The 54,625-nt window shown below is 57.1% G+C and carries 58 protein-coding genes, 1 other RNA gene, 1 pseudogene and 1 other annotated feature (2 of these 61 running past the window's edge); of the genes and pseudogenes, 28 read left to right on the plus strand and 32 right to left on the minus strand.

The features are described 5' to 3' along the window. From ffh to tyrA, 7 genes are all read left to right on the plus strand, one after another. A protein-coding gene (gene ffh / locus J8Z22_RS04355) for a signal recognition particle protein (RefSeq protein ID WP_252009009.1) crosses the window boundary here: on the plus strand, positions 1 to 224 show its 3' end. The gene continues 1,144 nt to the left of window position 1, outside the view; the window shows 224 of its 1,368 coding nt (coding positions 1,145-1,368); its start codon lies beyond the left edge, outside the window; the stop codon is at positions 222 to 224. A gap of 161 nt (positions 225 to 385) precedes the next feature. Continuing rightward, a complete protein-coding gene (rpsP, locus tag J8Z22_RS04360; protein WP_028113986.1) occupies positions 386 to 637 on the plus strand; it encodes a 30S ribosomal protein S16 in 252 nt (83 codons plus the stop codon). Between the two features lie 19 nt (positions 638 to 656). Then, positions 657 to 1,187 (plus strand): ribosome maturation factor RimM, encoded by a 531-nt coding sequence (gene rimM, locus J8Z22_RS04365; RefSeq protein WP_252009012.1) that lies wholly within the window; start codon positions 657 to 659, stop codon positions 1,185 to 1,187. A gap of 17 nt (positions 1,188 to 1,204) precedes the next feature. Further along, positions 1,205 to 1,954 (plus strand): tRNA (guanosine(37)-N1)-methyltransferase TrmD, encoded by a 750-nt coding sequence (trmD, locus tag J8Z22_RS04370; RefSeq protein ID WP_028113984.1) that lies wholly within the window; start codon positions 1,205 to 1,207, stop codon positions 1,952 to 1,954. A 32-nt stretch (positions 1,955 to 1,986) separates the two neighbouring features. Then, entirely contained in the window at positions 1,987 to 2,334 is a 348-nt protein-coding gene (gene rplS / locus J8Z22_RS04375) for a 50S ribosomal protein L19 (RefSeq protein WP_028113983.1), read from the plus strand. A 210-nt stretch (positions 2,335 to 2,544) separates the two neighbouring features. After that, positions 2,545 to 3,621 carry a 3-deoxy-7-phosphoheptulonate synthase gene (locus J8Z22_RS04380; RefSeq protein ID WP_028113982.1) on the plus strand — a complete coding sequence of 359 codons (1,077 nt, stop codon included), beginning with the start codon at positions 2,545 to 2,547 and terminating at the stop codon, positions 3,619 to 3,621. After that, positions 3,621 to 4,760 (plus strand): bifunctional chorismate mutase/prephenate dehydrogenase, encoded by a 1,140-nt coding sequence (gene tyrA / locus J8Z22_RS04385; protein ID WP_028113981.1) that lies wholly within the window; start codon positions 3,621 to 3,623, stop codon positions 4,758 to 4,760. Before J8Z22_RS04380 ends, tyrA begins: the two co-directional genes overlap by 1 nt. Before the next feature lie 65 nt (positions 4,761 to 4,825). Here the strand turns inward: tyrA and J8Z22_RS04390 are convergent, their stop codons facing one another. The 3 genes and pseudogenes from J8Z22_RS04390 to hpf form a co-directional block, all read right to left on the minus strand. Continuing rightward, positions 4,826 to 6,700: a methyl-accepting chemotaxis protein gene (locus J8Z22_RS04390; RefSeq protein ID WP_252009015.1), complete on the minus strand. Its 1,875-nt coding sequence runs from the start codon at positions 6,698 to 6,700 to the stop codon at positions 4,826 to 4,828. 130 nt (positions 6,701 to 6,830) lie between these two features. Next, a pseudogene (locus J8Z22_RS04395) lies at positions 6,831 to 7,970 on the minus strand (chorismate mutase); the annotation flags it as partial. Between the two features lie 37 nt (positions 7,971 to 8,007). Continuing rightward, positions 8,008 to 8,133 (minus strand) — a sequence feature (Phe leader region). 114 nt (positions 8,134 to 8,247) lie between these two features. Continuing rightward, positions 8,248 to 8,598, minus strand: a complete 351-nt coding sequence (gene hpf / locus J8Z22_RS04400) for a ribosome hibernation-promoting factor, HPF/YfiA family (RefSeq protein WP_252009018.1) — start codon at positions 8,596 to 8,598, stop codon at positions 8,248 to 8,250. A gap of 298 nt (positions 8,599 to 8,896) precedes the next feature. On the opposite strand from hpf, the gene J8Z22_RS04405 reads away from it, so the two are divergent. Continuing rightward, entirely contained in the window at positions 8,897 to 9,517 is a 621-nt protein-coding gene (locus J8Z22_RS04405) for a cytochrome b/b6 domain-containing protein (RefSeq protein WP_252010450.1), read from the plus strand. Between the two features lie 49 nt (positions 9,518 to 9,566). Here the strand turns inward: J8Z22_RS04405 and J8Z22_RS04410 are convergent, their stop codons facing one another. Beyond that, positions 9,567 to 10,025: a cytochrome c gene (locus tag J8Z22_RS04410; RefSeq protein WP_028113977.1), complete on the minus strand. Its 459-nt coding sequence runs from the start codon at positions 10,023 to 10,025 to the stop codon at positions 9,567 to 9,569. 180 nt (positions 10,026 to 10,205) lie between these two features. On the opposite strand from J8Z22_RS04410, the gene trpR reads away from it, so the two are divergent. The 4 genes from trpR to J8Z22_RS04430 all read left to right on the plus strand — a co-directional run bounded on the left by trpR (position 10,206) and on the right by J8Z22_RS04430 (position 13,191). Further along, on the plus strand, positions 10,206 to 10,493 hold the full coding sequence (gene trpR, locus J8Z22_RS04415; RefSeq protein ID WP_028113976.1) for a trp operon repressor: 288 nt from the start codon (positions 10,206 to 10,208) through the stop codon (positions 10,491 to 10,493). Positions 10,494 to 10,516: 23 nt separating this feature from the next. Then, positions 10,517 to 11,773 (plus strand): amino acid permease, encoded by a 1,257-nt coding sequence (locus J8Z22_RS04420; protein ID WP_252009021.1) that lies wholly within the window; start codon positions 10,517 to 10,519, stop codon positions 11,771 to 11,773. Positions 11,774 to 11,935: 162 nt separating this feature from the next. After that, positions 11,936 to 12,169 (plus strand): hypothetical protein, encoded by a 234-nt coding sequence (locus tag J8Z22_RS04425; protein ID WP_028113974.1) that lies wholly within the window; start codon positions 11,936 to 11,938, stop codon positions 12,167 to 12,169. A gap of 167 nt (positions 12,170 to 12,336) precedes the next feature. Next, entirely contained in the window at positions 12,337 to 13,191 is an 855-nt protein-coding gene (locus J8Z22_RS04430; RefSeq protein WP_028113973.1) for a universal stress protein, read from the plus strand. Positions 13,192 to 13,255: 64 nt separating this feature from the next. Here J8Z22_RS04430 and slyD read toward each other — a convergent pair whose 3' ends face one another. Both slyD and aceK read right to left on the minus strand, forming a co-directional pair. Next, positions 13,256 to 13,843 carry a peptidylprolyl isomerase gene (gene slyD, locus J8Z22_RS04435; RefSeq protein ID WP_035416051.1) on the minus strand — a complete coding sequence of 196 codons (588 nt, stop codon included), beginning with the start codon at positions 13,841 to 13,843 and terminating at the stop codon, positions 13,256 to 13,258. A 110-nt stretch (positions 13,844 to 13,953) separates the two neighbouring features. Then, on the minus strand, positions 13,954 to 15,651 hold the full coding sequence (aceK, locus tag J8Z22_RS04440) for a bifunctional isocitrate dehydrogenase kinase/phosphatase (protein WP_252009025.1): 1,698 nt from the start codon (positions 15,649 to 15,651) through the stop codon (positions 13,954 to 13,956). A 189-nt stretch (positions 15,652 to 15,840) separates the two neighbouring features. Here aceK and J8Z22_RS04445 point away from each other — a divergent pair, with 189 nt between their 5' ends. The 4 genes from J8Z22_RS04445 to thrC all read left to right on the plus strand — a co-directional run bounded on the left by J8Z22_RS04445 (position 15,841) and on the right by thrC (position 21,427). Continuing rightward, positions 15,841 to 16,521 carry a tRNA/rRNA methyltransferase gene (locus J8Z22_RS04445; RefSeq protein WP_252009027.1) on the plus strand — a complete coding sequence of 227 codons (681 nt, stop codon included), beginning with the start codon at positions 15,841 to 15,843 and terminating at the stop codon, positions 16,519 to 16,521. A gap of 236 nt (positions 16,522 to 16,757) precedes the next feature. Beyond that, complete coding sequence (thrA, locus tag J8Z22_RS04450; RefSeq protein WP_028113970.1) at positions 16,758 to 19,208, plus strand: bifunctional aspartate kinase/homoserine dehydrogenase I; 2,451 nt, start codon at positions 16,758 to 16,760, stop codon at positions 19,206 to 19,208. 1 nt (position 19,209) lies between these two features. Next, complete coding sequence (gene thrB / locus J8Z22_RS04455) at positions 19,210 to 20,145, plus strand: homoserine kinase (protein ID WP_252009029.1); 936 nt, start codon at positions 19,210 to 19,212, stop codon at positions 20,143 to 20,145. Position 20,146: 1 nt separating this feature from the next. Further along, positions 20,147 to 21,427, plus strand: a complete 1,281-nt coding sequence (thrC, locus tag J8Z22_RS04460) for a threonine synthase (RefSeq protein WP_252009032.1) — start codon at positions 20,147 to 20,149, stop codon at positions 21,425 to 21,427. Between the two features lie 52 nt (positions 21,428 to 21,479). On the opposite strand, the gene ruvX is transcribed toward thrC, so the two are convergent. Genes ruvX through yciH form a run of 3 tightly spaced genes read right to left on the minus strand, consistent with a single transcriptional unit; the run spans position 21,480 to position 22,799 of the window. Then, the gene (gene ruvX / locus J8Z22_RS04465) at positions 21,480 to 21,899 is read right to left on the minus strand and encodes a Holliday junction resolvase RuvX (protein ID WP_090363912.1); all 420 of its coding nucleotides are present in this window, start codon (positions 21,897 to 21,899) and stop codon (positions 21,480 to 21,482) included. Continuing rightward, positions 21,896 to 22,459: a YqgE/AlgH family protein gene (locus J8Z22_RS04470; RefSeq protein WP_252009035.1), complete on the minus strand. Its 564-nt coding sequence runs from the start codon at positions 22,457 to 22,459 to the stop codon at positions 21,896 to 21,898. Before J8Z22_RS04470 ends, ruvX begins: the two co-directional genes overlap by 4 nt. A gap of 10 nt (positions 22,460 to 22,469) precedes the next feature. Then, a complete protein-coding gene (yciH, locus tag J8Z22_RS04475) occupies positions 22,470 to 22,799 on the minus strand; it encodes a stress response translation initiation inhibitor YciH (protein WP_252009038.1) in 330 nt (109 codons plus the stop codon). Positions 22,800 to 22,870: 71 nt separating this feature from the next. Between yciH and J8Z22_RS04480 the strand changes: the two genes are divergently transcribed. Next, the gene (locus J8Z22_RS04480; RefSeq protein WP_252009041.1) at positions 22,871 to 23,632 is read left to right on the plus strand and encodes a sporulation protein; all 762 of its coding nucleotides are present in this window, start codon (positions 22,871 to 22,873) and stop codon (positions 23,630 to 23,632) included. On the opposite strand, the gene J8Z22_RS04485 is transcribed toward J8Z22_RS04480, so the two are convergent. Next, complete coding sequence (locus J8Z22_RS04485; RefSeq protein WP_252009043.1) at positions 23,629 to 24,168, minus strand: YSC84-related protein; 540 nt, start codon at positions 24,166 to 24,168, stop codon at positions 23,629 to 23,631. The two genes, J8Z22_RS04480 and J8Z22_RS04485, sit on opposite strands and share 4 nt — an antisense overlap. Positions 24,169 to 24,382: 214 nt before the next feature. On the opposite strand from J8Z22_RS04485, the gene J8Z22_RS04490 reads away from it, so the two are divergent. From J8Z22_RS04490 to J8Z22_RS04520, 7 genes are all read left to right on the plus strand, one after another. Then, entirely contained in the window at positions 24,383 to 24,952 is a 570-nt protein-coding gene (locus J8Z22_RS04490; protein WP_211227315.1) for a DUF4136 domain-containing protein, read from the plus strand. An 80-nt stretch (positions 24,953 to 25,032) separates the two neighbouring features. Then, positions 25,033 to 25,638 (plus strand): DUF924 family protein, encoded by a 606-nt coding sequence (locus tag J8Z22_RS04495; RefSeq protein ID WP_028113961.1) that lies wholly within the window; start codon positions 25,033 to 25,035, stop codon positions 25,636 to 25,638. Between the two features lie 4 nt (positions 25,639 to 25,642). Further along, on the plus strand, positions 25,643 to 26,239 hold the full coding sequence (locus J8Z22_RS04500; protein WP_252009046.1) for an SOS response-associated peptidase: 597 nt from the start codon (positions 25,643 to 25,645) through the stop codon (positions 26,237 to 26,239). A 52-nt stretch (positions 26,240 to 26,291) separates the two neighbouring features. After that, on the plus strand, positions 26,292 to 26,810 hold the full coding sequence (locus J8Z22_RS04505; protein ID WP_051252799.1) for an OmpA family protein: 519 nt from the start codon (positions 26,292 to 26,294) through the stop codon (positions 26,808 to 26,810). A 4-nt stretch (positions 26,811 to 26,814) separates the two neighbouring features. After that, positions 26,815 to 27,642 (plus strand): mechanosensitive ion channel family protein, encoded by an 828-nt coding sequence (locus tag J8Z22_RS04510; protein WP_252009049.1) that lies wholly within the window; start codon positions 26,815 to 26,817, stop codon positions 27,640 to 27,642. A gap of 125 nt (positions 27,643 to 27,767) precedes the next feature. Further along, positions 27,768 to 28,142 (plus strand): glutathione S-transferase N-terminal domain-containing protein, encoded by a 375-nt coding sequence (locus tag J8Z22_RS04515; RefSeq protein ID WP_252009052.1) that lies wholly within the window; start codon positions 27,768 to 27,770, stop codon positions 28,140 to 28,142. A gap of 108 nt (positions 28,143 to 28,250) precedes the next feature. Then, positions 28,251 to 29,438 (plus strand): methyltransferase, encoded by a 1,188-nt coding sequence (locus tag J8Z22_RS04520; protein WP_252009055.1) that lies wholly within the window; start codon positions 28,251 to 28,253, stop codon positions 29,436 to 29,438. Positions 29,439 to 29,503: 65 nt separating this feature from the next. On the opposite strand, the gene J8Z22_RS04525 is transcribed toward J8Z22_RS04520, so the two are convergent. From J8Z22_RS04525 to J8Z22_RS04600, 16 genes are all read right to left on the minus strand, one after another. Next, positions 29,504 to 33,472: a zinc-dependent metalloprotease gene (locus J8Z22_RS04525; RefSeq protein ID WP_252009060.1), complete on the minus strand. Its 3,969-nt coding sequence runs from the start codon at positions 33,470 to 33,472 to the stop codon at positions 29,504 to 29,506. An 18-nt stretch (positions 33,473 to 33,490) separates the two neighbouring features. After that, positions 33,491 to 34,330, minus strand: coding sequence for a hypothetical protein (locus J8Z22_RS04530; protein WP_028113956.1), 840 nt, complete (start codon positions 34,328 to 34,330; stop codon positions 33,491 to 33,493). 333 nt (positions 34,331 to 34,663) lie between these two features. Then, positions 34,664 to 34,915 (minus strand): hypothetical protein, encoded by a 252-nt coding sequence (locus J8Z22_RS04535; protein WP_028113955.1) that lies wholly within the window; start codon positions 34,913 to 34,915, stop codon positions 34,664 to 34,666. A 27-nt stretch (positions 34,916 to 34,942) separates the two neighbouring features. Continuing rightward, positions 34,943 to 35,311: a hypothetical protein gene (locus J8Z22_RS04540; protein WP_252009063.1), complete on the minus strand. Its 369-nt coding sequence runs from the start codon at positions 35,309 to 35,311 to the stop codon at positions 34,943 to 34,945. Between the two features lie 142 nt (positions 35,312 to 35,453). Then, complete coding sequence (gene nqrM, locus J8Z22_RS04545) at positions 35,454 to 35,684, minus strand: (Na+)-NQR maturation NqrM (RefSeq protein WP_028113953.1); 231 nt, start codon at positions 35,682 to 35,684, stop codon at positions 35,454 to 35,456. A 50-nt stretch (positions 35,685 to 35,734) separates the two neighbouring features. Further along, the gene (gene nqrF, locus J8Z22_RS04550; RefSeq protein ID WP_252009065.1) at positions 35,735 to 36,955 is read right to left on the minus strand and encodes an NADH:ubiquinone reductase (Na(+)-transporting) subunit F; all 1,221 of its coding nucleotides are present in this window, start codon (positions 36,953 to 36,955) and stop codon (positions 35,735 to 35,737) included. 29 nt (positions 36,956 to 36,984) lie between these two features. Beyond that, positions 36,985 to 37,593 (minus strand): NADH:ubiquinone reductase (Na(+)-transporting) subunit E, encoded by a 609-nt coding sequence (gene nqrE / locus J8Z22_RS04555; RefSeq protein WP_028113951.1) that lies wholly within the window; start codon positions 37,591 to 37,593, stop codon positions 36,985 to 36,987. Positions 37,594 to 37,602: 9 nt separating this feature from the next. Beyond that, positions 37,603 to 38,157: an NADH:ubiquinone reductase (Na(+)-transporting) subunit D gene (locus tag J8Z22_RS04560; RefSeq protein ID WP_371878127.1), complete on the minus strand. Its 555-nt coding sequence runs from the start codon at positions 38,155 to 38,157 to the stop codon at positions 37,603 to 37,605. 61 nt (positions 38,158 to 38,218) lie between these two features. Beyond that, on the minus strand, positions 38,219 to 38,980 hold the full coding sequence (locus tag J8Z22_RS04565; RefSeq protein ID WP_028113949.1) for a Na(+)-translocating NADH-quinone reductase subunit C: 762 nt from the start codon (positions 38,978 to 38,980) through the stop codon (positions 38,219 to 38,221). After that, a complete protein-coding gene (locus J8Z22_RS04570) occupies positions 38,970 to 40,178 on the minus strand; it encodes an NADH:ubiquinone reductase (Na(+)-transporting) subunit B (RefSeq protein WP_252009068.1) in 1,209 nt (402 codons plus the stop codon). The genes J8Z22_RS04565 and J8Z22_RS04570 overlap by 11 nt, the downstream gene beginning before the upstream one ends. Beyond that, a complete protein-coding gene (locus J8Z22_RS04575; RefSeq protein ID WP_252009072.1) occupies positions 40,178 to 41,536 on the minus strand; it encodes a Na(+)-translocating NADH-quinone reductase subunit A in 1,359 nt (452 codons plus the stop codon). Before J8Z22_RS04575 ends, J8Z22_RS04570 begins: the two co-directional genes overlap by 1 nt. 429 nt (positions 41,537 to 41,965) lie before the next feature. Further along, positions 41,966 to 44,026, minus strand: coding sequence for a heavy metal translocating P-type ATPase (locus J8Z22_RS04580; protein ID WP_028113946.1), 2,061 nt, complete (start codon positions 44,024 to 44,026; stop codon positions 41,966 to 41,968). Further along, positions 44,026 to 44,313 carry a YtxH domain-containing protein gene (locus tag J8Z22_RS04585; protein WP_028113945.1) on the minus strand — a complete coding sequence of 96 codons (288 nt, stop codon included), beginning with the start codon at positions 44,311 to 44,313 and terminating at the stop codon, positions 44,026 to 44,028. The genes J8Z22_RS04580 and J8Z22_RS04585 overlap by 1 nt, the downstream gene beginning before the upstream one ends. Then, positions 44,297 to 44,608: a magnetosome protein MamC gene (locus J8Z22_RS04590; protein WP_028113944.1), complete on the minus strand. Its 312-nt coding sequence runs from the start codon at positions 44,606 to 44,608 to the stop codon at positions 44,297 to 44,299. The genes J8Z22_RS04585 and J8Z22_RS04590 overlap by 17 nt, the downstream gene beginning before the upstream one ends. Continuing rightward, positions 44,601 to 45,293 (minus strand): hypothetical protein, encoded by a 693-nt coding sequence (locus J8Z22_RS04595; protein WP_252009075.1) that lies wholly within the window; start codon positions 45,291 to 45,293, stop codon positions 44,601 to 44,603. The genes J8Z22_RS04590 and J8Z22_RS04595 overlap by 8 nt, the downstream gene beginning before the upstream one ends. Next, positions 45,286 to 45,633, minus strand: a complete 348-nt coding sequence (locus tag J8Z22_RS04600; RefSeq protein WP_051252797.1) for an HMA2 domain-containing protein — start codon at positions 45,631 to 45,633, stop codon at positions 45,286 to 45,288. The genes J8Z22_RS04595 and J8Z22_RS04600 overlap by 8 nt, the downstream gene beginning before the upstream one ends. A gap of 150 nt (positions 45,634 to 45,783) precedes the next feature. On the opposite strand from J8Z22_RS04600, the gene J8Z22_RS04605 reads away from it, so the two are divergent. After that, positions 45,784 to 46,143 (plus strand): HMA2 domain-containing protein, encoded by a 360-nt coding sequence (locus J8Z22_RS04605; RefSeq protein ID WP_156897076.1) that lies wholly within the window; start codon positions 45,784 to 45,786, stop codon positions 46,141 to 46,143. A gap of 127 nt (positions 46,144 to 46,270) precedes the next feature. Here the strand turns inward: J8Z22_RS04605 and J8Z22_RS04610 are convergent, their stop codons facing one another. Further along, positions 46,271 to 46,639 carry a hypothetical protein gene (locus J8Z22_RS04610; protein WP_252009078.1) on the minus strand — a complete coding sequence of 123 codons (369 nt, stop codon included), beginning with the start codon at positions 46,637 to 46,639 and terminating at the stop codon, positions 46,271 to 46,273. A gap of 564 nt (positions 46,640 to 47,203) precedes the next feature. Here J8Z22_RS04610 and J8Z22_RS04615 point away from each other — a divergent pair. Then, positions 47,204 to 49,444, plus strand: coding sequence for a hypothetical protein (locus J8Z22_RS04615; protein WP_252009081.1), 2,241 nt, complete (start codon positions 47,204 to 47,206; stop codon positions 49,442 to 49,444). Between the two features lie 58 nt (positions 49,445 to 49,502). After that, positions 49,503 to 50,630 (plus strand): Fic family protein, encoded by a 1,128-nt coding sequence (locus J8Z22_RS04620; protein ID WP_252009085.1) that lies wholly within the window; start codon positions 49,503 to 49,505, stop codon positions 50,628 to 50,630. A gap of 281 nt (positions 50,631 to 50,911) precedes the next feature. On the opposite strand, the gene J8Z22_RS04625 is transcribed toward J8Z22_RS04620, so the two are convergent. From J8Z22_RS04625 to J8Z22_RS04640, 4 genes are all read right to left on the minus strand, one after another. Continuing rightward, positions 50,912 to 51,292, minus strand: a complete 381-nt coding sequence (locus J8Z22_RS04625; protein WP_252009088.1) for a YkvA family protein — start codon at positions 51,290 to 51,292, stop codon at positions 50,912 to 50,914. 171 nt (positions 51,293 to 51,463) lie between these two features. Next, positions 51,464 to 52,342, minus strand: a complete 879-nt coding sequence (locus tag J8Z22_RS04630; protein ID WP_252009091.1) for an HNH endonuclease — start codon at positions 52,340 to 52,342, stop codon at positions 51,464 to 51,466. A gap of 80 nt (positions 52,343 to 52,422) precedes the next feature. Continuing rightward, positions 52,423 to 52,656, minus strand: coding sequence for a helix-turn-helix domain-containing protein (locus J8Z22_RS04635; RefSeq protein WP_252009094.1), 234 nt, complete (start codon positions 52,654 to 52,656; stop codon positions 52,423 to 52,425). Continuing rightward, the gene (locus tag J8Z22_RS04640) at positions 52,656 to 52,958 is read right to left on the minus strand and encodes a recombinase family protein (RefSeq protein ID WP_252009111.1); all 303 of its coding nucleotides are present in this window, start codon (positions 52,956 to 52,958) and stop codon (positions 52,656 to 52,658) included. The genes J8Z22_RS04635 and J8Z22_RS04640 overlap by 1 nt, the downstream gene beginning before the upstream one ends. A gap of 528 nt (positions 52,959 to 53,486) precedes the next feature. On the opposite strand from J8Z22_RS04640, the gene J8Z22_RS04645 reads away from it, so the two are divergent. Next, on the plus strand, positions 53,487 to 54,560 hold the full coding sequence (locus J8Z22_RS04645) for a DUF6765 family protein (protein WP_252009116.1): 1,074 nt from the start codon (positions 53,487 to 53,489) through the stop codon (positions 54,558 to 54,560). Positions 54,561 to 54,622: 62 nt separating this feature from the next. On the opposite strand, the gene ssrA is transcribed toward J8Z22_RS04645, so the two are convergent. Next, positions 54,623 to 54,625, minus strand: a transfer-messenger RNA (tmRNA) gene (gene ssrA / locus J8Z22_RS04650); it runs 360 nt beyond the window's last position.

The following is a 54,625-nucleotide window of genomic DNA, read 5'->3' on the forward strand; positions in this document are numbered from 1 at the left end:
ACTCCATGACGCCGGGGGAGCGCGCTCGCCCCGACATCATCAAGGGATCCCGTAAGCGTCGCATCGCCGCCGGCTCCGGCACTCAGTTGCAGGACGTCAACCGGTTGCTGAAGCAGTTTACCCAGATGCAGAAGATGATGAAGAAGATGAAAGGCGGCGGCCTGAAGAAGATGATGCGCGGTATGGGCGGCATGTTGCCCCCCGGAATGAAGATGCCTCGCTGATAATTGCCGTCTTAACAGCTGCTACACTCCAGTGTGGTGGCTACAAACCCGTCGAAATGGTTGCATTGCGGATGCATTCAGGTAAAATCGGCGGGCTTTCTACCTTGGGGCCCCTGCGGCCCCAATTCTATTGCTATAAACACCATTAGAGGAATTACCGTATGGTAACCATTCGTTTAGCTCGTGGCGGCGCCAAAAAGCGTCCGTTTTACCAAGTGGTTGTTGCCGACAGCCGTATGAAGCGCGATGGCCGCTTCATCGAGAAAGTTGGTTTCTTCAACCCAGTTGCAACCGGCCAAGCTGAAAAGCTGCGCCTGGACCTGGCCCGTGTAGATCACTGGGTTGCACAGGGCGCGTCTCTGTCTGACCGTGTTGCTACTCTGGTTAAGGACGCCCGTAAAGCTGCGGCTTAATGGGTATTGGTAGGGTAAGTTGATGAGTCAGCAAGAACTAATGTTAGTCGGGCGCCTTGGCGCACCTCATGGCATTCGGGGCTGGTTGAAGATCACCTCCTTTACCGATGATAAAGAGGGTATCTTTGAGTACCGTCCTTGGTTGATCAACCATGGTGGTCAACAACAAGAAGTAAAAGTGGTGGATTGGCGTCGTCAGAATAACGGCCTGATTGTCCGCTTGGAAGGGATTGAAGACCGCGATGCGGCCTCGTTGTACACCAACAACGACGTCTCTATCTTCGCTCACCAATTGGCTGAGCTGCCGGAAGACGAGTTCTACTGGCGCGATCTGATTGGCTGTAAAGTTGTTAACCAGCAAGGCTACGACATGGGAACCGTTTCCGGAATTCTGGAAACCGGCGCCAATGACGTACTGGAGATCAAGGCGAACGCAAAAGACGCCTTTGGCAAACGGGAACGTATGGTCCCCTTTGTCCCGGAACAGTTCATCATTGAGGTGAACACATCCGAAAAACACATTACCGTTGACTGGGATCCCAACTTTTAATGGCACAACCGAACGCACTGTGGTTAGGGGTAGTTACCCTGTTTCCCGAGATGTTTCGTGCCGTAACCGAGTTTGGCGTTACTGGTCGCGCCGTGAAAAACGGCTTGCTTGGAGTGCAGACGTGGAATCCTCGCGATTTCACCCATGATAAACATCGCACTGTGGATGACCGGCCTTACGGCGGTGGTCCTGGGATGTTGATGATGGTGCAGCCCCTGCGTGATGCCATCCGTGCGGCGAAAGCCGAAGCGGGTGATGAGGCCAAGGTGATCTACCTGTCGCCTCAGGGTCGTCCCCTTACCCAGTCGGGTGTGGAGGAGTTGGCCGGCAACAAACGCCTGGTGCTGGTGTGTGGTCGATACGAAGGTGTCGATGAACGCATCATCCAATCGGAAGTTGATGAGGAGTGGTCCGTTGGTGACTACGTTCTCAGTGGTGGTGAGCTGCCGGCGATGAACTTGATCGACGCCGTATCCAGGCTGGTGCCTGGGGTGTTGGGCAAGCAAGCTTCGGCAGAGCAGGACTCTTTTTCGGAAGGTCTGCTGGATTGCCCTCATTACACCCGTCCGGAAGTTCTGGACGGTCAGCAGGTTCCGCAAGTGTTATTAAGCGGCAATCATGAATCAATTCGGCGTTGGCGCCTGCAGCAGTCCCTTGGACGCACTTGGCAGCGACGACCCGAGTTACTTGACAACCTAGCTCTGACTGACGAGCAGGCCCAGTTGCTTGCAGAGTTTGCCGCCCAACAGGGGCAGGACGAGCGTTAGAGTTTTCAGTTTAATCTAGGAAGAGAGACATTATGAGCAATATCATCAAGCAGCTTGAACAAGAGCAGATGAAGCAGGACGTACCTGCATTTGGCCCTGGTGACACCGTTACCGTACAGGTTCGCGTAACCGAAGGTAACAAAACCCGTCTTCAGGCTTTCCAGGGCGTAGTTATCGCTAAGCGTAACCGTGGCCTGCACTCTGCGTTCACAGTTCGCAAAATCTCTAATGGTGAAGGCGTAGAGCGTGCGTTCCAGACTCACTCTCCGCTGGTAGAAAGCATCAAACTGGAGCGTCGTGGTCGCGTTCGTCGTGCCAAACTGTACTACTTGCGTACACGTACTGGTAAGGCGGCTCGTATCCGCGAGCGTCTGGGCTAAATTTTATTTAGTCTCGAAGCAGGAAAAGCCCGCCTTTATGGCGGGCTTTTTTCGTTTTATAACCCTTTGAACACGAATTTGCTCACAGATGAGCATTTACTTGCATCTTCACAGTAGACAAGGCACATTGAACTCAGGCCGGCAGCACCGGTTGGGTTCACAAACCTATCGTTAATAAGCCACAGATAGGTACTACTTGGAGAAGCAGTAATGCAAAAGGACAGTATTTACAATATCCACATTCAGTCCGAACAGGTCCTGACTACCCCTGAGCAGTTGAAACAGCAGCTGCCCCTCTCCGAGCAGGCTTATCGATATATTAACGGCGCCCGCGCCAAGGTCGCCGACATCGTACACAAGCGGGACAACCGACTGCTGGTGGTAACCGGCCCGTGTTCCATTCACGATGTGGCCTCGGCCAAAGAGTACGCCCTGAAGCTGAAGACCCTGCACGACGAGCTCAGCGATCAGATGTACATCCTGATGCGAGTGTATTTCGAAAAGCCGCGCACCACCGTGGGCTGGAAAGGGTTGATCAACGATCCGGACATGGACAACTCCTTCGATGTCGAGAAGGGGCTGCGCAATGCACGTGAATTGCTGATCTGGCTAGCGGAGCTGGGATTGCCGGTGGCCACCGAAGCCCTGGATCCCATCAGCCCTCAGTACCTGGGGGAGTTGTTCTCCTGGTCGGCCATTGGTGCCCGCACCACCGAATCTCAGACTCACCGGGAGATGGCCTCGGGGCTGTCGATGCCGGTGGGCTTTAAAAATGGCACCGACGGCAAGCTGGACGTGGCCATGAATGCGTTGCAGTCCGCCGCCAGCGGCCACCGTTTTATGGGCATCAACCAGGCCGGGCAGGTGGCGTTGATGCAGACTCAGGGCAACCCGGACGGTCACGTGATTCTGCGGGGCGGCAAGCAGCCAAACTACGACTCGGTCAATGTCGAGCTGTGTACCCGCCAACTGCATGAGGCGGGGCTGACTTCCCGCCTGATGGTGGATTGCAGCCACGGCAACTCTTCTAAAGATCACCGCCGCCAGCCCTTGGTGGCACAAAACGTCTTCAACCAGATTCAAGAGGGCAACACCTCGATCATAGGCATCATGCTGGAGAGCCACCTGAAGGCGGGCAATCAATCCTCGGAGCTGCCGAAGGAGGAGATGGAATATGGGGTATCCATTACCGATGCCTGCATCGATTGGGACGACACCGAGCAGCTGCTGCGCCAGGGTGCCCGGGAACTGGCGCCAATCTTGCCGACGCGCTTTGGAGGTCAATGATGGCAGAACGAAGCAGTCAGGAACTGGACCGGTTGCGGGACCGCATCGACGAGGTCGATAAAGAGCTGCTGACGTTGTTGCGTCGCCGCCTCGATCTGGTGGGCGAGGTGGGCAGCATCAAGCACGAGCAGGGCCTGCCCATCTACGCGCCGAAGCGGGAAGCGGCGATGTTGATGAAGCGTCGTGAGGAGGCCACCCTGATGGGAGTGCCTCCGCAGTTGATCGAAGATCTGCTGCGGCGCATCATGCGCGAGTCTTATGCCAGCGAGAATGACGTCGGCTTTAAATGCATCAACCCCGATGTCGGCCCCATCGTCATCGTCGGCGGTGCCGGTAAGCTGGGAACCCTGTTCAGCCAGCTGTTCCGCCTGTCCGGCTACGAAGTACGGATTCTGGATAAGGACGACTGGCCCAACGCCGATGCCATTCTCGATGGTGCCGGAGTGGTGGTGGTCAGTGTGCCGATTCACCATACCAATGCGGTGATTGCACAATTGCCTGAATTGCCACCGGAGTGCGTGCTGCTGGATCTCACCAGCATCAAACAAGCGCCGCTGGCGGCCATGCTCGGTAAGCATCAGGGGCCGGTGGTCGGCTTACACCCGATGTTTGGCCCGGACTTGTCCAGCCTGGCCAAACAGGTGGTGGTGGTTTGTCATGGCCGCGACGAAGCCCGCTATCAGTGGTTGCTGGAGCAGATTCGCATCTGGGGCGCCCGAATCCATGAAGCGTCGGCGGCGGAACACGATCAGGCGATGCAACTGGTGCAGGCGATGCGCCACTTTACCGCCTTTGTGTATGGCGCTCACCTGCGCCGGGAGCGGGCGGATCTGGATCAGCTGTTGCAATTCAGTTCGCCTATCTACCGCCTGGAGCTGGCGATGGTCGGTCGCCTGTTTGCACAGGACGCCAAGCTGTATGGCGACATCATCTTCTCTCAGCCAGATACCCTGGCCCGGGCCCGGCACTATATGGACCGTTATCAGGAAGCATTGAAGATGCTGGAGCATGGCGACAAAGCCGGCTTTGAGGCTCAGTTCAACGACATCGCCGACTGGTTTGGTGACTTCGCCAATCAGTTTCAGAGTGAAAGTGGCAACATGTTGCTCAGCGCCAACGACAACCGCTCCGAGGGCTGAGGCCCAAAAGATCCAAAGTCACCGAATCAACACCGGGCCCTGGCCCGGTGTTTTTGTTTCTGCCGTTACAGCCGGTAGTGCCGAAGTTGCTGATCCAGCGCCGCGGCCAATTGCTGCAGCGAGCGGCTATTGTCACTGCTTTGCTCACCGGCGGCGATGGCGCTGTGCAACTGCTGCTGGCTGTCGTTCACCAATTGCTGCACCTGCTCGGTGAGACTGACTTGGCTCCGGCAGCGCTCCGCCACTCGATCGCTGCTGTTGAGAATGCCGGTCAGGCCCTGCTCCAGGCTTTGCAGGGCGTCGGCCAATCGCCGAACCCGCTCATCGGCGCTGTTGGCCTGAGCGGTGGACAGTCCCATGGCGGTGACCACCTCGGCAGTGGTGGAGGTGACGTTTTCGATCATCCGCCGAATCTCCGAAGTTGAGCCGGCGGTGCGAGTGGCCAGGGTGCGAACCTCATCGGCGACCACCGCAAATCCTCGCCCCTGTTCGCCGGCCCGGGCAGCTTCGATGGCGGCATTGAGGGCCAATAGATTGGTTTGTTCGGCAATCTGGGCAATCTCACTGACCACCGAGTCGATCTGTTCGGTGGTCTTATCCAGCTGGTCGGTGATGCTGTGAGCCTGATGGATACGCGCACTCACTCCCTCGACCTCGAGACGGGCATCGGTCATCAGCGACAGCCCCTGTTGCATCTGATGTTTCAACGTCTGGACTCGATCCACATCGTGACGAGTCTCATCGGCCATCTGCCGGGCGTGGTGCGCCAGGTGGCCATTGGCATCCTGAATGTTGGCCAGCATCGCATCCTGGCGGCCGGTAGCCTGACAGGCATCGGTCGCGGCTTGCTGCATCTGCTCACTCTGCTGACGAACGGCGCCGGTGGCGTGATGGGTGTCGGTCACCAGGGTTCGGGTGGCCTGTGCCAGGGCGTTAAACTGACGGCCAATTTCGTTGAGTTCATCCCGACCGCTCAGCGTGATGCGGGCGCTGAGGTTGCCCTGGGCAAACTCGGTGGCGGCGTCACGGGTGGCCTCCACCATGGCGGTCATCTGTCGATAAAAGCCTGTCATCAGCCATACCGCCATCAGCAGTGACAGCGCCAGCAGGCCGGATTGCAGCCACAGGCTGTGTTGAATGGCAGCTCTGGCGTCGGTTAATTGCCGTGCGATAAGGCCATCGAGCTGCTCGTGGGTGGCACTTAGGCGTTGCAGTAACGCCGTTTGTTGTTGCGGCGCCGATAGGCTGGGGTCAACCTCATCGGCATCGATGAAATGGCGTTGCACCCAGTCCAGGTATTGGCGTATCTGCACCGAGGGATCCAGGTGTTGCCAGCGATCGGGCCTGGCCTCGGCGGCGAACCCCATGGCGCCGTTCAGTCCTTTGAACTTACGGTTCAGGCGTTCGAGCTGGGCACTGAGAGCCAGGTATAGCTCTGGGGTAAAGCGCCCCTGTTGCTGCAGTGCCCGTATCAGACCGCTCAGCTGCGCCAACTCCAGTTGCCAGCTAACGTGGCCGTGGGACCACAGTGCCAGGGCCATGGGGTCGTCGATAAAGGTGGCGAGGCCGGCTTGGTTGGTCTGGCCAGACAGCCATTGAACGACGGTGTCCACGTCGGTGATCTGGTCACTGCTGAGCTCGGTGTTAAGCGGCTCAGGCATCGACGCGGCTGCGGCTGGTGTGGCGGGCAGAGGGGCGTCACTGAAGCGCGCCAGTTGGCGAGCCTCATCGAACCGCCATCGCTGCTGCCAGTACGGCTGCAGTGCCAGCAGCTGTTGGCGGGTGCTCTGTGCTTGTTGAATGTGCTCAAGCTGGGCCAGTTTTTGGGTGGCAAAGGGCAGCAACAGTGCCAGTAACGGCAGCAGCAGCAGTAGAGTCAGTAGCAGGATCTTGAATCGAAAGGTAAGTTGCGCCATCAGGCGCTCGGCCAGAGCAAACATGGCATGCCGTCCTTGGAAAACTGTCAGTGCAGAATAGACCGGTAACCTGGGCTGGCTATTTCATTGAAATGAATGTTTTGAATAAAAAAAGCCGCCAGATGGCGGCCTGTGTTTACATGCTGAGTCACTCCAGCTCGGTGGGCATGATGCGCTCGCTCTGATAACAGCCGAGAATCTTGATGAAGCGGGTGATGGGCACCAGCTCTGCCAGGGCTTGCTTCATATTATCGCTGTTGATGTTGGCCTCAATGTCCAGGTAGAACATCTCCTCCCAGGGGTTGCCAGGAATCGGCCGGCTGGTGAGTTTGCTCATGATCAGGCCGTTGTTTTTCAGCACCAGCAGCGCGTCCACCAGGGCACCGGCTTTCTGGCCGGTGGCCATAATCAGGGTGGTTTTAGCCGGTACCTGAACCGGTACGTCTTTGGCTTTACGGGACACCAGAATGAAGCGACTCTCATTTTCCGCCTGGTTGGCCAGTTTCTCCTGGCGGGGCTCCAGGCCATACAGTTCGCCGCCGGCCTTGCTGGCAATGGCGGCGCGGGTGGGGTCCTGGCTGTCTTTCACCTGCGCCATGGCGTGGGCGGAGCTGGCGCAGTACTCCAGCTTGACGCCATGATACTGCCGCAGGTGATTGCTGCACTGGGAGATCACCTGGGGGTGGGCATAGATGGTGGAGATGGCCGACAGATCGGCGCCAGGCAGGGTCAGCAGACAGTGGCCGATGGTTTCGGTGGTTTCGCCGACGATCTGCAGGTGGGTCTGCTGAAGCAGGTCATAGACTTCGTTGATGGAGCCGGAAGAGGTGTTTTCGATGGGCAGAATGCCGTAGTCCGCATTGCCGCGCTCCACCGCTTGCACAACGTCATCAAAATTGGGGCAGCCCAGCTCCACCAGTGAATGGTCGCGGCGGGCAAAATAGCCGTGGGCGGCAATGTAGCTGTAGCTGCCTTTGGCTCCAAGGTAGGCGACGGTGACCAGATCCTGAGAGGTGTTCTGTTGTCCCTGCAACCAGGCTTGTTGGCGCAATACCGAGTCTTCAATAATGGTTTGAAATAGCCGCACTACGTACTGGGCGTCCAGCCCCTGCTCTTTGCCCAGGGCGACCAGTTTCTCCAGCAGTTGTTGCTCCCGCTCCTGATCCCGTACCGGTTTCAGGTCAATCTCTTTGCTGCGGGCCACATTCAGTGTCAGCTGGCGACGCTTGGCCAACAGGGACAGCAGTTCGCCATCGACGTTGTTGATGTCGGTTCTGATTTTATTTAGGTCCATCTCATCCTCGGTTTAGTGAGCCCATGGCGCGGCTGATACAAAAAAGCCTCCCCGGCTGGGGAGGCTTGCTTGGGTTGGTTACTTTCTTTTTGACACCCGAGTCCCGCCTCCCTATTTGGGGGGTGTAAAAAAGAAAATAAACAGGTCGTGCTGTGGCAGAGTTTGCATGGGCTTACACTAGCGGCTTGTTGGTGCGGTTGTCAATAAACCAAAAGCGCCAGCTGTTTGCCGGCGCCACTCCTTTCCTATGTGGGTCGAAACCTCAACCCGGGGTCGTTCAGGCGGCGGATTCCGCCTCTTCTGCATCTACCTCGATTTCGATGGCGGCAGGCTTGATATGACGCTTGGACTGGTCTTTGTGAGTGTGTCGATTCAGTTGACGTTCCAGGCGTTGTCCCATCTGGTTGATGGCGTTGTACAGGTTCTCATGAGACGCTTTGGCAAACAGTTTACCGCTGGGAATGCCCATAGAGGCTTCAATCTGAAACTCGGGTCCTTCTTGGGTGATGATGACATGGGGGGTAATCAGGTTGACTTCATGACGCTCCAGTTTCTCAAACCGGCTCTCGATGCGCTCACGAATGGGGTCGGTAACGGTGAGGTGTTTGCTGGTAATTTCAATTCTCATAGAGTTCCCCTTCTGTTAACCCAAAATCAGGTTCAACTTCAGACTACCCCTACCACTGGGCGCGGGTAAAGTGATCTCGATCACCTTTTTGGTGAATGCTGCAAACTTATCCAACCGGTTCAACTTAGGTTAAAAAAACCCACTTTTCTGCTTGAGGGATAACCGAAACAAGCGCATTATGGGTTGGATTTAGGGCGAAGGAGTGCCGCGGTTTGACTGTTAATTGACCGCATTTTTGAATCTCCTTGCCTGACCGGATTCCAAGGAGTTTATGGTGAAGGTTAAGATCTGGGATGGCATGGTTAGGCTGTTCCACTGGGGCTCAGTTGCGCTCCTGCCTCTGTGTTGGTTCACAGCCGAACAGGGGATGATGGAGTGGCACATGACCTGTGCATACCTGCTGATGGTGCTGTTGATGGTGCGCCTGTTGTGGGGATTCATCGGTACCACCACTGCCCGATTCAATCATTTCGTCCGCCGTCCTGGCGCGGTTCTGCACTACCTCTTTAATTGGCATGCCCATGAACGCCCCTACTTTGGTCATAATCCGGCCGGAGGCTATATGGTGGTGGTGATGATGCTGTTGCTGATGGCGCAGGTGATGACCGGTTTGTTCGCCACCGATGACATTCTGGCGGAAGGGCCGTTGTCGTCATCGGTCAGTGGCGCGTTGGCCGGGACCATGACCAGCCTGCACCACTGGTTCTTTGACCTGATTGTGGTGACCGTGCTGATGCACCTGTGTGCCATCGTGTTTTATCGAATCAATGGGGTCAATCTGGTGGAGGCGATGATCACCGGTTACGGCATGACCGCCGGCGGTCGACGCTCGAATGCGGTGGCGCCCATCTGTTGGCTGGTGCCCTTAGTGTTGGTGGGGGGAACCGTGCTGTATTGGCTGATACTGCCGTTATGGTGAAGCAATCACTTACCGACAAAGGGCTGCCATGGGCAGCCCTTTGTGGTTATCAGTCCTGCTTGAACTGATCGTGGCAGCTTTTACAGGCCTTGCCGGTGGCGCCAAAGGCTTGTTTGATCGCCTTGGCGTCGCCGCTGCCACTGACTTTGGCCAGGTTGGCAGACGCGCTCTGGAACTCTTTGGCGATCTGATCGAACTTGGCGCTGTCGCTCCAGACGGAGGCCAGGGCTTCGGTATCCCCTTTGTTGGATCCCGGTACTTTGAACGCCTCAAAGGGGATCTGGCTCAACAGAGACAGGTGCTGAGCCCGGCGCTGAAACGCGTCGGCGTCCATCTCTTTTTTCCCTTTGACCATGGCGTACATGTCACCAAAGTTCTCTTTGATCAGCCCAAAGGCGTGTTGCCGGTAGGCGATGGCGTCGTCGGCGCTGTTAAAAGCACCTTCGGCAATGGCGCTGCCACTGGTGGAGACGAGCAGGGCGGCCAACAGCATTGAACATCTTGTCATTGTTATGTTTTCCCTAAGTATGTTGTTCCGCTGTGAATAATAACGCCAAACCGCCCCTGTGACCAAGCTCTCGTTTGTGTCTGAAAGTGTCGTCGACTTCGCAGATTTTCGGAATGGCGTTCGCTTTTGTCCTGCTGTAACGGTGTAATGCTACGGCATTACATGTGGAGTAAACATTTTATGGAATCTGAGTATTGGGATAAGGCGCTGGAACTTATCGCTGAGCAAGGCCGAAAGGAATCTCTGGCGCCGTTGTTTTTGTTGCTGTTAACCCTGGATGAACGTGAAGCCATCGGTGCCCGATTGGCGGTGTTCCGGGCATTACTGGCCGGGGAGTTGACCCAACGTCAGATCGCCGCAACATTGAACGTCAGCATTGCCACCATCACTCGTTGCTCAAACACATTAAAGAATTTATCCGACGCGGAGCGGGATAGGCTGCAAAGCTTGATTCTCTCGGCACCATAACAATTAAAGAAGTGGAGTAACCGATGTCAGAAGTTGTATTAGCGACATCAACGAAATCGGCTTCACCCAGTGTTCTGGGTGGGGCGATGATCATTGCCGGTACGGCGATTGGGGCAGGCATGCTGTCCCTGCCAGTGATGAGTGCCGGCATGTGGTTTGGCTGGTCGATGATCATCCTGGCCATCTGTTGCTTCTGCTCTTACAGCTCCGCCATGTATCTGGCGGAGGCCAACATGAACTACCGCAGTGGCGCCAGTTACGCCACCATGGCTCAGGATACTCTGGGTAAGCCCGGAGTGATTGCCTCCCTGTGCTCTGTGGGGTTCGTCAGCTACATCCTTTGTTACGCCTACATCTCCGGCGGATCGTCGGTTCTGGCCTCTAGCCTCAATGCCGGCTTTGGCTTGTCTCTGGCCAACTGGCAGGCGGGGTTGATTTTCGGCATCGTGCTCGGTGGCATTGTGTTGCTGGGTTCCCGGGCGGTAGACCGGGTTAGCACCATCATGATTGGGGCCATGGTCATCGCCTTTATCACCTCCACCGGCATGCTGGCCTCCGAAGTCAGCGCCGACAAGCTGTTTCCGGCGGCGGGTATGGCAGACACTCTGCCCTACATCTGGCTGGGCATTCCGGTGCTGGCCATCAGCTTTGGTTATCACAGCACCGTGCCGAGCATTGTGAAGCACTACAACAAGGACATCGTCAAATCCCGTTCTGCTATTCTGGTGGGCAGTGTGCTGGCCTTGTCCATCTACGCGGTGTGGCAGTTGGCGATTCTGGGGACCGTCTCCCGGGATGACTTTGGTGAAGTGGTGTCCAATGGCGGTAACGTCGGTGCCCTGATTGCGGCCGTGGGCGATGCGGTCGATGGCAACCTCATCGATACCCTGCTGAGTTTCTTCGCCAAGTTTGCCCTGGCCAGTTCCTTCCTCGGGGTGGCTCTGGGTCTGCTGGATTTCGTTAAAGATCAGTGTGGCCTGGGGGACAGCCGTCGGGATACCGCCATCGCCGGTGCCATCACCTTTTTGCCGCCAATGATTCTTGGGGTGGCCATTCCCGATGGCTTTATTGTCGCCATTGGCTATGCCTCTCTGCTGGCCAGCATCTTCGTATTGATTCTGCCTTGCGCCATCGCTTTGGTGCTGCGTCGACGTGGCCAGAGTCAGTCATTCCGGGTGGCAGGCGGCAACGGCCGTCTGTACGGAGTACTGGGCTTCGGGGTGCTGGTGATGGTATGCGAATCGTTGGCGTTGCTGGGGATGTTGCCCGCCTTCCCGTAACGGCGATGAGTCTGCACACAACCCGGCCCTGGTGCCGGGTTGTGTCGTTTTTATGGCCGTGCACGGATGACCGCGGTATCGGTATTCATGAGCTGGATCTGGCTTAAGGGCGAAAAATGGCGCTACGCTTATTTCGAGTCTTTTTAATCGGAGAGCAATACCATGGATTATGAACCGGGCAACATCAACTATCAGGGTAAGGACAGCGGTGTTCATCGTTGGCAGGTGGATGAGAAAACCACCCTGTACTGGCATCCGGACTGGCTGCACATTGCCGAAGACATGACCGGCCTGCACAAGCGCGCCGATCTGGAGTTGAAGCCCGGTGAGCAAGCCAGTGAACAGCACGCCCACGAGGCGGTGCAGAAGGTTGCCAAAACCCTTCGCGGCGAGTAAGCCGTCTGCGCGCGCCCCCGCTTCGGGGGCGCCTTGTCATGCTCCTCTGAGTTGGTGCCAGACCTCGTTCGGTGGAAAAAACATCAAAAATTCTGCAAGTTGAAACCCAGCCATGTAGGCTAAAGAGAGGGAATTGCTCTTTTGGTCTGAATCAATGGGGGGGCACTATGCAGAAGTTATTGATTGTTGCACCGGAAAAGGAACAGCAGTTTGATGCCATCAACAAGGGGCTGGAGCTAGCCCAGGCCCTGAGCGCCAAGGCCGAGGTGGTGGGCTATTGCTATGAACCTTTGTCGGTCATGGAAGGCACGCCCGAAGAGGTGGTCAATGGCATTAAGTCGGAATTGATGGCCAGCCGCAGTGCCGCTCTCAGGCACAGGGTGACCGCCCTGGGGCAGAGCGTACCGACCACGGTGCGCTGGGCCAAGGGCATCGCCGATGACATCTGTGAGCTGGTGAACAACGGCTTTACCATGGTGGTGAAGGCCTACCGGCAAAGTGACCATCTGCTGCCCACCGATTGGCACCTGATTCGTCGAACCCGGGTGCCGCTGATGCTGCTGACCGATCACCAGCCGGCTCAGGGCCAGGATGTGCTGGCGGCGTTGGATTTGGGATCCGGGAGTGAGGCCAAGCAACGGCTGAATCAGCAGGTATTGCATGCGGCCAGAGAGTTGGTTAAGGCGACTGGCGGCAAACTGCACGTGGCCTATGTGATTCGCCTGTCCAGGGTGGTTCGGGATCTGGAGATCATCGACACTCGCCACCTGCTCAAGGAGGTGTATCGCAAGCATGGGTTGCTGCTGGAGTCCCTGGCATTGCCCAAGGAGCAGATTCATGTGCAGGTGGGGGACGCCAGTGAGTGTCTGCCGCAGTTGGCGGCGACACTGGGCGTCGGCTATTTTGCCATCGGTGCCAGGCAGCGCCGGGGCTTGCTGGGATTTGTTATCGGAAATACCGCCGAAGCGATTTTGCACCGCATGCGCAGCCACCTGCTGGTGGTGCCCGGTACCGAGGGCTGAATGACGCTGGAGCAGCCATAAAAAACGGCAGCCGAGGCTGCCGTTTTTTTCAGGTCAGTTGGGCTTAGTGACAGCCACAACCGCCCTTGCCGTGATGGCCTTCGCCGCCGCACTCGCCGGTGCCGCCGCAGCATTCGTGGTCGTCGCCCTTGTCTTCACCAGAGCAACCACCGCCACAGCAACCGCCTTCGGCGTGCAGGTGACCGTGAGCGATCTCCTCTTCGGTGGCGGCGCGAACCTCAACCACTTCGACATCGAAGTTCAGGGTAACGCCAGCCAGAGGGTGGTTACCATCAACCACAACGGTGTCGTCCTTGACTTCGGTCACGGTGACCGGAGTCGGGCCCTGATCGGTTTCTGCCATAAAGCGCATGCCAGGAGCGATGTCTTCGACACCGGCAAAGGCGGCCATAGGCACTTCCTGCTTCAGGCCGTCCTGGTAAGGACCATAGGCTTGCTCAGGGGCGACGCTAACGCTCATCTTGTCGCCAGCGGCTTTGTCGTTGAGTTCCGCTTCCAAACCCGGGATCAGGTTATTGGTGCCGTGCATGTACTGCATAGGCTGGCCATCAAAGGAATCTTCGATCAGTTCACCGTCACCATCACGCAGGCGGTAGTGCATGGTTACTACGGTATTCGCAGCAATTTTCATCCGGGTCTCCAAAACAATTCGGTGTGAAAGGCCCAAATCATACGGATTTCACCGTCCCGGCACCATGATTGAGCCAACATTTTTGCCTTTGAGCCCGCTGTGGCTGGCATTTACAGTCGACAGGACTCTCGATAGGGGCGGATCTCCGGGTATTGGCCGTCGCGAATCTGTTGTTGCAGAGTCTGCCAGTAGCGGGCATCCAGCAGATCCCGGTGTTGGGCCATAAAGCTCTTGCGAATGGCTGGCCGCCCCAGAAGGAAGCGGCCGAACTCCTCCGGAAAGATGTCCTTGGGGCCGATGGAATACCAGGGTTCGGCCGCCATCTCATCTTCCGGGTAGCGGGGTTCGGGGATGACTCGAAAGTTGCAATCGGTCATGTAATCGATTTCATCGTAATCGTAGAACACCACCCGGCCGTGGCGGGTGACACCGAAATTCTTAAACAGCATGTCACCGGGAAAGATGTTGGCCGCCGCCAGTTGCTTGATGGCGTGGCCGTACTCGCCAATGGCGTGATGAATCTCCAGGTCTTCGGCACCGTCCAGAAACAGGTTGAGAGGGGTCATGCGTCGCTCGATGTACAGGTGGCGAATGATCACCCGGTCGCCATCGAGCTCCACCTCGGACGGCGCCACTTCCAGCAACTCCTCCAGCAGCGCCGGACTGAAGCGGTGGCGGGGAAAGGCAAAATTGCGAAACTCCTGAGTGTCGGCCATGCGACCGACCCGGTCGTGCTCTTTAACCAGGTTGTATTTCTGCTGCACCTCCTCCTTGTTGCTCTCCTTCGGTGGGGCAAACCGATCCTTGATCAGCTTGAACACCACGTCGTAGGAGGGCAGGGTGAAGACGCTCATCACCATCCCCTTGATCCCGGGGGCAATGACAAACTGATCACTGCTGTGATTGAGGTGGCTGAGGAAGTCCCGATAGAACTCGGTCTTGCCGTGTTTCTGCAGGCCGATGGCACTGTACAGTTCGGCCCAGGATTTGTTGGGCATCAGGTGGCGCAGGTAGCGCAGCAGCGCCGCCGGCCGATCGGTGTCGACCATGAAGTAGGCGCGGGTGAAGCTGAAAATCACCGAGCAGTCGTCCTGGCGCGTAATGGCGGCATCGATGCTCAGACCGCCTTCGCCATGGCGAATCGGCAGAATCAGCGGCGATTCACCGCGGCGGCCGATGAGACGGCCAATCAGGTAGGCGCCCTTGTTGCGGTAGAACACCGGTTTCAGAAACTCGACGTCGTGGGCGTCGATGCGTTGCAGCAGGGTCGCCAGCCGTCGCTCGAGTCGAGTCAGATCGGCGTCCAGATCGGCAAATTTCAGCTGCAGCCGGGCATAGCCAATGGCCTTTCTGAATGCGGCTGTGGGGTCGTGGCGCAGGGCAAACCGATAGCACAGCAGGTGGGGGGCGAAGGGGGCACGGCGGGCGCAACTGGTGTGGATATACAGGTGTTGGTTGTCCAGGCCCCGGTGCCGGAACAGCCGGGCAAACACCGAGTTAAAGAAGGTCTCAGCCAGTTCCGCTTGTGGGTGCCCCTGCAGCAGCTGGCTGTATTCGGTCTTGGTGGCCCGCCACAATTCGGTGGAGATGGTGGGGCTGTCCAACTGCCGCATCAGCACCGCCACGGTTTCCGAGACTCGGCGGCTGTAGTAGCGTATTCGCTCTTTCTGAGCCCGCTGAACCCCGTGCCAGTCGGCATTGAGAAAGCGTTCCGGTGCCCCGGCGTTGATGCGGGAAAACAGCCGGTAATGCTGGTCAAAGCCGGTTAAAATTCGATAGGCGATCCGTTTGGGCGTTCCCTGATCCATGCTGGTACTCCTGTAACCCACTCAAAGTTGGCGCTGTCCATCGTCCACTCTTTAACCTAACTCATTCATTCGTTGATGACTATTCGGCTGTACTCTGCGTCAGATGGGTATTTGTGGCGATGCCATCAAGCTTAGGGCTTGCCTATGGTGAGGATTTCGCTACTCTGGCGGCAAACGCGAGGAGAGATTGTGGAACTGACTTTTATTCTGGTGGCGCCCGCCAGGGGCGAAAACGTCGGGGCGGTGGCCCGGGCGATGAAAACCATGGGCTTTGAGCGCCTGAGAGTGGTGGCCTCACAGGCCCACCTGAGCGATGAGGCCAGTTGGGTGGCCCATGGCAGTCAGGAGATTCTGAGCAATGCCACCCAGCATCAAACGCTGGCCGAGGCGGTGGCGGATCTGGATCTGGTGATCGCCAGTACTGCCCGTCGTCGTGGGGATAAGCGGCCGTTGTATACCCCGGCCCAAGCGGTCACTCAGGTGCAGCAACTGGGAGCGGCAGTATCCCGGGTCGGGCTGGTGTTTGGCTGCGAGGAATCCGGCCTCAGCAATGCGGATCTGGCGCTGGCGGATCGCCTGACCACCATTCCGCTGGTCAATACCTATCCGTCGTTAAACCTGGCCCAGGCGGCGATGTTATACGCCTATGAATTTTCTCAGCTGGCGCTGCCCGAGCCGCAGGGGCAGGCGGAAGTGCCACAACTGTCGGCACTGAAACGCCGGGCCATAACCCTGATGAATGACTTGAGTCTCGATGACGATGATCCACTGCGGCTGTGGCTTCAGGACACACTGGGGCTGGCGAATCAACGGGATGTGGCCATGGCCCACACCTTGATCGGCGACATCAACAAGGCGCTGAAAAAATAACCCTTGACTCAAGGGGGCCATCTGAGCCAAGTTAAAAGGACAAGTTTTAGGAGTTTATTCAGAATACTATGCTAATTCACGCGGCTCTAATCACAACCATTACTGTGATTACTGGCACCGGTACCGGTGGCGGGGCGGGCTGATAGTATCTGGATAGACACCATCCGAATATTAGAAAGCCCGCTCCCTGAGCGGGCTTTCTTCGTTTCAGGGTTAGGGCATACAGGAGAGGCACGATGAAGGTGATGAAGTTTGGGGGTTCCTCCCTGGCCAATGCAGAGCGGTTTGCTCAAGTGGCACAACTGGCACGAGACAGCGTCGAAGGGTTTTCCCTGGCATTGGTGCTGTCGGCTCCTCAGGGGGTGACCAACGCCCTGGAGAAAGCGGTTCGTCAGGCGGTAGCCGGTTTTGATGACCAGTTGCTGGCACCGGTAGAGGACAAACTGAATCAGCTGAGCCAGGGAGCCGAACTGAGCCTGGATGCCCGTGAAGCACTGCAGCAACTGTGGAAACAGGAGTTGGAGCTGGTGGCGCAGAAGCTGCAGGGGGTGTCATTGCTGGGTCGCTGCCCGGATGAGGTGGTCGCCGAGGTGATGGTGGTGGGCGAACGCCTGTCGGTGCACCTGATGATGGCACTGCTTGAGGGGGCCGGTGAGCGCTGTGCCCTGCTGGAGCCCCGTCGTTACCTGGTGGCCCGCGGTGAGGCGCTGGATGCCCAGGTGGACATCGAAGCCAGCCGTCAGCGACTGGCGTCGTTGCCGGTGGGGGAGTACCGCTTCTGGGTGATGCCTGGCTTCACCGCCTGCAACGAGCTGGGGCAGACCGTGACCCTGGGGCGTAACGGCTCCGATTACTCTGCGGCGGCACTGGCGGCCTGTTTGCACGCTGACAGTTGCGAGATCTGGACCGACGTCGACGGTGTCTACAGCGTCGATCCCCGCTTGGTGCCCGATGCCCGCCTGCTCACCGAAATGAGTTACAAGGAGGCGATGGAGCTGTCCTACTTCGGCGCCAAGGTCCTTCACCCCCGAACCATTTCTCCCATCGCTCAACATCAGATCCCCTGTCGCATTCGCAACACCCTCAATCCACAAGCTCCGGGCACCCTGATCCATCAGGATGGCGCCGGCAGTGATGCGGTCAAGGCGGTCAGCCACCTGGCGGATCAGACCATGATCAGCGTCTCCGGCCCGGGGATGAAGGGCATGGTTGGCATGGCTTCCCGAGTGTTTGAGGCCATGAGCCTGGCGGGAGTGTCCGTGAGCCTGATCACTCAGAGCTCATCGGAGTATTCCATCTCCTTCTGCGTCGAGCAGGCGGATCAAGAGCGGGCGGTGCAGGCCCTGGAAGAGACCTTTGCCCTGGAGCTGAAGAGCGACATGCTCGATCCGCTGGAGCTGATGCCCCACCACGCCATCATTACCCTGGTGGGCGATGGCATGAAGACCCGCAAAGGGGTGGCGGCGCGGTTCTTCCGCTCCCTGGCGCAGGCCAGCATCAACATTGCCGCCATTGCTCAGGGCAGCTCCGAGCGAGCCATTTCGGCGGTGGTGGCCAATGAGGATGCGGCGGCCGCCATGCGCATCTGCCATCAGAACTTCTTCGACAGCCGGTTGTTTGTGGATGTGTTGCTGGTGGGCTGTGGCCAGGTAGGCGCCGAGTTACTGAGCCAGATTCAGCAACAGCAGCAGGTGCTCAGTGACCAGCATGTGGCCCTGCGAGTCTGTGGCATCGCCAACTCCCGCACCATGTTGCTCAATGCTCGAGGCCTGGATCTGAAGGATTGGCGCGATCAACTGGGTCGCTGTGACGAGCCGATGGCGCTGCAGGCGCTGTTTGATTTTGCCCATCACGCCAAACTCACCAACCCGGTGTTGGTGGACTGCAGTGCCAGTGACGCCCTGGCGGAGCGCTATCTGGATGCCATGAACGCCGGACTGCATGTGGTGACCCCCAACAAAAAAGCCAATACCGCGTCCATGGCGTATTACCAGCAACTGCGCCAGGTGGCCCGCAAGCAGCGGCGCCAGTTCCTGTATGAAACCAATGTCGGTGCTGGCCTGCCGGTGATCGACAACCTGCAGGGGTTGATTCGGGCCGGTGATCAGCTGCACAGCTTCGGCGGCATCCTGTCTGGCTCGTTGTCCTACATCTTCGGACTGCTGGAGGAGGGGATCAGCCTGTCTCAGGCCACGGCCCAGGCTCGTGACAAGGGCTTTACCGAGCCGGATCCCCGCGAGGACCTTTCCGGCCTGGATGTGGCCAGAAAGGTATTGATCCTGGCCCGGGAAGCCGGCCTTGAGCTGGAGATGGATCAGATACAGGTGGACAGTGTGCTGCCGGCGGCGTTCGATGCCAGCGGCGATACCGACACCTTTATGGCTAACCTGCCCAAGGCCGATGCCGATGTGGCCGCCCGGGTTGCTGCCGCCCGCGCCGAAGGCAAGGTGCTGCGCTACGTGGGGGCCATCGACGATGACGGCGGCTGCAAGGTCTCGGTCCAGGCGGTGGGGCCGGAGCACCCGCTGTATGCCATCAAGGGGGGGGAAAATGCGCTGGCGTTCTACAGTCGCTACTATCAGCCGCTGCCGTTTGTACTCCGTGGCTACGGCGCCGGTACTGCGGTGACCGCCGCCGGGGTGTTTGCCGACATCCTGCGCACTCAAGCTTGGCAGAAGGAGGCGTAATATGGCCAGAATCACTGCATACGCGCCGGCTTCCATGGGCAATGTCAGCGTCGGCTTTGACCTGCTTGGGGCAGCGCTGTTGCCGGTGGACGGCAGCGTGCTGGGGGATCGGGTCAGCGTCGAGGCGGCCACGGAGGCCGGCCTGGAATGTCGGGGCCCCTACGCCGATGTCCTGCCTGCCGATGAGCGGGACAACATCGTCTACCAGGCCATGGCCGCCTATTTCGAGGCCAGTGGCCTGGCACCGGTGCCGCTGAAGCTGACGCTGGAGAAGAACCTGCCGGTGGGCAGCGGGCTGGGTTCCAGTGCCAGTTCGGTGGTGGCGGCCTGTGCTGCCCTCAATCGCTTTTTCGACGATGCCCTCGAGCCCAAGGCGTTGCTGCATCTGATGGGGCAACTGGAAGGCAAGATCTCCGGCTCGGTGCACTACGACAACGTGGCACCCAGCTACCTGGGCGGGCTGCAGCTGATGGTGGCGGACTACGCCCGCAAGCTGCCGGAATTCAGCAACTGGTATTGGGTGGTGGCCTACTCCGGCATCAGCCTGTCGACCGCCAAGATGCGGGCGTTGCTGCCAGATCAGTACGACAAGGCCACCAGCATCGCCTTTGGCCAGAATCTGGCCGCCTTCGTGGATGCCTGCTACCGGCAGGATGAGCAGCAGGCGCTGTCGGTGCTGACGGACGAACTGGCAGAGCCCTACCGGGCGCCGCACATTCCCGGGTTTCTGGCGGCCAAGTCGGCGCTGGCGGATCTGGGCGCCGAGGCGGTGGGCATCTCCGGCTCCGGCCCGACCCTGTTCGCGGTGTGCCGCGACCGCCACAGTGCCGAACGGGCACACCACTACCTGAATCACTGCTACCTGGCCAATGCCCGGGGTTTTGCCCATGTGTGCCGGTTGGCATCCGATGGCGTCATCTACACAAGCGAGAATTGAAATGGAACTGTATAACCTGAAACACCCGCAGCAGAAGGTCAGCTTTTCCCAGGCCGTGCGCCAGGGGCTGGGTCGTGACCGGGGGCTGTTTTTCCCGTCTCAGTTGCCTGCGTTTGATGACATTGACGCCGTGCTGGAGATGGATTTTGTCGACCGCAGCGTCGCCATTCTCAGCGCCTGGCTGGCGGACGAACTGGGCCAGGAGAATGTCGAGTCGCTGGTGCGGGACGCCTTTACCTTTGCTTGCCCCCTGGTGGCCGCCAGCGACCACCAGTATTGCCTGGAGCTGTACCATGGTCCGACCCTGGCGTTTAAGGATTTTGGGGCCCGTTTCCTGGCCCGGGCGCTGTCGCAGCTGGCCGGTGATGAGAAACTGACCATCTTAACCGCCACCTCCGGTGACACCGGCGCGGCGGTGGCCGATGCCTTCTTCGGCCTGGACAACATCGACGTGGTGATTCTCTACCCTCAGGGGCGCATCAGCCCGCTGCAGGAGAAGATGTTCTGTACCCTGGGTGGCAACATTCGTACCGTGGCGGTGCAGGGCAGCTTCGATGATTGTCAGGCGCTGGTGAAGCAGGCGTTTGAGGACGAACAACTCAAGCAGGCTATCGGTCTGAACTCCGCCAACTCCATCAACATCGCTCGGTTGCTGGCGCAGATCTGTTACTACTTCGAGGCCATCGCCCAGCTGCCGGCGGCCAAGCGTCGCCAGGCCGTGGTGGCGGTGCCCAGTGGCAACTTTGGCAACCTCACTGCCGGTCTGCTGGCCAAATCCATGGGCTTGCCGGTAAAACGCTTTATTGCCGCTACCAACAGCAACGACACGGTGCCCCGTTATCTGCGCTCCGGCCACTGGCAGGTGAACCCCACCGTGGCCACTCGCTCCAACGCCATGGACGTGTCGGCGCCCAATAACTGGCCAAGAGTGGAAGCGTTGTGCCGCGCCAATAGCTGGCCGCTGGCGACCATTGAGGGCGCGGCGGTGTCTGAGCGCGAGTGTGAATTGCAGCTGCAGGCGCTGCATCAGCAGGGCTATCTGTCCGAGCCCCACGCGGCCATCGCCAGCCGGGCGCTGTCCTGTTCGCTGAAGGGAGATGAGGTGGGCGTGTTCCTTGGTACCGCCCATCCTGCCAAGTTCAAAGAGTCGGTGGATGAGTTGCTGGAGCTGGACCTGCCGTTGCCCCAGGCCCTGGCCGAGGCGGCGGTGAAGCCGCTGCTGAGTGATGCCATGGAGGCAGACTATGGTCAACTGCGGAGCTATCTGCTGAAGCCCGAATAAGGTTAGCGCTAAGATGTAAAAAGGGGCCATTTGGCCCCTTTGCTGTTTACGGTTACTGGTATTGAGACTCGAAATAGTCTTCGACGATCAGCGCCGCAGAGGTGGCATCGATGCTGTCTTTTTTCAGCCCTTTAAAGCCACGGCGCTCAAACAGGTGTGCCTTGGCGTCGGTGGTGGTCAGGCGTTCATCCTGAGTCACTACTTCGATGCCGAAGCGGCCATGGAGGCGGTTGGCAAACTTGCGCGCCCTCAGGGTCATCTCCTGTTCGGTGCCGTCCATGTTCAGGGGCAGACCGACCACGATCAGCTGTGGTTGCCACTCCTTGATGATCTTGCCAATCTCATCCCAGTTGGGAATGCCGTCGTTGGCCTTGATGCCGCACAGAGGCTGGGCGGTACCGGTAATGCTCTGGCCAATGGCCAGGCCGATGGCCTTGGTGCCGAAATCGAAGCCGAGAATGGTCTGATTCATGCGTGGCCAATCTCCCCGGATAACTGCCAGATGTCGATACCCAGCCGCTTGGTCGCGGTCTCCCAGCGTTGCTTATGAGGCACATCAAACAACAACTCGGGTTCCGCCGGAATGGTCAGCCATGATCCCTGTTGAATCTCTTGCTCCAACTGACCCGCTTCCCAGCCGGCGTAGCCCAGCGCCACCAGGTACTGCTCGGGGGCCTGGTCGCTGCCAAAACTGTCCAACACGTCCTTGGAACAGGTTACGGTCAGTTGATCGTTGATGCGGCGGCTGTTGGCATATTGGGTGGGGCCACTGTGAAGCACAAAGCCACGGTCCGGGGTGACCGGACCACCCAGCAACACTTGGTTGGCCAGATTGGTGGGCAGCACGAAATCGTCCTGCTGCAGCTTCATTTTTTTCAGCAGGTCATCGAGATCCAGACCGATGGGCTGATTGATGATCAGTCCCATGGCGCCCTCCTCATCGTGTTCACACAGATAGGTGACCGAGCGCTTAAAATACTTATCCTGCAGCGAAGGCATGGCGATCAACAGGTGGTTTTTCAGACTGTTCATGGACTGCTCCTTAACCTCCGGCCAGTTTGACCTTGAAACCCTGCTGCTCCAGCAGTTGCTTCAGTTGGTCCCGCTTGTCGCCCTGAATCTCGATGTCGAACTCTTTGACGGCGCCGCCGACACCCAGTTTTTTCTTCAGTGTCGCAGCCAGCTTTTTGAGTTTTTTATCCTCTAAGCCTAGCCCCTTTACGATCATCATTCCTTTGCCTTTACGGCCTTTGCGATCCAGGTGAATGCGAACCCAGCCATCGCCGGCGGGGGGGGCGGTTTTGGTTTGTTCCTGGTCGATGCGGCCGATGTCGGTGCTATATACCAGTTGCGAGTCTTGGTTAGAGATCATATCTTGCGGCTTATCAAGTACGGGTCTGTCAGTTTAACAAATTCATTGCTAAAAAAGGAAAAACCTCGCCCATGTCGTTGTTCAATCGTTTGCTGTCTGCCGTCGGAATGGGGTCATGCGAGGTGGATACCTTGCTGCAAAAAGAGCGGTATTTCCCGGGAGAAAGCGTATCTGCGCGGGTTCGAATCAAGGCCGGAAACGTCGGACAACGGATTCATGGCGTCTATTTTTCCCTGCATTGCAGCTATGAGCAGGTGGAGGAGGGACAGGCTCAAACCCTGGAGGTGGAATTGGCTCACTTTCAACTGGCCGATGCCTTTAAGGTGGCGGCGGGAGAAGAGTGGGAGTTGCCCATTGAGTTTGTGCTGCCCGAGTTTACTCCGTTAACCCTGGGGAAGACCAAGGTGTGGCTGGCCACAGGGCTGGACATTCGTCAGGCGGTGGATCCGAAAGACAGGGACTATCTGCAGGTGGTGCCTGAGCCGCTGGCGGCCGAATTGCTGCACCAGGTGGAACAACTGGGTTTTGTGCAGACGTTGGTGCATACCGAAGCGGTGTCCTCCATGGCTAGGGTTGCCGCCCCTTACCTGCAGATGTTGCACTATCAGCCTCGCAGCGGCGAGTTTAGCGGCCGCATCGAGGAGATGGAGCTGGCCCTGGTGCCGGCCAGCGATGGCGTCTACCTGCACGCTGAGGTCACCCGCACCGGCCGGGGCATGGCCGCCGCCGTCAGTCGGATTTTGGCAGAAAGCGGTGACCGGGAACGATTGCTACTGACACCGGAACTGGTGGCCGACCTTCCCAGGCACCTGAACCAGCTGCTGCTGGACTAGCGTTCAATCCGGGTAAACTTGGCACCTTCAAAGGTCAGGTTGTACATCAGGCCCTTGTTGGAAAAGATGAAACCGATAATCGGTTGGCGCAGGGTGTTGCTGTCAAAGGTGCCCCCGGCTCCTAGGGTGGCCAGGGCGACGCTGCCGTCGACACCGGCCTTCCAGCCGCTGCTGTCCTGAAAGGCGGCCAGAGCATCGGCGGTCATGAACATCACCACCTGACTCTTGATTTGGGCGCCAATCTGCAGCCCAAATGATGCCGCGGCGGTGGAGTAGTAACTGTGGGTGCTGCCGTTGATCAGCAGCGCCCCTTCCCCATATTCGCCACCGATGCCAAACCCCGCCTTTAATACCTCTGGCATCACCAGAATGCCATGGGCTTTGCCGGCCAGCTCCTTGGCGGCCGGTGAGTCGGCGTACAGCTGTTGCAAGGCGCCGGCGACCTTGGCGTCAATTTCGGTCTTGGAGGCGGCGCTGGCGCCCAGGCTGAAGATCAGAGTCAGGCTGGCGGTCAGCCAGATCAGGAGTCGGGTCATGGTGGGCTCTCCAACGATGGTGTTGATTACTAATCGAATTCATACTGAATGGCGCCGTTTGGCGGCATCGTTGCTATGGCCGTATCAGCAACTACAACTTAGTGTAGTTGCAATAAGCTGAACCTGAACTTGCCGCTGAATGAGACGGGTTTAGGGAACTGGATTGAGTGTGTTAAGGTCTGTTACATAGGACAGTAATGAAACGGAGCCCTGTATGCTGAAAAAACTGAGTGCGATGCTGGCGGTCGTGGTTCTGGCGGGCTGTAGCTCGGTCAGTACAGAGTACGATTACGATGAGCAGGTGAATTTTGCCGATTACACCCGCTGGGCCTGGGTGGAAGCCAGTGCCGATACCGGTGCGGCTAAGTACCAGATGGACGGCCTGAATGACCGCCGTATTCGCAAGGCGTTGGCGGATCAACTGAGTGGTGTTGGGTTGCAGCAGGTGGCGGTCAGTGATGCCCAGGTGCTGGTGAACTACCTGACCCAGGTGGAGAAGAAGATCGATGTGGATACCTTTTACACCAACTTCGGCTATTACCCTTACTACCACGGTCGCGGTTCCTACTGGGGCACCGGCGTTCAGGCGGATACTCGGGTGCGGGAGTACAAAGAGGGCACCCTGATCGTCGACATCATCGACGCCAAGAGTAAGCAGTTGCTGTGGCGTGGCAGTGGCACCGATACGGTGAAAAAGAACCTGACTCCGGAAAAACGTACCGAGCAGGTCAACAAAGTGGTGATGGCGATCCTCGAAGGCTACCCACCGGGCAAAGACAAGTAACTCCGAAAACGGGCCGAGATAATCGGCCCGTTTTTTGCTTTATAAGTAGGCAGTATTGAACGGCAAACAAAGGAGGCCGCATGAATCCTGAGATCAGTCAGGTGCTGTTTTTTTGGTTTGGGGAGTTGGAAGCGGGGTTGCCGAAGCAGCCGAAAGGCAAGCTTTGGTTTGGCGCCGGCGAGGTGATTGACGAAGAGATTCGCACCCATTTCGGCGATCTGCATGCTCGGGCCCTGCAGGGTGAACTGGACCATTGGGCCGAGGAGCCCCGAGGACGGCTGGCGTTGATCATCCTGCTGGATCAGTTTAGCCGAAACCTGTACCGCGGCTCGTCACTGGCCTTTGCCGGAGACGAGATGGCGTTGGCTCTGTGTAAAAGCGGAATCGAGGCCGGGCAGGATCGCGCCCTGGCGTTGTCCGAGAAACAGTTCTTCTATATGCCATTGCAACACTCCGAGTCGTTGCAGGACCAAACCGATGGCGTGGCCCTGCTGACGGCGATGTGTGAAGGGCTCGAGGGAGTGGCGCTGCAGGAAGCTCAGGGCACCCTGAAGTTTCAGCAATTGCATCGGGACATCATCGAACGCTTTGGCCGCTTTCCCCATCGAAACCGGGTGCTGAAGCGGCAAAACACCGCCGCTGAATCTCTGTACCTGGCCGATGGTGGCCCCAGGTTCGGTCAGTAACCTCATGTGTGGCCGCTTTTTCAGTCAGGCCACCGGCTTTGACAGCCGCGAGCAGTTGGGGATGGATGGTCTGAGCTTCCAGCTGGATGCGCGCGACGACATTCGCCCCTCTCAGTTGCTGGCAGGCGTGACTCTGGACCAGGACCGGCTGCAGTTGCGGCAACTGCAGTGGGGCCTGTCTCACCCGTCGTTGTCGCGACCGGTGATCAATGCTCGCAGTGAAACTCTGGCACAGAAGCCGCTGTTCAAAGAGGCCTACGCCCACCGTCGTTGCCTGGTACCGGCTTCAGGTTGGTATGAATGGCGAACCGAAGGGGCCCGCAAGCAGCCCTATCGCTTTGCCACCGGGCGACCCCTGTTCAGTTTTGCCGGACTGTGGTGGCCGGTGACCCCCGCTCGGCCACAGGGGGCGCTGGTGCTGGTGACTCAGGCTGCCACCGAATCCTTGCAGGCCTACCACCATCGAATGCCGGTGTTGGTTCGCGGCGCTGCCGCCCGCAACTGGCTGCAGCAGGGGCAGATGCCGCCGCCACTGGCGGATCCCATCTCGGTCAGTGCTTACCACCCCAAGGGCCAACCCATTCAAAGGCGGTTGTTTTAACCCAAACAGTGTTACCATGAGCTATCTTTTCTGCAGGGACGTGGAGGAAAAGATGACAATCAATTTCAAATACTTGTGTTTTGGCCTCGTACTGAGCGCCGGAGCCTGGGCGGCGGACAGAGACGAAGATGGCATCCCGGATGGTAAGGATGCCTGTCCGCGTGAGCCTGCGACTCTGGGCAGCGGCAATGGCTGCCCCTCCGACGCCGTGTCTGCCGATCGAATCCTGGTGCTGTTGTTCGACAGCCAGTCCGCACGTCTGTCCGACGCTCAGCTGCAAAAGCTGGAGCCCTGGCTGGCTAAGTGGCAAGGCCATGAGTTGCTGATCAAGGGCCACGCCGATGAGCGTGGCAGTGGCGAGGTTAACCTGGCGCTGTCCCAGGCCCGCGCCGACGAGGTGGCCAATGTGCTGGCCCTGCGTTACAGCATCAGTCGCCGCCGCCTGACCCTTCATGCCCTGGGGGAGACCGACCCCGTATCCCAATTGGAAACCGAATCCGGTTTGGCCGAGAACCGCCGCGTGGAAGTGGTGGCACGGCCAATTCGGCTGCAATTAGTCAAAGGAGAGTGATGATATGGAACAATGGTTAGAGCAGTTGCCGGCACTGGCGATGGCCTACGGGATGCGAATCCTGATAGCACTGCTGATTGTGGTGGTGGGTCGCTGGGTCAGCAAAATAGTGGCCTCGATGGTTCGCAAGATGATGGAAAGGCGCAAGGTGGAAGCCACTGCGGTTGGCTTTGTCGGTGCGCTGGTGTCCACCATTATCATGGCCTTCACCTTCATCGCCGCGTTGGCGCAGCTCGGGGTGCAGACCGCGTCGCTGGTGGCGGTACTGGGTGCCGCCGGCCTGGCGGTCGGTCTGGCATTGCAGGGGTCGCTGTCCAACTTTGCCGCCGGAGTACTGCTGGTGGTGTTCCGCCCCTGCCGGGCGGGCGATTACGTCGAGGCTGCTGGCGCTGCCGGTGTGGTTGAGGAGATCTCCATCTTCTCCACCACTCTGATTACTCCGGACAACAAGAAGATCATTGCTCCCAACGCCGCGGTGATTAACGGGGTCATCGTCAACTACAGCGCCAAGGACACTCGCCGCATCGACCTGGTGATTGGGGTGGCCTATGACGCCGACCTGCGTCAGACCCGAGAGGTGCTGAGTCAGGTGGTGGAAGCCAGTGACTACGTGCTCAAGGACCCTGCCTATCGAGTGGAGGTGTCTGAGTTGGCGGATTCCAGTGTCAACTTTGTGGTTCGTCCCTGGGTGAAGAGCGAAGACTACTGGGACGCTTATTTCCAGTTGATGGCCAACATCAAGCAGGCGCTGGATGACGCCGGCATCGGCATCCCCTTCCCGCAGATGGATCTGCATGTTCAGCAATTGCCGGAGCGGCCGCCGGCATTGTGAGGTTCGAAATCAGAATCGGGGCGCCTTGTGCGCCCCGTTTGGTTTTTATGGATTTTGTGATCTCTGCCCTTTTGTTTGGGTTCGGGGTACAATGGCGCCAGTTAAAACCCGAATAGGACTCATTCATGCTGGTTAAGATTGTACGCGAAGGATTGGGACGGGCCATTGCCCTTGGGGACATCGTTACCCGTGGCAGTAAAATGAAACGCTCCGAGGAGCAGCAGGCCCGAATTGCCGAAGAGTTGCGGTCGCTGTCTCTGTATCAGTTTTATGCTTGCCCCTTCTGCATCAAGGTGCGCCGGGCCATGCATCGCCTCAACCTGCCCATCGAAACCCGGGATGTGAATCGTCACCCGCAGTTCCGTCAGGAGCTGGAACACAACGCCGGTAAGGTCAAGGTGCCCTGCCTGCGCATCGATGACGCCCAGGGAAGCCAGTGGATGCTGGAGTCCAGTGACATCATTGCCTATCTGGAGCAGCGCTACGGCCAGGCGGCCTGAGCCGTCGGCGGTTGAGGGTGACCCGGCTCAATACCGGCGAAGGTAACAGGGGATCTTTGCCTCCTAAGCCTTTACAATCGTCGCCCTCTTAGTCACCGAACCCTGAATATGTCTCACTCTGATCGCTTTACGCGCCTGAGCCAACTGCTGGCGGAGCTTAAACCCTATTGGCAATTTGTGCCCTTCGATTGCCTGGCACTGCCTTGGCAGGAGCCGGCATTGTGTCAATGGTTGCAGCAGCACTCGTTGTCGGAGTTAACGGCGCTGCGTCAGGATGCCGCACAGTTGCAGGCGCAGCTATCGCCGGTGCTGCCCTGGCTGGCGGAACTGACCGAGCTGGCTGAGGCCAACCCGGTTCAAGGGGCTGCCCAGGCCTATCCGGCCCGTCTCGACTGGCAGATCCCCGGTCGCAAGTGGCAGCAGATCACCGCGTTTTCTGATGCCTTGGCCGAACGTCATCGGCCGTGGCTGGAGTGGTGTGCCGGTAAGGGCCATCTCGGTCGCGCCCTGGCCGCCACCAGCGACCAGCCTGTGGTCAGCCTGGAGTGGCAAGCCGGTCTGTGTGAAGAGGGCCAGACTCTGGCGACCCGGTTTGGTTTGCCGATGACCTTCGTTAATGGCGACGCCTTTGACGATTCGGCGGCCAACCATCTTAAGCAACACCAGCATGCGGTGGCGCTGCACGCCTGCGGCGATCTTCATGTGGCATTGTTGCGCCATGGAGCCAGGGCCGGAACCGAAGCCATCTCCTTCTCCCCCTGCTGTTATCACCTGATCCGCAGTGATCGTTATCGGCCGTTATCGCAAGCGGCCCAGGCGCGGGATCTGAACCTGAGTAAGCTGGATCTGAAAATGCCGCTGCAGGAAACCGTTACTGCCCCGGGGCATGTAAAGCGCCAGCGGCAGCTGGAGCTGAGTTATCGCCTCGGCTTTGATTGCCTGCAGCGTCAGTTGACGGGCCAGGACCAATACCTGCCATTGCCCAACGTGCCCAAGTCGCTGCTCGGTGACGGGTTTGAGGCGTTTTGCCAGTGGGCGGCGCAGCGCAAAGGGCTGGCGTTGCCTGTGGAGGGGCCTGAGCTTGAGCCTTATCTGAGCCAGGGGCAGTCGCGGCTGCCTGTGCTGGAGCAGATGGAGACGGTGCGCCAGCTGTTCCGCCGCCCCCTGGAGCTGTGGCTGGTGTTGGACCGGGTCTGTTACCTGGAAGAGCAGGGCTATGAGGTGGACATCAGCACCTTCTGCGACAGGCAGATGACCCCGAGAAACCTGTTGGTGCGGGCAACAAAGTCGGGCTGAGTCGATCGCGGATCATTGAGCAAAAAAAAAGCCGGCCCAGAGGGGCCGGCTTGGAGTGTTAACTCTTAAGGGTTAAGCACTGGCAACTGCAAGAATGCGGGGCGCAGAGCTTCGTACTTCTTGGTAGCCCACAAGTGAAGAACCTCGGGCTCGTAGTCAAAGACATCGATGTAGTTCTTCAGTTTGTCATCGGCGCGGCAGAAGGCAAGGTTGCCTCCATATACACCGGACCACTGGGACAGCATAGTAACGCGGTCGTCCGCTAGGTTATCCATGGCGGCACTGGCCAAGCGTAGACCACCATTGGTGTTGCACTTGCGAGTTAGGCGCTGCTCGTCGCTTTCGCCATCAACCAGGACCCGGTAACAGGTGCTGCCATTTTCCTTGTAAGACTGGAATCTGGCTGGGGTGATTACGGCACCAGTCCATGTAGTTCGTCCGGTAATTGCGTCCAGACCATCTTCTTTCAAAGCGGTCAAGGCTTCGCTGTCACCAACTGCGACAACAGACGCTTCCGCTGTGCTTTGGGTGTCCTTAAACATGGTTCTCATGGCAGTTTCAAGCTCGGACGGCAGCCCGTCATTCAGGTACTGCTCTTGAGGTTCAAGTTCACCATAGAGGGCACGACGAGCCATCGCATTGGCCAGCTCATTACGACGTGGAATGATCACGTACTTCTTCGCTTTCCAGGAGAAAGTAATGGCATTTGTGGTGTCGATGTATGGGGATACCTGGTAAATGCCCAGAGAATCAACAAGGTGCTCGGCACTGTCGTTGATGCCCAGGCCCGGCATGCGGCCATAGTCACTGAGGTTCTTCAGCAGAGCATTGAATGCTGGAGTCGGTACATCCGGCATGGATGGGTCGAACCAGTGTTGCAGCTCATCACCAGCGGTCAGGCGGAAGAAGCGCTTCATGGGCCACAGGTAGGAGGGCGAGTTGTCCATCAGCTTGGTGAGCTTAGGCACATAGCGCTGAACGGTTTCAACGGTTTTGCCATCTTTATCAACAAACTTAGGTGGATTGAACTGCTCACTACCGGTCAGGTAAGACAGGTGGTTGTAGATCAGCTGAGCATAGGACTCACGGGAGTCATAGTCGATATCCAGCAGTGCCAGGCTGGAGTTCTCTGTATCCACATAGGGGCTGTCACGACGGACCAGCATCTGGGCGGCCAGCAACTTGTCAGGCCAGGTACCCAGCAGATCAACAGAGGTCACAGAGCTCTGGTGAGGGTTGTTGGCCTGCAGGCTGGCTTCAATACGACCATCTTTGGTTTCGGAACGCACCTTAATGGGGTTGCTTTCACCCTCGAGGGCAGTCACCAGTTCAGGGTCAAAACAGCTGGTAGGAATGTCGCGGTTCTTGGAGACAGCGGGGTGGCCACGGTAGTCCTTCCACAGATCTGACAGAGTCCGGAAGGTCACCCGGTTTTCTACGCCAGTGGCAATCTCTTCGATCTCACACACCTTGTCGGTTTCAGTCATCACATCGATGAAGAACTGGGCCGCAGTTCGAGACGCCTCATAGGTGGTGCAGAGGTTCTTCAGCCCAGGAGACAGGGTGTCGTAGTCCTTCCAACGGCAGCTGGCGTTGTAGATCTGTTTCATGGACTGACCCTGGGAGTTACGCTCTTCGCTAATGCCCAGATAACGTGCAAACAGATAGTCGATCTCTTCTACGTTTTCAATAACATCACGAATCTGCAGGAACTGATCCCAGCGGCTGAGGAAATAGTTGTACTGGTGGAACTGATGGAAACTTTGACGACCATTACGCTTGTTCATGGTGTCATAGCTGTCGTGGTAACGCTGGATTCGAAACTTGGTTATCTCATTGATATCTGTACCTTCGTCAAAGCGGTTACACAGCACTGAGGTGGTAGTGTGCTCGTCGGTACAGTAGTTAAATTGAGCCAGTTTCAGAGTCTGGTTATCGCCCAGCTCCAGATCTTTGACCTGGTCCGTTTCCATGTAGTTGTCCCGCATATGCTGAACAATACCGGTTGGGTAGGCGTTGAAGTCCTTAGCCAGGTTGGCATCCAGATCTGCTACAGAGAGGTACTTCTTCTCAGTTTTTACTTCTGGAAGGCCGGTCTCTTCGTTGTCGACAGTGGTAGCCAGTTCAGTCTCTACCTGACGGCCATAGCCAAAGCGCAAGGTAGCGATGTCGTACTTACCATAGGTAGGCAGTTCATCGAAAACGGAGCCCGCATAGTCCATGATGGAGCTGTAAGCGGGGACTTTGTCCATGCCCTTGGCCTTGGCTTCCTCTTCAGAGTAGAAGTTGGCCTTATCTACGGAACCCATAAAGTTATGGCGCAGACCCAGGTTGTGACCCAGCTCGTGAATCAGAGTGGAGCGGAACATGTGCTCGGCAATGGCGTCGCTGACTTCGGTTTGTTGTGCGGAAGTCAGATCGTCCCAGGTTTTCAGCTCAGTGTTTTCTTCGTTAGCAAAGTAGCCACCTTCCAGATAGTTGATGCCCTTGATCAGACCCTTCTGTTGAGTGCTCAGCCACATAAACTCGACGGAAAAAGCGTTTTGCTCGGAGAGCATTTGCAGACGCTTTTGATGCTTGTTAAAGGATTGAGTAGCCAGATCCGGATTGGCAGTGTTCCAGTCATGCTTGTGTTCGTGCAGGTGCAGGCCGTGATCATCACCTCGGTTAAGAAGTTGCTCGATCTCATCTGTGCTAACACTGCGCACCACTACGTCATCACCAATCTTAGGCGCTACGATCTCTGGAGTGGTCGCTGAGGTATCGGTTCCGCCCTCTGAAGTCTCTGGCTCTGGCTTGTACTCATCAGGACGGACAATCTCCTGGCGGTTGTAGCGCATCACCAGCTGGGTCCATACAGAGCGAGTGGCACTGCGAATGACGCCAGCGTACTGGTTGACGTGGGCGTGAACGATTTCGCCGGTCAGCGGGTTGGTGGCGGACGGGCCGTAACCCAGCAGGCCGTTGTCCACCGGGTCGGTGATCAGGTTCAGCACGTTGTAGCGCAGATCGCCAGTGTGGATACCAGCCTTGCTGTTAGGGTTAACGATGCGGATGGGTGGTACACCGGTACCTTCCAGCGACTTATTGATGTCAGTAATGCTCTCCATGGTAACGCGCTTGTACAGCTCGTTGCCCCCTTCGTGGTAGCTGTCGCTCAGGTAGTAGTCGATGCTGGACTTGCTTGGGGCGAAGCGGTTTAGCAGACTATAGACGCTGCCTTGAACGTCCTGTTCACCGGTCGCGGTACGCTGCTCTTTGCTGTCGTTAAAGAAACCATAGTAGGAGCGATCCCGACCCTGATAGTAGACTGGCTGGTAATCCGGGGTGATCAGCTTGTCCAGCTTGACTAGTGAGTAGAAGAAGCGGGTCTTAAAGGACAGATTATTTAAGTCGTAGCCAAACTGATACTGGTCTTCAGGATCGGCGGTAAAGGTGCGTTCAACCTCAACGTTGATCATGCCCTCTTCTGGCTTGTACTCGTACGAGACGATGCGAGCGCTTGCGGTCTCTTCAACATTACTGGAGGTGTACCAGGTCAGGCTGTCCTGAGCCAGAGCCTGGATCCCTTCGTAGTCGGGAACAAAGTGAGTGGCATCGGTCCACTTGCGGTCTTCATCAAGGTTGATCTCTTCCTTGTTGGTGCACTCATCATAGGCGTTGAGGGCACAGCGGTATTCACGGAATTCACCGGGAATCTTCAATACCGGGGCTTTGTTGATGTCGGCATCCCAGCGGCTCTCACTATCCATGGACAGCTTATCGCGGTCCACCTCTTCGGCGTAGATGCCGTTGAATTCGTCAAAGCGCAGGGTGACTAGTTTGGCATCGCCCTGGAAGAAGCCACGCTGAGTCATGGCGTAGCGAGGGGCGGCGCCGGTGGAAGGCATAAACAGCCAGAGGGATTCGGTATCCAGAGAGGCGGTGGTGATCTCTTCCGCCGGTCGTTCATAGACGTCATAGGGCCGCTCTTCGGTGCCACAGCCCGCCAATGCGGCACTGATGGCGACGGCAATCGCTATCCTTTTAAACATGAGTGAGTTCCTGTTCATTTAAAACTGGTAGTTGGCGACGAAATAAAAGTTCATTTTGTCCAAATCGATCAGATCGTGAATTGGATTCGTGCCGCGTGCTTGGTTGTAATAGGTAATGCCATTGGTCATACCTAAAGCGAGGTCGATGTTGTCGGATAACTGATAACCGAACTCTTCCCCGTGAATCAGGTCAGGGTAGAAATCTCCACCGTCGTAATTCCAGCTCTGGCGAACGATAATGTAAGCACTGAAATTGAATCGTTTTGCAAAAAAGTAATCCATGGTGATTAAGTCGCTGAGTTGATATTCGGTCATCGGCTGACCACCCGCGCTTTCGTATTCATGGAAGTTCTTTCTTAGCCTTATATTGTTGCCTATATAAAGCCCCTTTACGTATTCGCTGAGATCGAAACTGAATCGCACTCCACCCCGTACAGAAAACTCCAGATCCTGCCGTTGCGACAGCCTGGAAGTGGGGAAGATAGCCCGCAGTTCGGTGCTCATTGTTACGCTATCTGTCGGATTCCATACATTATTTTCTGACCATGACAGGGAGGTGTCATTCCAGAAGTCACCCTGGCTGCCGTAGTCGTCACCGTCGTCTGAATGATAGCCGGAGATTACCGCCTGGAGCCGGGAGTCTTTATTAAGCGCGTATCGAATAATGGCGGTACCAGAATATATCCGCTCAGATAGATATGCGTTTGCGCTGTATTTGTTTTGTGTGTAGTCGAAGCTAATAAAGCCAGACCAGCGGCTTTTCTCAGGGGTAACCCACCGGTCCTGAATATTTTCGGCATGCACCAAAAAAGACGCAGCCCATAAAATGGGAGCGACTAAAAGTAAGCCAGTTCTCATTGTGTTTACCTTTTTTAGGCCTATTACAATTATATTTTTGTAAATTAGTCGGCTCTAAAGTTTCGCCATGAAGTTAATATTGGACGCGAAACGCTATCACCAATGAATCATTTAGGCAAAGGTAAACAAGAAAAAGAAATACAATCAGGTAATAAAATGAAAACAATTGTTGCGAAGTGAGATCTGGCTCTCATTGTCTTCGAATTGTCCTCAGTCGTCATTAAGGGGCAATGGTTTATGCCAAGGGCGGCGACAGCGCAGACGGGGAAGTGATTATTAGGGGTGTCGGTTGCTTGAGTGAGATTCAGCCATGGCAAAGTCGTCTTTGCCGTCCTATTTCATTCGTACCTTGCCGCCGATCATCTTAAACGCCGGGGTCCCCCGGATCAGGGTGTCTCGGGCAAAAGTAGCGCCGCAGCCCGGGCACACACAGGGCGTGACCGTGTAGTCCTCGCTGATGCGCTCTTTAAAGCACTTTACCAGGGCACCATTGCCGCCCTTTTTGTAGCGGTACAGCTTGTGGTTGCAGTTGCTGCACACCACGTCGACCGAGCGACCCGGGGCCTTTTTGTTGGGTTTGGCCATGGTCGGCGCTCCTACAGAGACGGGGGCTCAGTCTGCCAGAGTGGCGCTGACGGAAAAATTGACCGAGCGGGGGGGCTGGCCCAATTCGATGGCGCCCTTATCGCCAGACAGCACGGTAATGGCTGGCATTAACAGTTGGTTGGTGTTGTTGCCCGCGCCCTGGGTCAGGATGGCGTCGACGGTAATGATGTCTTCGGCCTGTTCTGCATCGGTACTGGGGCGAATAGAGAGTTGGTAGTCGCCCAGTGGGTAATGGGCCCACTCGTTGGTTTCGGGGCTGACCTTTAGGGTCATAGGGTCGCTGCCTGGCAGGGACAGCTCGATGCTGAGATCAACGGTGGCGGCAGATGCCTGAGCGGCCAGGGCGGCCAGCATCAGGGCAAACAAGGGTTTCATTTCGACTCCCGGCTGGTAACGCTGTTGACGTCAGGGTGAGCAACAGCGAACAAAGATGGCCGGAATGTTAGCAAAAAAAGGCCCGTGGGAGTATAGGCCAAGCGGCTGAATTAACTGAATCTTTATGCAAGCCCTCGAGGGGTTACAAAATCCGTTGTTGCAGGTACTGTTGGCGGCGCTGCTGCTCCGCTTCGGCGGCCATCCTGGCTTTGCGCTTGTCGCAGGGCTCGGGGCAGTCGCAGGCTTTGTCGATGCCGACTCCGGCCAGGCCACCGCAGGACCCCGCAATGGATTTGCGCCGAAACAGGTACCCCACCGACATGATCAGAATCACCAGCAACATCAGACAAAAGGTGGCAATAAAGGCCGTCATAACTGCTCCTTAACAGACAAAGGGGCAGCCGAAAAGGCTGCCCACGAAGATCAATCGCCGAAGTCATCCAGCAGGATATTCTCATCCTCGACACCCAGCTCTTTAAGCATGGTGATCACCGAGGAGTTCATGATTGGCGGTCCACACATGTAGAATTCACAATCCTCGGGGGCTTTGTGGTTCTTCAGGTAGTTTTCCAGCAGCACAGTATGAATGAAGCCGGTGTAGCCGTCCCAGTTATCGGTCGGCAACGGATCCGACAGCGCCACATGCCACTCGAAGTTGTCGTTCTCGGCCGCCAGGGTATCGAAATCCTCCTGATAGAAGATCTCCCGAGTGGAACGGGCACCGTACCAGAAGCTCATTTTGCGCTTGGTGTGCTTGCCCTTGAGCTGATCGAAGATGTGCGAGCGCATCGGTGCCATACCGGCGCCGCCGCCGATGAAGATCATCTCTGCATCGCTGTCCTCTTTCACGAAGAACTCGCCAAAGGGTCCGGAGATGGTGACCTTGTCGCCGGCCTTGAGGTTAAAGATGAACGACGACATCTTGCCCGGAGGCAGGTCGTTGCTCGGCGGCGTAGCGATGCGCACGTTGAGCATGATCAGGCCTTTCTCATCCGGGTAGTTGGCCATGGAGTAGGCACGCAGTACGTCTTCGTCGACCCGAGACTCCAGCTCGAACAGGTTGTACTTGTCCCAGTCATCACGGTACTCATCCGGAATGTCGAAATCGCTGTACTTGACGTGGTGCGCCGGGGCTTCAATCTGAATGTAGCCACCGGCTTTAAACGGCACCTCTTCCCCTTCCGGAATCTTCAGACGCAGCTCTTTGATGAAGGTGGCGGTGTTGTCGTTGGAGACCACCTCGCACTCCCACTTCTTAACGCCGAAGATCTCCTCCTCCAGCTCCAGCTCCATGTCGCCTTTCACGGCCACCTGGCAGGCGAGACGACAGCCCTCTTTGGCCTCTTTCTTGGTGATGTGATCGCGTTCGGTGGGCAGAATCTCACCACCGCCACTTTTCACATGCACCCGGCATTGACCACAGGTACCGCCGCCGCCACAGGCGGAGGGGATAAAGATGTCCTGGCCCGCCAAGGCGCCCAGCAGTTTATCGCCGGCCGGGGTGGTGACGGTTTTGTTCGGATCGTCGTTGATGCCGATGGTGACGTCGCCACTGGCGACCAGTTTGCTTTTGGCGAACAGAATCACCGCGACCAGCAGGCACACCACCACGGTGAACATGCTGATGCCGATTGCCATTTCCATTGCGTTACCTTCTTAATCTGGTGATTCGGTTACAGAGAGACGCCGGCAAAGGCCATAAAGCCCAGCGCCATCAATCCGGTGGAAATAAAGGTGATGCCAATTCCCTGTAGCCCCTCAGGGATGGCAGAGAACTTCATCCGCTCGCGCAAGCCTGCCAGCAGCACAATGGCCATAGCCCAGCCGGTGCCGGAACCCAGGGCAAACACCACCGATTCGGTCATGTTGTAATCGCGGTTGGCCATGAAGATCACGCCGGCAAAGATGGCGCAGTTGACCGTCAGCAGCGGCAGGAAGATCCCCAGGGTCTGGTACAGGGCCGGCGCGTACTTATCCAGTACCATCTCCAGAATCTGCACCAGGGCGGCAATCACGCCGATGAAGGTGATCAGCTTCAGGTAGCTCAGATCCAGGTTGGGCAGGCCGGCCCAGGCCAGGGCGCCCGGTTTCAGAAAGTTAACGTAGATCAGCTGGTTTACCGGTACCGCCAGCGCCATAACCACGATGACTGCGACGCCAAGGCCAAAGGAGGTGGACACCTTCTTGGACACGGCCAGGAAGGTGCACATGCCCATAAAGAACGACAGCGCCATGTTGTCGATAAAGACCGCCTGCATAAACAGGCTAATGTAATGTTCCATGGAGATTCCTTAGCCTTTTTTGCGCTGAATGACGTGGATGGCCCAGATCATCAGTCCGATCAGGAAGAAGGCGCTGGGGGGCATCTTGAACATCTCGTTGGCCAGGTACAGGCCACCGTTTTCGGCGGTGGTGATCACCTCGTAGCCGAACAGGGTGCCGCTGCCCAGCAGTTCGCGGACAAAGCCGACGCCGATCAGGATCACGCCGTACCCCATGGAGTTACCCAGGGCGTCCACCACTGACATCAGTGGGCCGTGTTTCATGGCGAAGGCTTCCGCCCGCCCCATGACGATGCAGTTGGTGATGATCAGACCAACAAACACCGACAGTTTCTGCGACAGTTCATAGGCCACATCCTGCATCACCATGTCGACCACAATCACCAGCGAGGCGATGACGGTCATCTGGGCGATGATGCGCACGCTGTTGGGGATCATCTTGCGGATCAGCGAGATAATCAGGTTGGAGAACACCAGTACAAAGGTTACCGCCAGGGTCATGACCACGGCGGTTTCCATGGAGTTACTGACCGCCAGGGCGGAGCACACCCCCAGCACCTGCATGGCGACCGGGTTGTTGGCAAAAATCGGGGTTGTCAGAACCTGTTTGGTTGCGTTACTCACCTCAGGCCTCCTTGTTCAGGGTGTTCAGGAAGGTCTGGTAGCCTTCGGGGCCGAACCAGAAGCGCACGGCTTTTTGCAAACCGCGTCCGGTTTTGGTGGCGCCACTGACGCCATCGATGCCGTGGCTGTCGCCGGCTTTGGCGCCGCCTTTGACCACTGCCAGTACCGGCTTGCCGCTGTCGTCGAAGATCTGCTTGTCGTGCCAGCCCTTCAGCCACTGCGGATCCTTGAGGAAATCGGTCAGGCCGGGGGTTTCGCCATGCTCGGAGATCACCAGCCCTTCGATGGTGTTGAGATCGGGCTGAATCGCCACAAAGCCATACACCACAGACCACAGCCCTTTGCCGTGAATCGGCATTACCACGCTGGTCAACTGGCCGTTATCGTCGACGACTTTAAATACTCGGGCCTGATTGGCGCGGCGCTTGATGCGGGCCAGATCTTTTTTGGGTTTGATCGAGGTATCCGGGTTGATGGCTGCCATGCGGTCATCGAAGTCGAGAATCTCTTTTTCGCTCAGGTCGGCGGCCTTGCCGCTGTCCAGGTTCACCAGCACCGGGGTGACGTGCTTGTCGAACATCTCTTCGACGTCGCCCTCAATGTTGGCGGCCACCAGTACGTAGCGCTTCAGCTCACTGCGTTTTTTGACCAGCTTGCGCTCTTTCAGGACTTCGGCGGTGCCGGTAATCATAAAGGAACACAGCAGGCACAACACCACACTGAAGGTCATGGTGCCGAGCACAGAATCTTTATTAAAGGCCATTGCGTGCCTGCCTCCGTTTGATGTTGGCTCGCGCCACCAGGTAATCGAAAATCGGTGCCCACAGGTTGCTGAACAGGATCGCCAGCATCATGCCTTCGGCCATCTTGGGGTTGATGACCCGAATCAATACCGCCATCACCCCGATCAGTACACCGTAGGCCCAGCGGCCTTTACGGGTGTAGGTGCTGGTGACCGGGTCGGTGGCCATAAACAGCATGCCGATGGCAAAACCACCGCTAACCAGGTGCCAGGTCCACGGCATGGCGAACATGGGGTTGGTGGTGGAGCCAATCAGGTTGAACAGGGTGGCGGTAGCGACCATGCCGATGAACACCCCGCCGACAATGCGCCAGGAGGCCAGGCTCGACAGCATCAACAGGCTGCCGCCAATCAGCAGGGCCAGGGTGCTGGTTTCACCGACGGCGCCAGGGGTGAAGCCGAGGAAGGCATCCCACCAGGCGGCGTCACTGAAAGCCTGATACCAGGGGTAGTCGGCAAAGGGGACTTTGCCCGCTGCCGCCTGGGCCAGAGTGGTGGCGCCGCTGAAGCCATCCACGGCCACCAGTTGACCGCTGGCACCAAAGACAGTGGGGTAGGCGAAGTACAGGAACGCCAGGCCGGCCAGAGTGGGGTTGAGGAAGTTGCAGCCCATGCCACCAAACACCTCTTTGGCCATCACCACACCAAAGCTGATGCCCATGGCGACCATCCACAACGGGGTGGAGATTGGCACCACCAGGGCGAACAGCATGGAGGTGACGAAGAAGCCTTCGTGCAGCTCCTGGTTCCGAACCCGGGCAAACACCACTTCCCAGAACAGGTTAACCAGAAGTGCAGTGGCGTAGATAGGCAGGTAGAAGCTGGCGCCGTAGCCAAACAGTGCCACGGCGGAGCTGTTCTGGCCGAGGGGGCCGAACAGGGCGTTAAACACGCCCAGTTGCCAGGCATCGGCGGCGGTCGCACCGGCTTGCAGCGCCAGTTGAGCCTGCAGCCCCTGGTTGTACATGCCAAACAGCATCGCTGGCATCAGGCACAGCATCACCACGTGCATGGTGCGTTTTACGTCGATGCCATCGCGAACGTGCACCTTACCCGACGTCGGCCGGGCATAGGTGATGAACAGCGAGCGCAGGTAATCCTTCATGGAGTTACCGTGGGCGTAGTAGGCGTCCTGGCCACGTTGGTTGTGATCAGTCATTACCCTTCCTTCTCAATAATGTCCAGGCAGGTGCGCAGCTCTTTGCCGAAGTCGTATTTACTCGGGCAGATAAAGGTGCACAGGGCCAAATCTTCTTCGTCCAGCTCCAATGCCCCCAGGGCCTGGGCTTCGTCGGTGTCCTGACAGATCAGGTCACGCAGCAGCAGGGTCGGCAGAATGTCCAGCGGCATCACCTTTTCGAACTGGCCATAGGCCACGATGGCGCGCTTGGAGCCGCCGGAGTGGGTGGTCAGGTCGAATTTCTTGTTGCGGGTGAACAGCGAGGTAACCGCCCGGGCGATGGAGAACCGCTGACGGCTGGGACGGGCCCAGGGCATTAATTGGCGCTGAGTGTCCTCGGTCAGGGCGGAAATCTGGTTATGGTAACGCCCCAGAAAATCCCGTGGGCCGGCGGCGGTGTGGCCAGACAGCAGTGAGCCGGACACCACTCGGGAGAATCCCGGCTTCAATTCCTGCTGCAGCAGTGGCGTTAACTCTGACCCCTGAGGTACTCGAACCAGTCGCGGCTGGGCAACGCTGGGTCCGGCCAGGGAAACCACTCGGTCGGTGTACAGCTCACCGGTGGTGAACAGCTTGCCGACGGCAATGACGTCCTGGTAGCCGATGTGCCACACCTGGCGCTCCAGGCTCACCGGAAGGATATGGTGAATGTGGGTGCCCACCAGCCCGGCCGGGTGGACGCCACCGAAACGATGGCTCTCGACCCGAGGCAGGTCGTGCCCAGGCAGGCTGCCTTGATCGTCATGGCATAGATGAACGCTGTGGTCGGTGAGTGCCGTCAGTACCGCCAGGCCATCGGCAAAGGCGCGTGCCTGTTCGTCGATGATGATTCGGGGATCCGCCGCCAGAGGGTTGGTGTCCATGGCGGTGACAAAGATGCCCGCCGGGGCACTGCCCGGCTGCGGAGCCCGGGAAAACGGACGCGTGCGAAGGGCGGTCCACAGGCCACTGCGAATCAGGTTGGATTGTGCCTGGGTGCGGGACAGTGAGGTCAGGTCGTCGTAGGCATCGAACTGCATCGCCTCTTCGCCTTCGATGCGAATCACCACTGACTGCAGCACCCGGCGGGCCCCCCGGTGGATGGCGGTCACCACGCCACTGGCGGGCGCAGTGTAGATCACCCCTTTGTTCTTTTTGTCTTCGAACAAAGGCTGGCCCTTCTTCACCACGTCACCCACCTCCACCATCATGGTGGGTTTGAGCCCGGCGTACTCTTCGCCAAGCAGGGCTACGTGGGATGGGCTCAGGCTGGATTCAATGAGTTGCCGGGGCTGGCCGGCAATGGGCACATCTAGGCCCTTCGTTATTGTTTTTACCTGGTCTGAGGAACTCGCCATCGCAAACATCAACCGTTAGAAATAGGACGAAAAATGATAAATCACACTTGAACAGACTTCCGATAGAGATGTCACATTTTGGCACTCAAATTGAAAGTTTTTACTTGTAAAGTTACAAGATTAGTGTGGCCGGCTTATCCAATTTGTTAAGGAATAAGCGTTTTTACCCTTCTTAATCATAGGTTTGTGTGATGGTGGCGACATTTGGCGGGCTTTTTGTGCTCGACAACCGGATTTTAAAGATGATCAAGCAACAACATTTCGCGTTTTTCGCGGTCTGACCAGTCGTCTCGAGAACCCGCTGTCACATCGCTGAAGGGGTGGTGGGAAATTGCTCGAATGGCGCAATTTTTCGGCGCCGATTCTGATGGGGAAAATCGGCAAAAAAAAGCGGCGCTTGTGCGCCGCTTTTTGAATCCGGGTTTTCGGTTAGCCGTTGCGGGCTGCCATGGCCCGGGTCAGCACCGCCAGGGTGGTGCCGTTGTGCAACAGCGCACTGGCTGCCGGATTGAGCCAGCCCATGGCGGCGGCCAGCATGATGCCGCTGTTGACCACTTCGGTCAGGCGAATGTTGCTGTTGATCAGCGTCATCGCCTCCTGTGCCAGTTGCCGGGCCTGGGCGATGCCCAACAGGTTGTCCTGCAACAGCACCACGTCAGCCGCCAGATGGGCCAGGTCGGTACCGGTGGCCATGGCCAGGCCGACGTCCGCTTGAGACAAGGCCGGGGCGTCGTTGACGCCATCGCCGACAAACAGCACCTTGTGCCCCTGCTGTTGCAGCTTGTCCACCACTTCGGCTTTGCTGTCCGGAGTCGCTTCGGCGAAGTACAGGTCGAAACCCAGTTCCTCGGTCAACTGACGCGCCTTGGAGGCGGTGTCACCGGTGAGCAGCACCAGGTTGCGAATGCCACTGTCGCGAAGTTGTTGCAGCGTTTGCTGCACCTCCTGGCGCAGGGTATCCCGCAGACCGATCACCCCGATGGGCTGATGTTCATTGGCCATGAACAGCAGATGCTTCCCTTCCGACTCCAACTGGCCGATGGTTTGCTCCAGGCTGCTGAAGTCGACCCCTTCATGGGCTTCCAGGTAGTGGCGGCTGCCAATCACCAGCGGATGATCATTGATGGAGCTTTTCAGTCCATGGGCGATGACGTAATCCACTTCGCCGTGCTCGATATGGGGCAGGGCGTGGTGCTTGGCGGCGTTGACGATGGCCTGGGCCAGCGGGTGATTGCAGTGCTCCTCCACCGAGGCGGCCATGGCCAGCAACTCCTTGGCGTTCTCCTGCTCTCGCAGGCAGATCACGTCGGTCACTTCCAGATCGCCATAGGTCAGGGTACCGGTCTTATCGAACACACAGGTGTCGACCTGAGCCAGGTTTTCCATGGCACGGCCGCCTTTAAGCAGTAGACCCTGCTTGGCGGCACGGTACATCATCGACTTGAAGGTGACCGGTGTGGACAGCTTCAGGGCGCAGGAGTAGTCCACCAGGAATACCGACGCCAGTCGCTCCAGATCCCGGGTCATGGCGAAGACTGCGGTACCGATGGCCAGGGTGATTTTCACCCGTCGTTCGGCCATCTCCTGAGTCGCCAGCTGGGTTTGGCTCTTTTCGCCCAGAGACTGGGCGATGATGGCGGCGATCTGGGCGGTGGTGGTTTCACTGCCGACCTTGTCGATGCGCATCCTGACCTTACCGTCGTGGATGGCGGTGCCGGAATAGAGGTAGGCGCCGTCTTCCCGGCGCACCGGGACCGATTCACCGGTCAGGCTGGCCTGGTTCACCAGGGCCGTGCCGTCGACAATGTGACCGTCGGCGGGCACCATGTCACCCGGTCCCAGCAACACTTCGTCGCTGAGCACCAGTGCCTCGGAACTGATCTGTTGCTCCTGGCCGTCACGGACTACCCATACGGTGCTGTGCTTCGGCTGCATCAGTTCCGCCAGCAGGTTATCGCTGTTGCGACTGGTCTCCTGCTCCATGTACTCACCGGTGGACAGCAGGGTCTGGGTCAGCATGGCGGTCTTGTAATCGCCGCGCCAGGCCGACAGGCCAATGGCGATGGCATCCAGCACCTCCACGCCCAGCTTCTTGTCCTTGAGCTGCTCGACCCCTTCGTTCAGGGTCGGTGCGATCAGGGTCAGGGTGGAGGCGGCGGCGTAGCCTTTGGGAATGAAGCAGGCGGCCAGCAGACCCAGGGTATTGAGCGCAATGTCACCCCGGGTAAACTGGTGCTCACTGTCGCCCTGAACCGCCTGTTGCCAGTCCAGTTGCTGCAGCCGTTCGCTGATTTGCTGGTATTGAATCAGGTCGGCGTCGTAGCTCACAACCAGTGACTGGGCCGCTTCGTTGACCCGAACCGATTGTACGCCTTGCACCGACAGCAGTCCCAGTCGCAGCCACTCCGACAGACCCTCTAAGGGCTGGGCAGCCCCGAGCCTGAAGCGAACGCGTCCGGGAATGTGGTGTTTGACCACAACGTGAGTCATCAGTCTTCCTTATGCAGGTTGCGGTAGTACTCCAGTTCGGCCTGGGTGTCTTCCAGGCGCTCCTTGAGCTCTTCCACTTCACCACGAACCGTTGACCACACCTTGGTGCCGGTGTTGGCAACGCCTTGCTGCACTTTCTTGTTGGACAGCAGGTAGGCCACGGCCGCGCCGGCGACCAACCCGGTCAGCAGGTGGGTGCGGGAGTTCTGGCTCTGGTAAGGCGCAGGCTGAGACTGCACAGGCTGCTGAGCGTAAGGGTAGTAATAGGGATTAGGAGTCTTGTTCATTGCGATTTTCCATTAATTCGTCAATAAGGTAGAGGCTGGCGGCACCGGCGCACAGCACGGTGGCCAGAGACAACACCGGCCTGCCGGCCATCTGTCCGGCCACGGCGGTGGCCACGCCACCGGCCAGACCGGCTTTGGCCGCGTCCTTGAGCACCTTGGTGGTCATGTCGTTCACTGCCAGTTCGCCATTTTGGTACTGAGACCACTGTGATACCGCCGATGCCGTGCCTCCCAGCAAGGCGCTGGCGATCATGGTGCGGCTGGCCGGGCTCAGTTGGTTGGAGCCATTACTCATTACCGGCGTCCGCTTCGGCTACCGGGGCCTCGGCCTGTGGCGCGGCGGCTTGCGGTGCCTTGGCGGCCTCGGGTTGACGATGACGCTCTACGGATTCTTTGAACCCGGCCTTACCGGCGGCGAAAGTATCCTTAAACACATCGCTGGTCATGGAGACGTTGTCGCTGACGCTGGAGGCGGTTTGAGTGGCGGTCTGTTTGACTTTATCGGTACCGGTTTTCAGCATGTCGCCGGCGCCGCTGACCAGGTTCATCAGGTTGCCACGGACGTTGTCGTTACTGAGGATCAGTGCCGCTGCCGCGCCGATCATCGCCCCTTTCCAGAACTCTTTGTCGTCCACACCCAGCTTGTGCATCAGGTCTTTGAAAATACCGGCTTGTTCGCCCATCAGTCCTTCCAGCATCTGCTGACCTTGAGCCATCAGTGGGTCAAAGCCGGAGTCTTGCTGCTGGCCCTGGTGCGGCGGTTGAGCGTAGTGGGGGTGATGGCCGTGGGGCACCTGCTGCTGATGCATCTGTTGGTGCATCTGCTGCATTTGAGGTGGCATCTGCTGCTGCATGTGTGGGTACATTGGCTGATGCATGTGCGGCGGATAGGGGTACATCGCCGGGTGTTGATAATGGGGGTGCATATGGGGGTAACCGTAAGGAGGGTACGCCATGTTTTGCTCGTCCTTGTTACTCATTGTGATTGACTCCGGCTTGATAAATTGGGGTTAAGGTGGTGATCAGTGTGGTGCAGGCATTACTGGCCTGCTGCTCGCATGGGCTAAACAGCTGATCCAGCAGATCAGGGCAAATTACGCCGTGATCGTATTCCAGGATCAGGCTGTTGCTGCTGGTGTTCAGTTGGTAGCGTTTCAATGGCGGAAACTGGGTGGCCTGCTCCATCGCTTTTTCGGCTTTAAATCGCGCCATCTGGGTGATCAGCGTGGAGTTGAACTTCAGTCTTATGCGCCCGGGGATGTGGTGGGCGACGTGCACCCACTGTCTCAGTTTTAAGACTTCTGAAGTCCATTCGGTCATAAATATCAATCAACTAGTGGCAGGAAGAATAAAGCGGATTCTCACACGAAAAAGCATCCAAAAACCTGTCCTGGATCAAAGAATTTCCGTTGTTTTCCTGTAAGAAACAAGCTAGTATAAATGGTAATCAATCTCATTCAGGATGTTGTTATGAGTACCTACATTCACAAGACCGAGCGTCGCCTGCGGGTTCGATCCGAGTTCATTCTCAATCACCCTGAGCAAGTGGCTGAGCTGATTGAGCAACTTAAAGAGATTGACGCGGTACTGAGTGTAACCCATAAGCGTTACGCTGGCTCGGTGGCGATTGTGTTTGATCATAATGAGATCGATGCCGATTCATTACTGGAGACCGTTGAGAGCCATGGCTGGTTACGCAGCCAGCAGCGCAGCGCCTTTGTCGAAAATGCGGTGAAAAACGGTTCTAAGACCCTGGTGAAAGGGGTGGCAATGATGGCGCTGAAGCGAGCCATCGGTCCCACCATGGTCCGTGCGTTGGCGTTTGCCTGATTGTCACTCTTCCTGCGACCTTCAGTGTCGCATCGTTGTGCCCTCGGGGCGTAAAGGTCGTTCTTGTTCCTATTGACGGGCAGTAGACTGGCGCTGCCTATGCCTTTTTCTCACCGCTATTTTCCGATTATAGGGCGAATTTTTTACGGGCGCAGTTGCAGATGCCGCCCATCTTGGCTGGACAGCGCTTGCAGGGAGGGGATTTCAGTGGCAGGCGGGCCAGGGACAGGTTGTTGGTGACGGCTCTGGATTGAGGCGCCTGGGCGGTTGAGTTCATCGGTCGAAAGGTGAGGTTGCCGCCCTCATTAAACCACGACAACAGCGGATTTAGCGGGCCCATCAATTCCCGGGCGGCAGACAGACCGGCATCCTGGGTGATGGACAGCAGTTCACTGCGCACCTGGGGCGACGGGCCCGGCAAGATGCGAGTTGGCTTGGCTGTGGCAGTGCGGCCGGCTTTGGCCAACTTCTTCAACTTTTTCAGCGACGACGACATTTGCTTCCGCTAATAGTTATCATTTGCATCCATTATTGCGGTTTTTGGGCCGCATTTCCATTCTCTTTGGCCGTTGATCGGTACGAAATTTTCGATGCATTGAATCGGCAGTGTCGCAGTGGCAGCGATGGGTCATCGATTCTGTAGGCATTTTTCGTCTTGGGCGGGAGCGATTGCAGCGTTGTTGCTAGGGCAATCTTCCGTTCCGCACCTTCGTTTTTAGCTCACAGCGCTGACTGTCAGTGCCCCGCCCCCTGGCAGAGGGGCTGTGTCTCTTTCCTACCTTTGAAGTCGCCATCGCATGTAACTGGTTGTAACTACTGCCTTTAACCGCCAGGTGCCACATTTATTTCGGTGGTCGTGAGACACTGCCCTGAGGCTTGAGCTCGGTGCTTTCGGTATCGATTGAATTGGATTCGGGTTGGGTTTGGCCGCGGTCTGCGCCTGGGCTGTCATCAGCCATCGCTGGCACTCAGGTAAGTTTCGTCTTTGAATGCCCGGCGCTGTGCGCCAAGGGTGTCGGCAGAACGGTTTCTGCCGCTAACAACCACAAGGACAGGATTTATGTTTAGGACGAACGCACTGGCCCTGGCTCTGGCGGGGCTCAGCCTCGGCGCTCAGGCAACCGGGCTGCCCGACGGCGGCGACGTCGACAGCGGCTTTTATGAAGATCAGGCTGGTTTTCAGCAACTGGCCGAAGGCGTCGAACAGGGCTGGGGCTGGTCGGGCCCGGCCTCCAAGGCCGGCTTGTACAGCCTCGACAGTGATACTCGTGATGAACCCGAGCCGGACCCGGATCCGCTGCCGCCCAGCGAGCCGCGAAAGCTCTATGTGGCTCAGACCGATAGCTCGGATCTGGTGACGTTAAGCTGGGGAGCGTCCAACAGCGTTGGCATTGGTGACGGCTTTAGCTACAAAGTCTATAAGCAGTCCAAAGGCTACGGGCGCCAACTGATTGCCACCCGCAGCCAGGCGGGCAGTGTTAGCCATAATCTGGGCGCTGCCTCGGTGCAGCGACTGGCGGCGGCCGAAGACACCAGCACCAGCACCGATACCGGCACCAGTGACCCGGGGCCGAATGGCGACACTCCGGTGCGGTTTATTGTGGAAGCCTGTAACAGCGCCGGTTGCTCTAGGGATCAGATCAGCCCCTATTACGTGGTCAACCCCAGCGTCAGTGGCAGTACTCAGACGCTGCCGGCAGTGGCGCTGAGCCGACAATTGCTTGCCAGCGCCTCGATAGCGGCCAGGCAAACGCGACTGAAGAGCGCCAACGGTACCGGTTACAGCGGCGGTGAGCTGGCGCTGGCCCGAGGTATGTTGGGGCGGGGCATTGATGCCCTCAAGGGCGAGCCCATTGTCAGCAGCAACTGCTGGGTGGCTCAGGGGGACGCTCGGGTTAACGGCTACCCGCTGCGCATCAATGAGCAGAACTTCAGTTTCACCCAGGTGGATACCTACGAGAAGCTGCAGCGCAGCCTGGGACTGGAGAAGTCCGGTGGCCTGGGGCTGAAATTCGGCGGCTTTAGCTTTGGTTCCTCAGGCCGTAAAGCCCTGTATTCGGAAACCGAGAAGGTTACCGAAACCTCGGTGATTGTGGCTCGCTTTACCGATCATCAGAATCAATTCAGCGCCGAGCCAGCCCAGGTGATGGGCATGGCCAGCCACAATGTGCAGCAGCTGGTGGATGGCCGCAAGCTGGAGTTCCGCAAAGGCTGCGGTGACCGTTACATCGACTCCATTACCACTGGGCGGGAGCTGCTGGCGACCATTCGCATCGTCAATCAAAGCGAGACCTACAGCGAAACCAAGACCACCACCGCCGGCCTCAAAGCCAAGCTCAGCGCCTATGGCGCCGACGGCAACTTTGACACCAGCGAGCGCACCAGTATCAACAACGAGTACAAGAAGTACAGCTTCGAAGTGCTGGTGACTCAGCTCGGGGGCAGTGACAGCAGCAACATCTTGCGCCTCAAGCACCCCAACGCCTTGATGGACGTTTTGCAGCGCTTTTCCGAGTCGGACAACAACGATTTGGTGGTGGTGAAGAGTACCGACCGGGAATACCCGATTCCGGCGCCCATTAGCGGTGACAGCCATTACGACGTATTCGCCAATTATCCCGTCTACCGCGACAAGTTGGCCACCTGGAGTCGCCTGGATGCTCAGGTTCGCGAACGCTGCTGGATGCTGGACAACCAGACCGTGGGCGACGAACCGGCGCTGATGACCGCCGATGCCCTGGGAGAGCAGTTCTATTACAACAACCAGACCCAGTCTGGCATGTGCGATGCCGGTAAGGCGCTGGTGGTGATGAACAGCAGCTACTGCGCCGAGCAGAGCGAGTGGGGCAAGTGCCAACTGCCCAACGACTCGGCCTGCATCGATGGCATCAATGGCGGCCAGTGCATGGATCGCCTCGAACACATCACTTACAAGGGCCCCAGGTACAAGAGTGTGCGCCTGGACGTGTCCCGGGGCGGCTGTGCCATCGGCCCGTGCAAACGCAGTCGCAGTGCTCAGATCTGCTTTAGCAATGACACGGTAATACCGGATTTCTCCCGCAATGAGGTGATCACCGACAGCTACCCCACCAAGCCGGTTGCCGGCATGGTGGTGGAGGTGGATCGCGCCTGGAATGTGAATTACGTGCGCAACTCGGTGGGTCGCAACAGCGCCGGCCATTACTGCCTGAACAGCGATGCCCAGGTGTATGGCAAGGGCGGTTGGGGCTCCGGCGGTCGCTACGAGTCTTTCAATCAGATGTTCGGATTTGAGAGTCGGCTGGTGGGCTACTCACTGTGATTGGATAACCACTTTACGGGGTCGCCACCACGGCCCCGTTTTAGCACCCTGAGACACTATGTACCTAACCAAGATTTGGCCGGCAACCCACGCTGAGTATCAGTGCTTCATTCCGCCGGGATTGAGTGAACAACGAATTCCGTTTCAACAGGCGCCCCGGGCGCCGACGTTTGCCAAAGCGCCGTTACCGGTGGCGTTCGATTACAGCCGTTTTCTGGCCCGTTACCTGGGCGGCGGCGTGTGCCTGAAGCAGGGGCGCACCGTGTCCCGACGCCGATTGGGGTTGATTGCCGCCGGGCTGGCCACCGCCGATCCGCTGGCGGAATCGGTGCATGAGCAGGCCGAGGCTTACCTTCGTGGCATCGAGTTATTACAGGGGCAACCGTTCTCTCAAGCCTTGCTGTGTCAGCTGCACCATACGCTGGATCCCCATCACCCACGTTCCGGCCGCATTCGTGAGGTGCAAAACTGGATTGGTGGCCATTCACCGGACAGTGCCAACTGGGTGCCACCGTCGCCAGAAACTCTACATCGGTTGGTGGGGGACTGGTGCCAGTACGTGCGAGAGGTGTCGCTCTGGAACATCGGTCAGGCCATCGCCTGCACCACACAGTTTATCTGCCTGCACCCGTTTAACGACGGCAACGGTCGAGTGAACCGGGTGCTGTGTGATCACCTGTTTCGGTTGTCGATGGCCAGTGAGGGGCGGTTTGTCAGCCCGATTTTGTATCGACTCAGCCAGCGTCATAAGGGCTATTTCGACACCACTACCGCTCTGGAAGACGGTCAGTGGCAAGGGGTATTTGCCTTCTGGCAGCGGGCGCTGGACTGGAGCGTGGCCATCAGTGCGCGTTTCGATGACTGTGTGCTGAGCGCGCACCGCCAGGTGCAACAGCAGTTGGCCATGCGCCTGCCCAGTGCCGATGCCGCCACCTTGATTGCTACCCTGTATCAGCAGCCGATTACCACTCACCAGCAACTGATGCGCCAGCAGCGCTGGCCCATCGAACGGGCCGATGGCACCTTGAAGGAGTTACTGAGCTATGGCCTGTTGACCGAACACCGCTTGCGTCACCCAAAGGGGCAGCGGGTGTTTGAGTGCCCGATGGTGCTGGCGGCGTGGATGGAGATGGATGCATTGTTGTTTCGCTGTGACGGCAGCCAGGATAGGGGGAATCAGACATAAAAAAAGCCCACCTTGCGGTGGGCTTTTTCAGATGTTTGGTGGAGTCGGGGTCGATTCAGCCCCGATACCTAACCCCCTATCCACACTGGCTTTTTAGTGCGTGGGTTGTGGCACAGTGATGAATAGGAGTCTATGTGATAAGCATCATCCTTTTACTGCCTATCATCATCGTTTTGGATTGCGGCATAGGCGGTATATTACGTACAGCACCAGTATGTAAGGGGATAGCCTGAGTAGAAGGGCCACATCACCATCCATTTTGTTAGTACCTATAGATGAAGTTAGTTTTCGTCGGAGTCGAAAATCTCGCCTGCTTTTTCGTCTGCTCGTGTTTTAACATCATCGTCAATCGAATCAGCGATGGCATACAGAGCCGCTCCGAGTACACCAGCATCGTCGGTGAAACCGAGCATAGGGGTGAGATCTGGAATGGCATCTATTGGGGCCACCAAGTAAACGAGGGCCCCGTAAATAACGGCCTTATGCTTGGAAGTGCAGCTTTTGCTGTCTAGAGCGAAGTAGAGGCGAAAGGCACTCTCTAACGCTTCACGGCCTATTGCCTTAAAGTGCTTCTTGCATGTGTCCAAGAAGTCGCTCTCATGATAATCACTGGCATTTATCTGGCTAGTGTCGAATGCCCCCGATGCTTTGTCATTGCTCATCAGCTTGTTCCTTATTAATAGTGGGGAGTTACTCCCCCGTATTACTTTTGAGTGCACGATACACACTACTTATACCGATATTTAATTGCTTTTATATCTTACTATTCAGTTGTTTAACAACTTTTTATGGTGCAGGACATTGGTTCTTTTCAACACCCGAAGTAAGCGGCCTTATCGGGTTCTGAAGTCCACTCTGATGACGTTTCCGCCGGATTCCGTCTCTATTATTGGAGCTTTTTTGACAACAGGGTTCTGAGCCCACGGTATTCCTGAATTCGATACTGTGATAGCAGTGCCGCAATGGGCATGAAAGCAGTCGGTCATGGTACCAAATCCAATATTAGTGCTTCTGGGGTTGAACTCAATACCAGTGCCCTCGATGACTAAATTGACTTCTACTGCGGTAATTGGATAGCTGAAGGCTGATTGTTCTCTAAGGGGGTGGCTGTTGTATCGCTTGTCGGCATGAGCCTGAGATAGCAACTCTATAAATCTCACATGAAGGTAATCCCCGTTGGGGTAGCGAACTTCTAATTCCTTACCTTGTGGGGGGCTCCTCAGATCTGATGGTTTCCCAATGTTTTCCCATGAGTTTCGGTCAATAACGAGGCGATCCTCTGCACAGAGACTTAACATGTTTACGCTTAGGCGGAGGTAACCATCGGTGTCACGCTTTAACGAAATGACTTCAACGCCATCCATTTCAAGTATTACAGGCGTTTCGTAGTAGAACGAGCCACCTACTACGGCCAGCATCTCATGCCTCAACCAGTCAAGATTACCTCGAACGTGTGCAGCATTCGCCTTATCCTGTTTCAACTCGTGAAGCTGTTCGATTGTGTAGGCATCACCATCGGCTTTTTTATGGTGTTGAGCACAAAGAGCAATCATCCCCTTCGGATCGTTGTGGGGAGCGATATGAACAGGTGGATCAAAGTGATGGTACTCAAGGTATGGATTTCCGCACCCCTTTACTGGGCACCCGAACCCAACTTCTTCACGAAGGGTCTGCTTCACCTTTTCAGGGATTGAGGTTCTTCGTTTACTCACACGCCTGCTCTCCTGATTTCAAAATTGTTGCTCCCCATATCTACGATTAGAGAAAGAAAGGGCGAAGCCCTTTGATATGGTTACCTTTTGGTTGAACGGTACACCGTACTCAGGCTTATTCCAAGTGATTGAGCTATCTGACTTTTGTTCAACCCTTGTGCTTGAAGTTTTGCAACCTCCTTCGTGAGCGATTTCACCTTGTTGGGTCTTCCGAACTTAGTGCCCTTACCCTTTGCAGACTCAATGCCGCCTGCGATCCGCTCCTTCATCAACTCCCGCTCAAAGGCGGCAACGGCTCCAATCATAGTCAGCATCAGCTTGCCAGTGGGGGGGTATCAATGCCCAGATTGAGGATCTTCAAGGCGACGCCCTTGTTAGTGAGGTAGTCGCTGATCTCAAGCAGATGCTTGGTGTTTCGGGCAAGGCGGTCGAGTTTGGTTACGACTACGGTGTCGCCTTCTCGGACATAGTCGAGCATGGCGTCAAGCTGGGGGCGGTGTTGTCGGGCTCCGGAAATCTTTTCCCGGTACACCTTGTCACAGCCTGAAAGTTCTTGCAGTTGGGCATCGAGGTTCTGGCTCTGGGTGCTGACGCGGTAGTATCCAGTGATTGCCATGTTGGCCTCCTAGTCAGTGTCAGATGGAGGAGGTTATGAGAAAACCTGCTCAGAAGTCGAAGCTAGGAGTTTATGGTATGTATTCAAGGGCATTAGATAGGCCGCTTTCGTGTACGCAGTCTGATGAAGAAATTGGGCTCGGAATGCGCAGTCTGGCTTCTAGGCCGACACTGTTGGTAATACTTGACACAACGGTCATGCACAGCAGGTGAGTTGGTGGTTAGTCTTGTTGAAGAAACTCGACGTAAAGCTGACAGAAAAGCACTTGATTTGGCGTATGAGCAGAGAGGTAAGCCTCAAGGCTTGATGCTTCATTCCTGATAAGCCATAAGAGCTGCCGGATCTGCCTGCAATGGCTCTAATGTTTCTACATCACTTAGAGAATTAGCTACCATTGGCTTAGTTCACTACCCGGAGTTAACTGACTACTATCGTGCCGACTTTATGGTTGTCCGTTGATGCCAGTCATAACAATGAGGCCCTTAAAAAAGTAAATTGATCCCTGTGTAACTTCAAGGAGAAGAAATTATGCAGATAGATGGTCATCACACTTTAACTTATGTCGTTTGTCGTTTAGCTGGGATGTCTCATCCTGAGGCACACCTCGTAGCTTACTCAGCAGAGTATGTCGATGAAGCGACTAATGGCGGAGCCATTGGATTTGATAACGGCGCTATGTACCACCGTATATCTTCAGCCCATAAGATGTTGGATTATCGCAATTCTTTGGAATTGGCAAATCACCAAGTCTGGATTCCGTTTCATTTCTTGCCAGGAAATGGAGGTATGGAGGCTGGAACAAATCCAGAAGGAAATTTTATCGACAAGTTAATTTGTCGGCCAGATAGTCCCCCGGCTAGAGATATGCTCAAGGGGGCAGTGAGTGACAAGAATAAACCTTATGCTCTGTTTAGATTAGGTATTGCGTTGCATGTTTATGCTGACACATTTGCTCACCAAGGGTTTGCTGGGGTCATTCATAAAGTCAACGAAGTTTCAGATATTGAGATTATTCAACCCCAAAAGGATGAAAGTCTGTTTGACAAAATTAGTAGCTACTTTGTCAATGAAACCTCTCCTTTGGGCCATGGGGCGTCTCTATCTTACCCGGACAGGCCTTACCTGAAATGGAACTACATTGATGGTCTCGGTCATACTGTTAGTCGGGATAATCATCAAATCTTCTGCGATGCTGCAGACGCGATGTGCCGAGCTATTCAATGCTACTTGGAGGGTGACGTTTCAATGAGTCTAGAAGCTCAATCAGGGTTGCCAGAAGCGGATAGTAATCTCATCAGTGACCTGCTTTTAGAGTTCGATATGGACGATGGCGAGGAACGTCATGAGAAGTGGCTCGAGGTAATTGCACAGGGCGCGTTTTCTTTTGGTAGTGAAAATATCGAGTTCATACCTAAAGGAATTGGGTCCTGGAAACATGAGGCGATTGGTCAAGAGAAGAGCCAGGATGATGAAGATGAGAAGTTTGAGTACAAGCCAGCTTTTCTTCAGTCGAACTGGAAGTTATTCCACGATGCCTTGCAAGCACATCGCTTCGATGTGCTTCATAATATCCTACCTAAGTACGGAATATGTGCTGCGTAGGACAGAGTGCTGAATTATAAGCATAAAAAAAGCCCACCTTGCGGTGGGCTTTTTCAGATGTTTGG

The organism is Ferrimonas sp. SCSIO 43195 (genome assembly GCF_023716685.1).
GTDB lineage: Bacteria > Pseudomonadota > Gammaproteobacteria > Enterobacterales > Shewanellaceae > Ferrimonas > Ferrimonas kyonanensis.

Bases quoted from the DNA above. Each gene is read 5' to 3' on its own strand.
- J8Z22_RS04605 (WP_156897076.1), top strand. From the start codon at position 45,784: ATGAGTACCTACATTCACAAGACCGAGCGTCGCCTGCGGGTTCGATCC.
- J8Z22_RS04470 (WP_252009035.1), bottom strand. From the start codon at position 22,459: ATGAACAGTCTGAAAAACCACCTGTTGATCGCCATGCCTTCGCTGCAG.
- J8Z22_RS04510 (WP_252009049.1), top strand. From the start codon at position 26,815: ATGGAACAATGGTTAGAGCAGTTGCCGGCACTGGCGATGGCCTACGGG.
- J8Z22_RS04600 (WP_051252797.1), bottom strand. From the start codon at position 45,633: ATGACCGAATGGACTTCAGAAGTCTTAAAACTGAGACAGTGGGTGCAC.
- trpR (WP_028113976.1), top strand. From the start codon at position 10,206: ATGGAATCTGAGTATTGGGATAAGGCGCTGGAACTTATCGCTGAGCAA.
- J8Z22_RS04640 (WP_252009111.1), bottom strand. From the start codon at position 52,958: ATGGCAATCACTGGATACTACCGCGTCAGCACCCAGAGCCAGAACCTC.
- J8Z22_RS04620 (WP_252009085.1), top strand. From the start codon at position 49,503: ATGTACCTAACCAAGATTTGGCCGGCAACCCACGCTGAGTATCAGTGC.
- J8Z22_RS04425 (WP_028113974.1), top strand. From the start codon at position 11,936: ATGGATTATGAACCGGGCAACATCAACTATCAGGGTAAGGACAGCGGT.
- nqrE (WP_028113951.1), bottom strand. From the start codon at position 37,593: ATGGAACATTACATTAGCCTGTTTATGCAGGCGGTCTTTATCGACAAC.
- J8Z22_RS04540 (WP_252009063.1), bottom strand. From the start codon at position 35,311: ATGAAACCCTTGTTTGCCCTGATGCTGGCCGCCCTGGCCGCTCAGGCA.
- J8Z22_RS04410 (WP_028113977.1), bottom strand. From the start codon at position 10,025: ATGACAAGATGTTCAATGCTGTTGGCCGCCCTGCTCGTCTCCACCAGT.
- aceK (WP_252009025.1), bottom strand. From the start codon at position 15,651: ATGGATCAGGGAACGCCCAAACGGATCGCCTATCGAATTTTAACCGGC.
- J8Z22_RS04585 (WP_028113945.1), bottom strand. From the start codon at position 44,313: ATGAACAAGACTCCTAATCCCTATTACTACCCTTACGCTCAGCAGCCT.
- J8Z22_RS04405 (WP_252010450.1), top strand. From the start codon at position 8,897: ATGGTTAGGCTGTTCCACTGGGGCTCAGTTGCGCTCCTGCCTCTGTGT.
- thrB (WP_252009029.1), top strand. From the start codon at position 19,210: ATGGCCAGAATCACTGCATACGCGCCGGCTTCCATGGGCAATGTCAGC.
- J8Z22_RS04495 (WP_028113961.1), top strand. From the start codon at position 25,033: ATGAATCCTGAGATCAGTCAGGTGCTGTTTTTTTGGTTTGGGGAGTTG.
- J8Z22_RS04490 (WP_211227315.1), top strand. From the start codon at position 24,383: ATGCTGAAAAAACTGAGTGCGATGCTGGCGGTCGTGGTTCTGGCGGGC.
- rplS (WP_028113983.1), top strand. From the start codon at position 1,987: ATGAGCAATATCATCAAGCAGCTTGAACAAGAGCAGATGAAGCAGGAC.
- J8Z22_RS04535 (WP_028113955.1), bottom strand. From the start codon at position 34,915: ATGGCCAAACCCAACAAAAAGGCCCCGGGTCGCTCGGTCGACGTGGTG.
- J8Z22_RS04530 (WP_028113956.1), bottom strand. From the start codon at position 34,330: ATGAGAACTGGCTTACTTTTAGTCGCTCCCATTTTATGGGCTGCGTCT.
- nqrM (WP_028113953.1), bottom strand. From the start codon at position 35,684: ATGACGGCCTTTATTGCCACCTTTTGTCTGATGTTGCTGGTGATTCTG.
- J8Z22_RS04390 (WP_252009015.1), bottom strand. From the start codon at position 6,700: ATGTTTGCTCTGGCCGAGCGCCTGATGGCGCAACTTACCTTTCGATTC.
- yciH (WP_252009038.1), bottom strand. From the start codon at position 22,799: ATGATCTCTAACCAAGACTCGCAACTGGTATATAGCACCGACATCGGC.
- J8Z22_RS04430 (WP_028113973.1), top strand. From the start codon at position 12,337: ATGCAGAAGTTATTGATTGTTGCACCGGAAAAGGAACAGCAGTTTGAT.
- nqrF (WP_252009065.1), bottom strand. From the start codon at position 36,955: ATGGAAATGGCAATCGGCATCAGCATGTTCACCGTGGTGGTGTGCCTG.
- tyrA (WP_028113981.1), top strand. From the start codon at position 3,621: ATGGCAGAACGAAGCAGTCAGGAACTGGACCGGTTGCGGGACCGCATC.
- J8Z22_RS04420 (WP_252009021.1), top strand. From the start codon at position 10,517: ATGTCAGAAGTTGTATTAGCGACATCAACGAAATCGGCTTCACCCAGT.
- J8Z22_RS04500 (WP_252009046.1), top strand. From the start codon at position 25,643: ATGTGTGGCCGCTTTTTCAGTCAGGCCACCGGCTTTGACAGCCGCGAG.
- thrA (WP_028113970.1), top strand. From the start codon at position 16,758: ATGAAGGTGATGAAGTTTGGGGGTTCCTCCCTGGCCAATGCAGAGCGG.
- J8Z22_RS04590 (WP_028113944.1), bottom strand. From the start codon at position 44,608: ATGAGTAATGGCTCCAACCAACTGAGCCCGGCCAGCCGCACCATGATC.
- J8Z22_RS04560 (WP_371878127.1), bottom strand. From the start codon at position 38,157: ATGCAGGTGCTGGGGGTGTGCTCCGCCCTGGCGGTCAGTAACTCCATG.
- J8Z22_RS04570 (WP_252009068.1), bottom strand. From the start codon at position 40,178: ATGACTGATCACAACCAACGTGGCCAGGACGCCTACTACGCCCACGGT.
- J8Z22_RS04520 (WP_252009055.1), top strand. From the start codon at position 28,251: ATGTCTCACTCTGATCGCTTTACGCGCCTGAGCCAACTGCTGGCGGAG.
- J8Z22_RS04575 (WP_252009072.1), bottom strand. From the start codon at position 41,536: ATGGCGAGTTCCTCAGACCAGGTAAAAACAATAACGAAGGGCCTAGAT.
- J8Z22_RS04480 (WP_252009041.1), top strand. From the start codon at position 22,871: ATGTCGTTGTTCAATCGTTTGCTGTCTGCCGTCGGAATGGGGTCATGC.
- J8Z22_RS04565 (WP_028113949.1), bottom strand. From the start codon at position 38,980: ATGGCCTTTAATAAAGATTCTGTGCTCGGCACCATGACCTTCAGTGTG.
- J8Z22_RS04625 (WP_252009088.1), bottom strand. From the start codon at position 51,292: ATGAGCAATGACAAAGCATCGGGGGCATTCGACACTAGCCAGATAAAT.
- J8Z22_RS04635 (WP_252009094.1), bottom strand. From the start codon at position 52,656: ATGCTGACTATGATTGGAGCCGTTGCCGCCTTTGAGCGGGAGTTGATG.
- ruvX (WP_090363912.1), bottom strand. From the start codon at position 21,899: ATGAATCAGACCATTCTCGGCTTCGATTTCGGCACCAAGGCCATCGGC.
- J8Z22_RS04645 (WP_252009116.1), top strand. From the start codon at position 53,487: ATGCAGATAGATGGTCATCACACTTTAACTTATGTCGTTTGTCGTTTA.
- J8Z22_RS04380 (WP_028113982.1), top strand. From the start codon at position 2,545: ATGCAAAAGGACAGTATTTACAATATCCACATTCAGTCCGAACAGGTC.
- J8Z22_RS04505 (WP_051252799.1), top strand. From the start codon at position 26,292: ATGACAATCAATTTCAAATACTTGTGTTTTGGCCTCGTACTGAGCGCC.
- slyD (WP_035416051.1), bottom strand. From the start codon at position 13,843: ATGAAAATTGCTGCGAATACCGTAGTAACCATGCACTACCGCCTGCGT.
- hpf (WP_252009018.1), bottom strand. From the start codon at position 8,598: ATGAGAATTGAAATTACCAGCAAACACCTCACCGTTACCGACCCCATT.
- J8Z22_RS04615 (WP_252009081.1), top strand. From the start codon at position 47,204: ATGTTTAGGACGAACGCACTGGCCCTGGCTCTGGCGGGGCTCAGCCTC.
- rpsP (WP_028113986.1), top strand. From the start codon at position 386: ATGGTAACCATTCGTTTAGCTCGTGGCGGCGCCAAAAAGCGTCCGTTT.
- J8Z22_RS04525 (WP_252009060.1), bottom strand. From the start codon at position 33,472: ATGTTTAAAAGGATAGCGATTGCCGTCGCCATCAGTGCCGCATTGGCG.
- J8Z22_RS04595 (WP_252009075.1), bottom strand. From the start codon at position 45,293: ATGAGTAACAAGGACGAGCAAAACATGGCGTACCCTCCTTACGGTTAC.
- J8Z22_RS04485 (WP_252009043.1), bottom strand. From the start codon at position 24,168: ATGACCCGACTCCTGATCTGGCTGACCGCCAGCCTGACTCTGATCTTC.
- J8Z22_RS04515 (WP_252009052.1), top strand. From the start codon at position 27,768: ATGCTGGTTAAGATTGTACGCGAAGGATTGGGACGGGCCATTGCCCTT.
- thrC (WP_252009032.1), top strand. From the start codon at position 20,147: ATGGAACTGTATAACCTGAAACACCCGCAGCAGAAGGTCAGCTTTTCC.
- J8Z22_RS04610 (WP_252009078.1), bottom strand. From the start codon at position 46,639: ATGTCGTCGTCGCTGAAAAAGTTGAAGAAGTTGGCCAAAGCCGGCCGC.
- J8Z22_RS04580 (WP_028113946.1), bottom strand. From the start codon at position 44,026: ATGACTCACGTTGTGGTCAAACACCACATTCCCGGACGCGTTCGCTTC.